General features: G+C 46.0%; 59 protein-coding genes and 2 other annotated features (1 of these 61 running past the window's edge). Of the genes, 9 read left to right on the top strand and 50 right to left on the bottom strand.

What is annotated here, in order from left to right; genetic code table 11:
- Nucleotides 1-189 precede the first annotated feature (189 nt).
- The 21 genes from recA to ezrA all read right to left on the bottom strand — a co-directional run bounded on the left by recA (nt 190) and on the right by ezrA (nt 23,854).
- Nucleotides 190-1,323: a recombinase RecA gene (gene recA / locus ACP4IT_RS09620; RefSeq protein ID WP_043023201.1), complete on the bottom strand. Its 1,134-nt coding sequence runs from the start codon at nt 1,321-1,323 to the stop codon at nt 190-192.
- 93 nt (nt 1,324-1,416) lie between these two features.
- The gene (locus tag ACP4IT_RS09625; protein WP_011667974.1) at nt 1,417-2,667 is read right to left on the bottom strand and encodes a competence/damage-inducible protein A; all 1,251 of its coding nucleotides are present in this window, start codon (nt 2,665-2,667) and stop codon (nt 1,417-1,419) included.
- 55 nt (nt 2,668-2,722) lie between these two features.
- The gene (gene pgsA, locus ACP4IT_RS09630) at nt 2,723-3,310 is read right to left on the bottom strand and encodes a CDP-diacylglycerol--glycerol-3-phosphate 3-phosphatidyltransferase (protein WP_172757648.1); all 588 of its coding nucleotides are present in this window, start codon (nt 3,308-3,310) and stop codon (nt 2,723-2,725) included.
- Between the two features lie 61 nt (nt 3,311-3,371).
- Nucleotides 3,372-4,277, bottom strand: a complete 906-nt coding sequence (locus ACP4IT_RS09635; protein ID WP_011668110.1) for a helix-turn-helix domain-containing protein — start codon at nt 4,275-4,277, stop codon at nt 3,372-3,374.
- Between the two features lie 113 nt (nt 4,278-4,390).
- Nucleotides 4,391-5,680, bottom strand: coding sequence for an EF-P 5-aminopentanol modification-associated protein YfmH (gene yfmH / locus ACP4IT_RS09640; protein ID WP_011668111.1), 1,290 nt, complete (start codon nt 5,678-5,680; stop codon nt 4,391-4,393).
- Nucleotides 5,658-6,953, bottom strand: a complete 1,296-nt coding sequence (yfmF, locus tag ACP4IT_RS09645; protein ID WP_011668112.1) for an EF-P 5-aminopentanol modification-associated protein YfmF — start codon at nt 6,951-6,953, stop codon at nt 5,658-5,660. Before yfmF ends, yfmH begins: the two co-directional genes overlap by 23 nt.
- Before the next feature lie 132 nt (nt 6,954-7,085).
- Complete coding sequence (locus ACP4IT_RS09650) at nt 7,086-7,928, bottom strand: amino acid ABC transporter substrate-binding protein (protein WP_011668113.1); 843 nt, start codon at nt 7,926-7,928, stop codon at nt 7,086-7,088.
- A 12-nt stretch (nt 7,929-7,940) separates the two neighbouring features.
- A complete protein-coding gene (locus tag ACP4IT_RS09655) occupies nt 7,941-8,576 on the bottom strand; it encodes an amino acid ABC transporter ATP-binding protein (RefSeq protein ID WP_015473536.1) in 636 nt (211 codons plus the stop codon).
- Between the two features lie 18 nt (nt 8,577-8,594).
- Complete coding sequence (locus ACP4IT_RS09660) at nt 8,595-9,236, bottom strand: amino acid ABC transporter permease (protein ID WP_011668114.1); 642 nt, start codon at nt 9,234-9,236, stop codon at nt 8,595-8,597.
- Between the two features lie 182 nt (nt 9,237-9,418).
- Nucleotides 9,419-9,646: a binding site (T-box leader), on the bottom strand.
- A 53-nt stretch (nt 9,647-9,699) separates the two neighbouring features.
- Nucleotides 9,700-10,506 carry a septum site-determining protein MinD gene (gene minD / locus ACP4IT_RS09665; protein WP_011668115.1) on the bottom strand — a complete coding sequence of 269 codons (807 nt, stop codon included), beginning with the start codon at nt 10,504-10,506 and terminating at the stop codon, nt 9,700-9,702.
- Nucleotides 10,507-10,508: 2 nt separating this feature from the next.
- On the bottom strand, nt 10,509-11,180 hold the full coding sequence (locus tag ACP4IT_RS09670; RefSeq protein ID WP_011668116.1) for a septum site-determining protein MinC: 672 nt from the start codon (nt 11,178-11,180) through the stop codon (nt 10,509-10,511).
- Nucleotides 11,181-11,198: 18 nt separating this feature from the next.
- A complete protein-coding gene (gene mreD / locus ACP4IT_RS09675) occupies nt 11,199-11,726 on the bottom strand; it encodes a rod shape-determining protein MreD (protein WP_011668117.1) in 528 nt (175 codons plus the stop codon).
- 13 nt (nt 11,727-11,739) lie between these two features.
- Complete coding sequence (mreC, locus tag ACP4IT_RS09680; protein WP_015473534.1) at nt 11,740-12,591, bottom strand: rod shape-determining protein MreC; 852 nt, start codon at nt 12,589-12,591, stop codon at nt 11,740-11,742.
- 81 nt (nt 12,592-12,672) lie between these two features.
- Nucleotides 12,673-13,677, bottom strand: coding sequence for a rod shape-determining protein (locus tag ACP4IT_RS09685; RefSeq protein ID WP_011668119.1), 1,005 nt, complete (start codon nt 13,675-13,677; stop codon nt 12,673-12,675).
- A 152-nt stretch (nt 13,678-13,829) separates the two neighbouring features.
- The gene (locus ACP4IT_RS09690) at nt 13,830-14,492 is read right to left on the bottom strand and encodes a JAB domain-containing protein (RefSeq protein WP_011668120.1); all 663 of its coding nucleotides are present in this window, start codon (nt 14,490-14,492) and stop codon (nt 13,830-13,832) included.
- 39 nt (nt 14,493-14,531) lie between these two features.
- Entirely contained in the window at nt 14,532-15,854 is a 1,323-nt protein-coding gene (locus ACP4IT_RS09695; RefSeq protein WP_011668121.1) for a bifunctional folylpolyglutamate synthase/dihydrofolate synthase, read from the bottom strand.
- Between the two features lie 113 nt (nt 15,855-15,967).
- Nucleotides 15,968-18,634 (bottom strand): valine--tRNA ligase, encoded by a 2,667-nt coding sequence (locus ACP4IT_RS09700; protein ID WP_011668122.1) that lies wholly within the window; start codon nt 18,632-18,634, stop codon nt 15,968-15,970.
- A 66-nt stretch (nt 18,635-18,700) separates the two neighbouring features.
- Nucleotides 18,701-18,914, bottom strand: a binding site (T-box leader).
- A 23-nt stretch (nt 18,915-18,937) separates the two neighbouring features.
- A complete protein-coding gene (gene tpx / locus ACP4IT_RS09705; RefSeq protein ID WP_011668123.1) occupies nt 18,938-19,447 on the bottom strand; it encodes a thiol peroxidase in 510 nt (169 codons plus the stop codon).
- Nucleotides 19,448-19,588: 141 nt separating this feature from the next.
- On the bottom strand, nt 19,589-20,806 hold the full coding sequence (thiI, locus tag ACP4IT_RS09710; RefSeq protein ID WP_011668124.1) for a tRNA uracil 4-sulfurtransferase ThiI: 1,218 nt from the start codon (nt 20,804-20,806) through the stop codon (nt 19,589-19,591).
- Nucleotides 20,807-20,826: 20 nt separating this feature from the next.
- Nucleotides 20,827-21,972, bottom strand: a complete 1,146-nt coding sequence (locus ACP4IT_RS09715) for a cysteine desulfurase family protein (protein ID WP_024855106.1) — start codon at nt 21,970-21,972, stop codon at nt 20,827-20,829.
- Between the two features lie 151 nt (nt 21,973-22,123).
- Nucleotides 22,124-23,854: a septation ring formation regulator EzrA gene (gene ezrA / locus ACP4IT_RS09720; protein ID WP_011668126.1), complete on the bottom strand. Its 1,731-nt coding sequence runs from the start codon at nt 23,852-23,854 to the stop codon at nt 22,124-22,126.
- A 189-nt stretch (nt 23,855-24,043) separates the two neighbouring features.
- On the opposite strand from ezrA, the gene ACP4IT_RS09725 reads away from it, so the two are divergent.
- The 3 genes from ACP4IT_RS09725 (at nt 24,044) to ACP4IT_RS09735 (ending at nt 25,921) form a co-directional block, all read left to right on the top strand.
- Nucleotides 24,044-24,511, top strand: a complete 468-nt coding sequence (locus ACP4IT_RS09725) for a GAF domain-containing protein (RefSeq protein ID WP_011668127.1) — start codon at nt 24,044-24,046, stop codon at nt 24,509-24,511.
- Nucleotides 24,512-24,710: 199 nt separating this feature from the next.
- A complete protein-coding gene (gene rpsD, locus ACP4IT_RS09730; protein WP_011668128.1) occupies nt 24,711-25,316 on the top strand; it encodes a 30S ribosomal protein S4 in 606 nt (201 codons plus the stop codon).
- A gap of 269 nt (nt 25,317-25,585) precedes the next feature.
- Nucleotides 25,586-25,921 carry a hypothetical protein gene (locus ACP4IT_RS09735; RefSeq protein ID WP_011668129.1) on the top strand — a complete coding sequence of 112 codons (336 nt, stop codon included), beginning with the start codon at nt 25,586-25,588 and terminating at the stop codon, nt 25,919-25,921.
- A gap of 44 nt (nt 25,922-25,965) precedes the next feature.
- Here ACP4IT_RS09735 and ACP4IT_RS09740 read toward each other — a convergent pair whose 3' ends face one another.
- The gene (locus ACP4IT_RS09740) at nt 25,966-26,565 is read right to left on the bottom strand and encodes a DUF1054 family protein (RefSeq protein ID WP_011668130.1); all 600 of its coding nucleotides are present in this window, start codon (nt 26,563-26,565) and stop codon (nt 25,966-25,968) included.
- 76 nt (nt 26,566-26,641) lie between these two features.
- On the opposite strand from ACP4IT_RS09740, the gene ACP4IT_RS09745 reads away from it, so the two are divergent.
- From ACP4IT_RS09745 to ACP4IT_RS09760, 4 genes are all read left to right on the top strand, one after another.
- Nucleotides 26,642-27,097: a YueI family protein gene (locus ACP4IT_RS09745; RefSeq protein ID WP_087609400.1), complete on the top strand. Its 456-nt coding sequence runs from the start codon at nt 26,642-26,644 to the stop codon at nt 27,095-27,097.
- 43 nt (nt 27,098-27,140) lie between these two features.
- Nucleotides 27,141-28,391: a replication-associated recombination protein A gene (locus tag ACP4IT_RS09750; protein WP_035465466.1), complete on the top strand. Its 1,251-nt coding sequence runs from the start codon at nt 27,141-27,143 to the stop codon at nt 28,389-28,391.
- A gap of 376 nt (nt 28,392-28,767) precedes the next feature.
- Nucleotides 28,768-29,055: a hypothetical protein gene (locus ACP4IT_RS09755; protein WP_011668133.1), complete on the top strand. Its 288-nt coding sequence runs from the start codon at nt 28,768-28,770 to the stop codon at nt 29,053-29,055.
- A gap of 96 nt (nt 29,056-29,151) precedes the next feature.
- Nucleotides 29,152-29,631 carry a universal stress protein gene (locus tag ACP4IT_RS09760; protein WP_011668134.1) on the top strand — a complete coding sequence of 160 codons (480 nt, stop codon included), beginning with the start codon at nt 29,152-29,154 and terminating at the stop codon, nt 29,629-29,631.
- 93 nt (nt 29,632-29,724) lie between these two features.
- Here ACP4IT_RS09760 and ACP4IT_RS09765 read toward each other — a convergent pair whose 3' ends face one another.
- The 26 genes from ACP4IT_RS09765 to ACP4IT_RS09890 form a co-directional block, all read right to left on the bottom strand.
- Nucleotides 29,725-30,609, bottom strand: coding sequence for a helix-turn-helix domain-containing protein (locus ACP4IT_RS09765; RefSeq protein ID WP_015473520.1), 885 nt, complete (start codon nt 30,607-30,609; stop codon nt 29,725-29,727).
- 328 nt (nt 30,610-30,937) lie between these two features.
- Nucleotides 30,938-32,494 carry a glycerophosphodiester phosphodiesterase gene (locus ACP4IT_RS09770; protein WP_225435056.1) on the bottom strand — a complete coding sequence of 519 codons (1,557 nt, stop codon included), beginning with the start codon at nt 32,492-32,494 and terminating at the stop codon, nt 30,938-30,940.
- Nucleotides 32,495-32,563: 69 nt separating this feature from the next.
- Nucleotides 32,564-33,706 carry a D-alanine--D-alanine ligase family protein gene (locus ACP4IT_RS09775; RefSeq protein ID WP_011668137.1) on the bottom strand — a complete coding sequence of 381 codons (1,143 nt, stop codon included), beginning with the start codon at nt 33,704-33,706 and terminating at the stop codon, nt 32,564-32,566.
- A 74-nt stretch (nt 33,707-33,780) separates the two neighbouring features.
- Nucleotides 33,781-34,752, bottom strand: a complete 972-nt coding sequence (locus ACP4IT_RS09780) for a DUF2785 domain-containing protein (protein ID WP_011668138.1) — start codon at nt 34,750-34,752, stop codon at nt 33,781-33,783.
- 30 nt (nt 34,753-34,782) lie between these two features.
- On the bottom strand, nt 34,783-35,628 hold the full coding sequence (locus ACP4IT_RS09785) for an SPFH domain-containing protein (protein WP_011668139.1): 846 nt from the start codon (nt 35,626-35,628) through the stop codon (nt 34,783-34,785).
- A gap of 122 nt (nt 35,629-35,750) precedes the next feature.
- Nucleotides 35,751-36,053 carry a glycine cleavage system protein H gene (locus tag ACP4IT_RS09790; protein ID WP_011668140.1) on the bottom strand — a complete coding sequence of 101 codons (303 nt, stop codon included), beginning with the start codon at nt 36,051-36,053 and terminating at the stop codon, nt 35,751-35,753.
- A gap of 13 nt (nt 36,054-36,066) precedes the next feature.
- Nucleotides 36,067-37,272: an FtsW/RodA/SpoVE family cell cycle protein gene (locus ACP4IT_RS09795; protein ID WP_011668141.1), complete on the bottom strand. Its 1,206-nt coding sequence runs from the start codon at nt 37,270-37,272 to the stop codon at nt 36,067-36,069.
- A 95-nt stretch (nt 37,273-37,367) separates the two neighbouring features.
- Nucleotides 37,368-37,592, bottom strand: coding sequence for a DUF2969 domain-containing protein (locus ACP4IT_RS09800; RefSeq protein ID WP_011668142.1), 225 nt, complete (start codon nt 37,590-37,592; stop codon nt 37,368-37,370).
- A gap of 12 nt (nt 37,593-37,604) precedes the next feature.
- On the bottom strand, nt 37,605-37,904 hold the full coding sequence (gene yidD / locus ACP4IT_RS09805; RefSeq protein ID WP_426855598.1) for a membrane protein insertion efficiency factor YidD: 300 nt from the start codon (nt 37,902-37,904) through the stop codon (nt 37,605-37,607).
- Nucleotides 37,905-37,930: 26 nt separating this feature from the next.
- Entirely contained in the window at nt 37,931-38,938 is a 1,008-nt protein-coding gene (locus ACP4IT_RS09810; protein ID WP_011668144.1) for a rod shape-determining protein, read from the bottom strand.
- Nucleotides 38,939-39,066: 128 nt separating this feature from the next.
- On the bottom strand, nt 39,067-40,374 hold the full coding sequence (gene murA, locus ACP4IT_RS09815) for a UDP-N-acetylglucosamine 1-carboxyvinyltransferase (RefSeq protein WP_011668145.1): 1,308 nt from the start codon (nt 40,372-40,374) through the stop codon (nt 39,067-39,069).
- Between the two features lie 26 nt (nt 40,375-40,400).
- Complete coding sequence (locus ACP4IT_RS09820; protein WP_011668146.1) at nt 40,401-40,631, bottom strand: DUF1146 family protein; 231 nt, start codon at nt 40,629-40,631, stop codon at nt 40,401-40,403.
- Nucleotides 40,632-40,839: 208 nt separating this feature from the next.
- On the bottom strand, nt 40,840-41,259 hold the full coding sequence (locus ACP4IT_RS09825; protein ID WP_011668147.1) for a F0F1 ATP synthase subunit epsilon: 420 nt from the start codon (nt 41,257-41,259) through the stop codon (nt 40,840-40,842).
- 13 nt (nt 41,260-41,272) lie between these two features.
- Nucleotides 41,273-42,688, bottom strand: a complete 1,416-nt coding sequence (atpD, locus tag ACP4IT_RS09830; RefSeq protein ID WP_011668148.1) for a F0F1 ATP synthase subunit beta — start codon at nt 42,686-42,688, stop codon at nt 41,273-41,275.
- Nucleotides 42,689-42,710: 22 nt separating this feature from the next.
- Complete coding sequence (locus tag ACP4IT_RS09835) at nt 42,711-43,610, bottom strand: F0F1 ATP synthase subunit gamma (protein WP_011668149.1); 900 nt, start codon at nt 43,608-43,610, stop codon at nt 42,711-42,713.
- A 30-nt stretch (nt 43,611-43,640) separates the two neighbouring features.
- Complete coding sequence (atpA, locus tag ACP4IT_RS09840; RefSeq protein ID WP_011668150.1) at nt 43,641-45,182, bottom strand: F0F1 ATP synthase subunit alpha; 1,542 nt, start codon at nt 45,180-45,182, stop codon at nt 43,641-43,643.
- A gap of 30 nt (nt 45,183-45,212) precedes the next feature.
- Nucleotides 45,213-45,755 (bottom strand): ATP synthase F1 subunit delta, encoded by a 543-nt coding sequence (atpH, locus tag ACP4IT_RS09845; RefSeq protein ID WP_011668151.1) that lies wholly within the window; start codon nt 45,753-45,755, stop codon nt 45,213-45,215.
- On the bottom strand, nt 45,745-46,260 hold the full coding sequence (gene atpF / locus ACP4IT_RS09850) for a F0F1 ATP synthase subunit B (protein WP_011668152.1): 516 nt from the start codon (nt 46,258-46,260) through the stop codon (nt 45,745-45,747). The genes atpH and atpF overlap by 11 nt, the downstream gene beginning before the upstream one ends.
- A gap of 50 nt (nt 46,261-46,310) precedes the next feature.
- Complete coding sequence (gene atpE, locus ACP4IT_RS09855) at nt 46,311-46,523, bottom strand: F0F1 ATP synthase subunit C (RefSeq protein ID WP_011668153.1); 213 nt, start codon at nt 46,521-46,523, stop codon at nt 46,311-46,313.
- A gap of 35 nt (nt 46,524-46,558) precedes the next feature.
- Nucleotides 46,559-47,278, bottom strand: coding sequence for a F0F1 ATP synthase subunit A (atpB, locus tag ACP4IT_RS09860; RefSeq protein ID WP_011668154.1), 720 nt, complete (start codon nt 47,276-47,278; stop codon nt 46,559-46,561).
- Between the two features lie 347 nt (nt 47,279-47,625).
- The gene (gene upp / locus ACP4IT_RS09865) at nt 47,626-48,255 is read right to left on the bottom strand and encodes a uracil phosphoribosyltransferase (RefSeq protein WP_015473510.1); all 630 of its coding nucleotides are present in this window, start codon (nt 48,253-48,255) and stop codon (nt 47,626-47,628) included.
- A gap of 92 nt (nt 48,256-48,347) precedes the next feature.
- Complete coding sequence (glyA, locus tag ACP4IT_RS09870; RefSeq protein WP_011668156.1) at nt 48,348-49,589, bottom strand: serine hydroxymethyltransferase; 1,242 nt, start codon at nt 49,587-49,589, stop codon at nt 48,348-48,350.
- Between the two features lie 80 nt (nt 49,590-49,669).
- A complete protein-coding gene (locus ACP4IT_RS09875) occupies nt 49,670-50,686 on the bottom strand; it encodes an L-threonylcarbamoyladenylate synthase (RefSeq protein ID WP_011668157.1) in 1,017 nt (338 codons plus the stop codon).
- 17 nt (nt 50,687-50,703) lie between these two features.
- Complete coding sequence (gene prmC, locus ACP4IT_RS09880; protein WP_011668158.1) at nt 50,704-51,555, bottom strand: peptide chain release factor N(5)-glutamine methyltransferase; 852 nt, start codon at nt 51,553-51,555, stop codon at nt 50,704-50,706.
- A complete protein-coding gene (prfA, locus tag ACP4IT_RS09885; protein WP_011668159.1) occupies nt 51,548-52,633 on the bottom strand; it encodes a peptide chain release factor 1 in 1,086 nt (361 codons plus the stop codon). The genes prmC and prfA overlap by 8 nt, the downstream gene beginning before the upstream one ends.
- 21 nt (nt 52,634-52,654) lie before the next feature.
- Nucleotides 52,655-53,239: a thymidine kinase gene (locus ACP4IT_RS09890; RefSeq protein WP_011668160.1), complete on the bottom strand. Its 585-nt coding sequence runs from the start codon at nt 53,237-53,239 to the stop codon at nt 52,655-52,657.
- Between the two features lie 205 nt (nt 53,240-53,444).
- Here ACP4IT_RS09890 and ACP4IT_RS09895 point away from each other — a divergent pair, with 205 nt between their 5' ends.
- Nucleotides 53,445-54,794, top strand: a complete 1,350-nt coding sequence (locus tag ACP4IT_RS09895; protein WP_011668161.1) for a Mur ligase family protein — start codon at nt 53,445-53,447, stop codon at nt 54,792-54,794.
- The gene (locus ACP4IT_RS09900) at nt 54,791-55,495 is read left to right on the top strand and encodes a type 1 glutamine amidotransferase (RefSeq protein ID WP_011668162.1); all 705 of its coding nucleotides are present in this window, start codon (nt 54,791-54,793) and stop codon (nt 55,493-55,495) included. The genes ACP4IT_RS09895 and ACP4IT_RS09900 overlap by 4 nt, the downstream gene beginning before the upstream one ends.
- 55 nt (nt 55,496-55,550) lie before the next feature.
- On the opposite strand, the gene ACP4IT_RS09905 is transcribed toward ACP4IT_RS09900, so the two are convergent.
- Complete coding sequence (locus ACP4IT_RS09905; protein ID WP_011668163.1) at nt 55,551-56,570, bottom strand: serine hydrolase domain-containing protein; 1,020 nt, start codon at nt 56,568-56,570, stop codon at nt 55,551-55,553.
- A gap of 118 nt (nt 56,571-56,688) precedes the next feature.
- Nucleotides 56,689-57,671, bottom strand: partial view of an ABC transporter ATP-binding protein gene (locus ACP4IT_RS09910; protein ID WP_011667975.1) — the 3' portion only. The gene runs 859 nt beyond the window's last position; only the last 983 of its 1,842 coding nucleotides appear in the window; its start codon lies off the right edge, out of view; it ends in the stop codon at nt 56,689-56,691.

The following is a 57,671-nucleotide window of genomic DNA, read 5'->3' on the forward strand; positions in this document are numbered from 1 at the left end:
GGAAAAACTTTGTTTTTCGTATTCAGATTGAATTTAAAATCAGAGTAAAGAAAAGGAACCCCGTTCGCAAGTGAACGAAGTTCCACATAAATCCTCCATCAACACCCGTTGACAAAGAGCCCTTTAAATTTAAAAGATTGTCAAAAACCTCTAAGATCGATTAGTCGGTCTTAGAGGTTCTGGTCATGATTATTTAGTTGATTTGTCTGGTGCTAACTCAATCTGACCAGGAGTAACATCGGCCGGTTTATCTTTAGCCTTTGTCTTCCCTTTATCCTTGTCTTTAGGCGCATCAGTCTTCGTCTCAGTTGCTTTAGTCGCTGCGGCTTCTTCATCGCCAACACCGTAAGCAGCCCGGACACGTTGATTAACTTCGGCCATCATATCTGGATGATCTGCCAAGTACTGTTTAGCATTCTCTCGACCCTGACCAATTCGGTCTTCACCATAAGAATACCAAGAACCGCTTTTATCAACGATATCTTTTTCAACCGCCATGTCGAGCAATTCACCGGTTTGTGAGATTCCTTGCCCGTACATGATATCAACCTCGGCCCGTTTAAATGGCGGCGCAACCTTGTTCTTAACGACCTTGATTCGCGTCCGGTTACCGATAACATCCGTGCCATCTTTAATCTGTTCGGCCCGTCGTACCTCTAACCGCACTGTCGCATAGAATTTCAGTGCCCGGCCACCTGGTGTGGTCTCTGGATTACCAAACATCACACCAACTTTTTCCCGAATCTGATTGATAAATAACGCGATTGTCTTCGTTTTATTGATAGTCCCAGATAGCTTCCGTAAGGCTTGTGACATCAACCGGGCTTGCAGACCCACGTGAGCATCACCCATTTCGCCTTCAATTTCAGCACGTGGCACTAAGGCTGCCACGGAATCAACCACGACAATGTCAATCGCACCACTGGAAATCAAGGCATCAGCGATTTGCAAGCCTTGTTCCCCAGTATCTGGCTGTGACAGCAATAAATCATCAATGTTAACCCCTAATGCCGTTGCATAGGCTGGATCCAACGCATTTTCAGCATCAATATAGGCGGCTGTTCCACCACGTTTTTGGACCTCGGCAACTGCGTGCAGAGCAACGGTCGTCTTCCCAGAAGATTCTGGACCATAAATTTCTACAATCCGTCCGCGAGGGTAACCGCCGACACCCAAGGCAACGTCAAGTGCTAACGAGCCTGATGGTACGGTCTCAACTTCGAGGTTACTATTGTCCCCTAATCGCATAATCGAGCCTTTACCAAAGTCTTTTTCAATCTTCTTCAGCGCTTTATCCAGCGCCGCTTGTCGTTCGTCAGCCATTGAGAACCTCCTTAATGGATCAATATTCAAGTAATACTATACGGGTTTACTAACTAAAAAGCAAGCAAAAGCAGAACAAAAGTTCCCCTTTTTTTATTTTACTTTTTGCAATGTTCGTCGCAACCAGTCCAACCCGGTCAAGACACTCCGTTCCCGAATTGCCGATCGCGTACCCGTCAAATGTAACAGTTTTGCCTGTGGTTGTTGTCCCCGTTGCGCTAAACCTAACCAGACTGTTCCAGCCGGTTGGCCTTCCAAGGCGTCCGGGCCAGCAACTCCTGTGAAGCTCAACGAAAAATCAGTATCCAGCCGTTCTCGAGAACGTGATGCCATTTCCTTAGCTGTGGCCGCACTAACCACACCATCTTGATCAATCGTGGCCTGCGAGACTCCCAATAAGTCATGCTTGGCACTGGCCGCATAGGTGACAAAACCACCAGGGAAAACCGCCGAAACACCGGGAACACTTCCCAAGGTACTTTGAAATTGACCGGCCGTTAAGCTCTCAGCAGCCGTAATGGTCAATTGACGGTCAATTAGTGTCTGAACCACCACTGCCGCCAATGAATTATCATCACCATAACCATAAAGATAATCCCCTACGCGGGCCTTAATCGTCGCCGTTAAGTCATCTAAGAGGCGTTGCCCTTGCATCTCATCCGGGGCCTGTGCGGTTAAACGTAACGTTACTTCATTAACTTTAGCATAAGGAGCGATGGTCGGATTAGTCTGCTGGTCAATCAGATCACTCAGTTGAGTGACCAATTGACTTTCGCCGATGCCAAAGAACCGAAGTACCCGTGAAGACAAGTACTCACTTCGTGGATATGTTTGCTTCAGCAGGGGTAAGGCTTGCTCACGAAACATGGGTTCAGTCTCACTTGGTGGTCCCGGTAATAGCATGATGTCCGCACCATCAGGATCTTGATAAAAAGCTCCCACAGCTAACCCCGTCCGATTTGCTAAGGGTTGACTGCCTGCTGGATATAAAGCTTGTAGGCGATTATTAGGCGTCATCTCACGGCCATTGATAGCAAACCGGCGACGAATCTTAGCCATTGCCAACGCATCTTCAACCAACTTTACGCCTAACAAGTGAGCGACCGTTTGTTTTGTCAAATCATCTTTGGTCGGTCCTAATCCCCCACTAATAATCACTAAATCGCTCCGCGAACGGGCTTGTTCAACAACAGCCGTTAACCGGGTTGCGTTATCACCTACTAGAGAATGGTAATACACCTCAATCCCAGCTTCCGCCAGTTCGCGCGCAATGAAGGCAGAGTTCGTATCCACAATTTGCCCGAGTAAAATCTCTGTACCAACCGCAATAATTTCTGCTTGCACTTGAATCCCTCCCGATGATGCCTTAGTTACTTCCGCAAAAAGTTCCCGTTAGTTTTTATTCCGCTGAAGATTCCGCAAAAACTTGTCGGTTTTGAACAAAGTAATCAATTCCCGAGTAAATCGTGAAGAATAAGCAAATGTAGAAGAATGTCAACGCCATTGGGAAGTGTAGCGTACTAAAGCCGATGTTATTCAATAATAGCAAAATAATCCCGACCATTTGAGTCGTGGTTTTTATCTTACCTGGCCAAGCTGCTGCTAAGACTTGACCACCCGTTTCAACCACGATTAACCGTAAACCAGTGACGGCTAGTTCGCGACAGACGATAATGGCCACTCCCCACGCTGGCACAGTGTTCATCGAGACTAACAAAATAAAAGCCGTCATAACAATCATCTTATCTGCCAGCGGATCTGCAAATTTGCCGAAATTCGTTACCAGATGCTGCCGCCGTGCAATCTGCCCATCTAAGAAATCAGTAATCGAAGCCGCCGCAAAAACAACGGCGCCCCAAATTTGCGCAACCGGAATCGCCGTTCCTAGCCACGTAACCGTTCCCCAATTCAAAGGCAAAACCAGTAACAAAATAAAGATGGGAATCAAAATAATTCGAACAATAGTTAGACGATTGGGTAAATTCACAACAATTCCTCCTTATAAATAAAAAAGCGTACCGGTCGCAACGGACCGACCCGCTTTCTGGTTACTTCAGTTCCAACGTCACAGTTTGTACTTGAGAAGACGTGGTTGTACTTGAACTAGATGCACTACTGGTACTGGTTGATGAGTTGAAGTTAAAGCTCTTGCCATCAATCTTTACCTTAGTTGCCGGTGCATTACCAAACTTAAAGGTCACACTCGTGGCTGAGCTTGGAATCGTTAACGAATGTGAGGTTGATGTCGACAAAGTCCCTTGCCAAGTTGTTGCCCCACTAATTGTTACTGACATCCAAGCGCTACTCGTAGCTGACAAACTAACCTTTGGCTTGCTTGACGCATTCTTTAGTTCCCAAGTTGAGCCAGACGTCGTTGAACTCAGTTTCTTAAAGGTTGCTGTCTTAGCCGCCTTCTTTTTCGAAGAGCTCTTTGAAGAAGATGACTGACTGCTACTGCTACTCGTCTTGGTACTGCTACCCGAAACGCTAACCGAGCTACTATCAACATTATCCTTGGTGCCTGAATTACCATTATGCGCGGCCGCCACCCAAATTCCGACTAAAACCACTAACACCACAATGACAATGCCAATTACGGGAATTGTCCGGCGTAACTGAACATAACGATCATCAACTTTACGCTGTTGTGATCGGGTTTCTGGATTACTTTCATTGACCTTATCAACGTATTCTTGCGTCTGTGTACTAGGAAGCGTACTGTCAAATTGTTTCAGCAGCTCAGCACCATCCAAGTCAACCATATCAGCATACTGCTTGATAAAGGCCCGAACATAAAAATCGCCGGGTAACTCATCAAAGTTCTGATCTTCAATCGCAATCAAATAACGCTTTTGAATCTTAGTTGCTTGTTGCAAATCATCTAAGGTAAACCCCTTAGCAATTCGCGCATCCCGCAGCGTCTTTCCCAAAGTTACTTTGCTGTTATCACTCATGATTTAATTCTCCACCTGTTCAAAATTTCTCTATATGCAGTATAGCATAGGCACCGCCTCAATTTCAGCGACAGCACCTAGAATTCAGGATTTAACGGTTTCTTAACCTCCGTTTACGGCAGAATCGTGTAGACCGTCCGCTGACTAGCCGCTAAAAATGCCGCTAAGGCCTGTTGCACATCTGCAAAGGTCAACTGCTCCAAAATCGTCAGTTCATCAAAAATTGTCGTACCACCGAACAAGGGGCCATCATACTGATTGGCAATTGCCTCAACCGAGTTAATTGCACCAATCAAACGGCCAATTGCCTCGCGTTTGACGAGATCAAATTGTTCCTGAGCCGCAACCAGTTGCGCTGCTGCATCATCTAAAATTGCCGTTAATTCACTCACAAAGGTCTCCGGATGATCCGTGTCCCCTGCTAGTTGAGCAAAATGTGCGCCCCGTTGGACTTGGAAGTCATAGCCAAAACTATCATCAATAATGTTAGCATCATATAAGCGTAAATAGTGATCACCCGTGTCGTTGAATAATAGATCCAATGCTAATGACACAGCGGCACTATAGTGCAATCCAGCGCGACCAGCGGGAACCTCATCGTACCCCCGCAGTCCAATGCTAACCTTTGGCCGCGTGACCGTTAGATGCCGCGTCGTTTGGGGGACAATTTCAGCCGCGGGTGTTTGCGGTGATGCTACGCGCTGAATGGGCTCATTAGGTCCAAACGTTTTGCGTGCTTGATTAGCCGTAATCCAGGCCAGCACAGTTTCTGGCTCCAATTGACCAACGATTACCAAGCTCATATTGCTCGGATGATAAAATGTCTGATAGGCCGCATACAAATCATCCGCCGTGATTTGGGCAATTGACTCAACGGTTCCCGCAATATCAATGTGCAGCGGCTCGCGTGGATATAACTGGCCGATCATGCCAAAGTAGCTTTGCCACCCTGGATCATCATCATACATTTGAATTTCTTGACCGATAATCCCTTTTTCCTTGTTCACAGTTGCCGCGGTGAAATACGGTTCTTGGACAAAATCTAGCAAAATATCTAAGTTTTCTCGAACGTGATTCGTGGTTGAAAACAAATAGCTAGTTTGCGTAAAACTCGTAAAGGCATTCGCGCTTGCGCCATATTGTCCAAATAAATCAAACGCATCGTGATCCTCTTTTTCAAATAATTTATGTTCCAGAAAATGGGCAATGCCATCAGGGAACCGGACCGCCTGCTGCTGACCACGCGGCACAAATTCATTATCAATGGCACCATAGTTTGTGGTCATAACCGCAAAAGTTTTATGAAAATCGGCCTTAGGAATCAAGATAACTTTGAGACCATTTTCGAGTGTGGTTTGATACACCGTCTCGCCTAGACGACTATACGCGTGTTTCGTTAGCATCACCGGTCTCCTTTCCATGTAAACAATAAGTTGCCTGTAGACTAACTTGCTGCGCTACACGTTGCACGTCAGCCACGGTCACTTGCGCCAATTTTTCCTGCCAATGCGTTAAAGGCTCTTGCAAATGCGTTAAACCACTGTTTAAGGCTCCCGTCAATTGCCGTTGCGGACTATCTAAACTGGCAAGTCGGGCATTCAATAAGCTTGCTTTAACTTCGGCCAAAAGTTCGGCCGACAATTTACCAGCTTGAAGGGCTTGCAACTGCTCCGTCACAATCGCAATCACCCGCTCTTGATTCTGTGCCTGAATCCCGGTCTGCACCGTCAACGCACCAGTAAATGGATTGTAATCACTGCTAGCATAATAGGCTAGACTGGCTTTTTCTCGAACATTGGTAAACAGCAACGACAGCGGTGTGCCACCGAAAGCCGCATTAAAGACAACTGCCGGTAAGAAGTCAGCATCTGACCGATAGATCGGTAACTGGTAAGCCAGATTTAACTTAGCTTGCACAACTGGTGCCTCGTCGTCTCCCGCCTGAACCTGCGAGCGAGCCGTCCAACGATAGTAGGGCTCAGTCGTTGGTTCAAGTCGCTCCGCCAATGGCCAAGCCGCTAATGCCGTTGTCACACGTTTCTCACTTACATTGCCAATGACCGCCACGTGAACGGCATCGTGCGCCAACATCTCGTGATAAGTCGCCAAAATATCATTCGCAGTCAACTCACCTAACGTTGTCACATCACCCAAAGCACTCATTGCTTGCGCTGGTTGTCCCGTAAATAAGAGTTCCTGCAACCGTCGATTGGCCAGATACTGTTTATCATCGTCTAACGACTTGATAGCGGTCAACAAATTTTGGCGTTGTTGCGTAAACGTTGTGGGATCAAAGTTACCGTTGGGTAATAACGGCGCGAATAAAACGGCCTGTAGTAGCGCCATGCCACGTTCAAATAAGGGCATCGTATCCTGATATTGTTCTAAATACTGTTCATCAACGACGGAACACGTCAAGCGAATCACGTGCTTAGTCCCCAACTTCACCACACTGATCCCAAAACTGGCACCGTATAATCGTGAGAGCTGACGCGCTAATGCTGTTTGGGTTGGATACTCGGCCGTACTGGTTTCCAACACTTGGGCCAGCAACGCCCGAGCCGTAATGGCCGTCGCCTGTAAGGGTGCGACAAAGTCCACTTTAATGCCAATTGTCTTAAATTTTTTCGTGGGTAACAAATCCAGTGTTACCCCATCTCGTATGCGAACGTGCACGCGTCATGGCCTCCTCTAGTAAAATACTAATCGGTGTTTAATTTTAAGGGAACCACGACATAAATACAAGCAACCGACCACAGAAAAACACAATGATTTCCCAACAAGCTGGGCATCATTGTGTTTATTGATCTATTTTAATAGTGGCGTGTCAACGTTGCTACCAAACCATTTTTCATTAATTTTCTTTAACGTCCCGTTAGCCGCCAACCGCTTTAACCCCGCGTTAATCTTGTGCCGCATTGTCACATCACCTTTACGCATTCCCACCGCAAACTTTTCCTTGGGTAGTGCGCCGGTTGTGACACGATAATTTTCAGGGTGAGCCTGGTGCTTAATATAATAGTTGGCGTACGTACTATCTATCAACAACCCCTGAATCCGACCAACATTCAAATCAATGAAGGCATTCGTAAAGGAATCATAAGTAACTGCCTCGTGATTTTTAATCCGATTCTTCAGTAACTTCGGATACGTGTCAATATCATTGGCCCCCGACGATCCGGTCTGAGCCCCTAAGACTTTGCCTTGCATATCGGCAAAGGATTTAATCTTATTTTTCTTCAGTGTCACTAAGACCTGATCGTTATACAAATACGTGTCAGAGAAAGCCGCTTGTTTCTGGCGTTGCGGTGTGATTGAAAAACCGTTCCAAATCAAATCAATCGTCCCATTATGGAGCTCCGTCACATTCATGTTCCAATCAATCGTTTGAAAATCAACCTTGATGCCATACAGTTTAAAGACAGCCCGGGCCAAATCAATATCATACCCGACTAACTTACCACTCTTCTGCCGAAACCCCATCGGCACGAAGCTATCATCTAATCCAACAACTACTTTCTTTTGCTGCTTAACTTTAGACCAAGTATCCGCCGTATTAGCTCGTTGGGTCACGGTTCGACAGCCCGCCAAAAGTCCACTTAGTCCAATGCAAACGGCTAAGAGTGCCCAAATTCGTAATCCTTTTTTCATTTAAGCACCCTCCTAACTCTTGGCTTCAACCCGTAACATCTGATCCGCAATTGCTTCGGCAAATGGGATATCATGGGTCACGACGATCTGGGTAATTCCCTCATCTCGCAGTTGAACAATAATCTGTTGCACTTCGCGGCGAAGATCTGGGTCTAACGCCGACGTTGGTTCATCATAGCATAACAATTTAGGTCGCATCGCTAAGGCCCGTACAATGGCAACCCGTTGCTTCTGCCCACCGGACAATTCATATGGGTACAAATCAGCCTGATCAGCTAAATTCAATTGTGCCAATAAAGTTTGAGCCGTTTCATTGGCTTCAGCCGCTGACTGTTTGAGCACCATAGTGGGAGCCAACGTCACATTTTGTCGGACTGTTAAATTAGGGAAAAGTTGATAATCCTGAAAAACAACCCCGATTACTGCGTCATTGTCCCGATTAGTTGCTGGATCAAAAGGCTGTCCATCCAGCAAGAACTGACCACTATCAACCGTTTCAAGCCCGCTGATACACCGTAGTAGCGTTGTTTTACCAGCGCCTGAGGGCCCGACAATGGTTAAGATTTTACCATCCGTTACGGTCAAGTTCAGATTATCCAGAATGGTCTTACTACCAAATTTTTTTGTAATTCCTTTAAGCTCTAACATACTGTGACCATCCTTTCATTAACGCCAGTAACTATAGTGTTTTTCCAACCGTTTCAAAACAATCGTGCAAACCGCCGTGAGTAGCAAGTAAATCACACCAACTAGAACCAACGGTACCAAGGTCACATCACGCGACATGGCAACATTACCTGCTCGTAATAAATCACCCAAGCCAATAACATAAACCAGTGAAGAATCCTTGATTAAGTTAATAACCTCATTTCCAATTGATGGCAAAACAATTTTGACCACTTGAGGAATCACAATTCGCCGTAACGTTTGCCACCGAGTCAGTCGTAACACTCGAGCACTCTCGTACTGTCCCACTGGAATAGCCTGTAACCCACCCCGGAAGATCTCGGCAAAGTACGCCGTATAGTTCAAGATGAAAGCAAATAATGCCGCATCATAACGCTGGAAAACAACCCCAATGATCGGTAACCCGTAAAAAACAAAAATTAATTGCAATAACAGGGGTGTTCCTCGCATCAACCACACATAGATATTAATTAACCAAGTCAAGGGTTTAAACCGCGTGGTCATTCCCAAGCCGACTAAAATTCCTAATGGAATCGCCACAATAATCGTCCAAAAGAAAATGGATAACGTCATGCCCGTTCCAGAAACCAATGATGGTAAAATCTCATTTACGTAGTGCATCTAATTCTCCTCCTTCTAACAACTAAAAAACGCCCCCTTGAGATTGAAATCTCAAGAGGGCGTTTGAACGCGGTACCACCTCATGCTTTCGACGAACTCACGTCACGCCGACTCACGGAGTTCCCCGTTTCTCACTGTGATTTCATCGGTGAAATAAAAAAGTCCTCTTAGGTCCAAAGACCTAAGAGGACGATCACATCGTGGTTCCACCTCTGTTTGTTGACACATCACTGCGTCAACCTCAGCGAGTTGCAAGCAACTCCAGCGATAACGGGCTAACCCGGACCATTCTACTTCATTCAAACGGCCAACTCACAGATGTGTTTCGCCAAATTAAGACCGCTTCTTCCCATCAACCGAAGCTTTCTGATGACCCTTAATTCAACTACTCTTCTGTTCACTGTCTTTTTTCTTTCGTTGACAGTATCCTACGATTTTTATTGGAAACTGTCAAGTGCTTTTTTTAGCCGCGGTGAAACCAACTGCTAACTCGATGCCAAAAACCGGTATCTTCTTGCTCTTCAATCTTCATTAAAGGCACCGTCTCGCCTTCCAAGCGACGGGCAACATTCCGATACCCTTGACCAGCCGGATTTTCAGTTTCCATCACAACCGGTTCCCCTTGGTTAGAGGTCGTGATGACAGCATCGTCATCAAAAATAATTCCCAGGAGTTCAATGCCCAAATGGTGCGTGATTTCATCAATATCCATCATTGACCCATCTTGCATCATATTGCGGCGAATACGGTTGATCAGCAACCGTGGTGCTTCTGTCAGGGGATGTTGTTCCAGTAATCCCACAACTCGATCGGCATCACGGACAGCTGAAATTTCCGGCGTCGTTACGACAATCGCGGCATCAGCACCAGCAACTGCGTTCATGAAACCCTGTTCGATTCCCGCTGGACAGTCAATCAAAACATAGTCATATTCTGGCTTTAATTCATCCACAATTTCTTTGACCTGTTCAGGTTCCAAAGCTGTCTTATCGGTATTTTGAGCAGCTGGCAACAAATAAAGCTTATCATCAAACCGCTTATCCTTAACCAACGCCTGCGGTAATTTAGCCCGGCCTTCCGCCACATCCACAATATCATAAATGATTCGGTTATCCAGCCCTAAAACCACGTCCAAATTCCGTAAACCGATGTCTAGGTCCATTAAGCACACCCGTTTACCCATTAAGGCTAAAGCCGTGCCAATGTTGGCACTCGTCGTTGTTTTACCAACGCCACCCTTACCGGAGGTGATCACAATTGCTTTTCCCATTATTAAATTCCTCCAATCTGGTTGTACAACTTCGGATTGATTTTCTTCAAGTTCGCTAATTTACCGAACGTCAACACGTGTAAGTCATTGACGTGGGCAATTGTTTGTTGTGAGTCGCTCAATTGTCCTGGTTCAACAATCTCAAACTGCTCAGCAATTCGAACCTGTTGGGCATTTTGTAAGTTTCCCATAATCAATTTTGATTCATCATCGGGATACCCCGCTTGCAAAATCCCGGCGACATCCCCCATTGAGAAGATATTCCCCGTTGTCCGCAGTTTACCACCTTCATGAATCTTGCCTAAGAACAGAACGTCACCAGTCATGGCAACCTCCTGCCCATTACGAATCACTTTACTCAGGAGATGAACATTTTCACGCTCACGTAGCTGAACCGCATCAGCGATCGTCATAACATTTGCGGCAATTTTATGAATTTCAAATCGCGGATATTGGGCGATCAATTGCTCAATTCGAGCCTTCTCATCCGCCGTCAAAATTCGATCTTCTGTCAAAACATCCAACGAGACTTTCGACGCTGCTAACGCCTGCGGATCTACCTTGAGATTTTCTAGTAATGCTTTTAAATCGACCAAGATCTGGTCCAGACTCGCTGATTGCTTTAAGACCAAGTCATAGCCGTTTTGCGTTCCGCGTAATACGGCAGCCTGCATAGTGTTCGTTCCCTTCACCTATTTTAACCAATTATACACCCAACGAATGGGGAAATATAAGATGACAAACATTGCCAAATTAAACGCCAGTGTTGGCCCTAAAGTATTCACCAAAAAGGCATTTCCCGAGGCATCATTGAGGTGCATCGCCCGGCTCGCTAAGTACCCCAAGGCTTCCACGACTGTAATGTCAATGAAATAGACCAAGAGACCACTCAAAAAGTTCGGTCGAATCCAACTCACTAGTCGACGCGTCATGTAGATGACCAACGGAAAAATAAAGACGTATAGACCAAAGATCCCAGTGTAATAGAGATCAAATACGGCCCCCGCCACTGCTGCCCATCGCGCCAACGGCATCGAAAGAGCACTATCTGCTTCAAAAATAGCGCCACACACTAACCACAACACCACTAAATGACTAACCATGGTTGATGGTGTTCGAAATAACTGAACGCTAAAAACTTGGCTAACAGTCCCATCTATCAATAACCAAAAGAATAAGCCGATGGGGAAGCCAAAGCGTAACTTTGATAATCGATACACGACTAATCCCCCTCTACGACTTCGTCACAGCAACCGTCACAATATTTAGGTCACTGAGATCAGTAGCTGGTGTAATGTAGAGTTTCGTGGATAACCCGTAGTCATCTCCAGTTGTCTTGGCAACTTTCCCCACATACAAGCCCTTGGGTGTTAGCCCACCTAAACCACTGGTAACGACCTTATCACCCTTGCTGATCTTAGCTTTGGTTGTAATGTTATTCATGGTAATTTGACCAGTTGCGGCCTTATACCCACTTAGAACACCATTAACTGTCTTGCCAGACTTCGTCGTAATTGAAACGGCAAAGCGATTAGCAGAGTCATTATTATCGGTGATTAATTCCACTTTCGAGTTGGTTTTATTAACTTCGGCAACCCGGCCAATTAAACCAGAGCCAGACATAACCGGCATGTTCTTTTGAACACCAGCAGACGCCCCTTTATTAATCACCACTTGATTTTGCCAAGATGATGGTGTCCGCGTAATAACCGATGCCGTTACCGCTGTGTAATCCGTTAACGAGTTATTTAGACTAACTTCTTTTTTCAGCTGTTTGTTTTCTTTGGCCAGTGTTTGATCACGTACTTTAGTCTGAGCCAACTCGCTGACTTGTTTTTTCAGTTGTTGGTTTTCTTGATACGTATTCAACAATTCAGAAATGGAACTAACTGAACCACTCAACCCATTACTAGGAATTGCCACAACCCGATCGACTAAACCAACAATATCATTACCAAATTGTTGCACCAACGGCGGCGTCGATTTCTTGTTACGGATAGCAACAGACACTGTCATCAAAGCAAAGCTGACAATCAAGCAAACGATGATAATCACTAGTCGCCGATTGAAAGAAAATTTCTGCATGTTTGACCTCCATTTTTCGGGTACGCCCTTAACGACATACCGTCACAATAAAGAAGCGGGAAGCTGCCTTCCCGCTAGTCCCTATTTTTTCTTCATGACATCGATACTCTTTAATGATTCACCAGTACCAGCAGCCACACAATCCAATGGGTCACTTGCAATGGAGACCGGAACTTTGGTTGCTTCCGCAATTACTTCTGATAAGTTTTTCAATAGCGCACCGCCACCAGTTAACACAATCCCATGATCAATCACATCGGCTGCGATTTCTGGTGAAGTTTCTTCAAGGGTTTCCTTGATTGCTGTAATCACATCTTGGACGGGCTCTTGAATTGCCTTAGCGACATCAACCGCCGACACTTCAACGGCTTTGGGCAGACCTGTAATCAAGTCACGTCCACGAATCGTTGCGCCCTCAATCTTCTCAGCTGCCTCAACTGATGCGGAACCAATGTCCATCTTCAGCTTTTCAGCAGTCCGTTCACCGATTAACAGGTTAAAGTTAGACCGCACATAAGTTGCAATCGCATCATCTAACTTATCACCCGCTACCCGAATCGAACGGCTAGACACAATGCCCCCTAGGGAAATCGTTGCAACATCGGTAGTCCCACCACCCATATCAACAACCATGCTTCCAGTTGGGTCCATTACGGGCAAGCCAGCGCCAATTGCCGCAGCAAATGGTTCCTCAATCACATAAGCATCGCGCGCACCGGCAACCCGAGTGGCGTCAATCACTGCTCGTTTTTCAACTTCCGTTACACCGCTAGGCACACAAACCATGACATATGGCTTACCGCTTGAACGACCAACTGTTTTTTCGATGAAGTATTTCATCATGGCAACCGTTGTATCGTAGTCGGCAATCACACCATCTTTCATTGGCCGAATAGCCACAATGCTACCCGGTGTCCGGCCGATCATTGCGCGTGCGTCTTCACCGACGGACACAATTTCTCCGGACTTTGTGTTCTTGGCGACAACAGAAGGTTCACGAAGAACGATTCCCTTACCGTCAACGTAAACAATGGTATTGGCGGTACCTAAATCGATTCCAATATTTTTCGTTCCTAATCCGAACACTATGTTTCATCCCTTCATTGTCAACAAAATTTTAATGGATTTTTGTCTTATTCATTGATAGACGTATTATAACATACCTATCTACGTGAGAACACGTCGTCAATGTCAAGAATACCGAACTTTTAATGAGAAAGAAATACCTAAAAGTGATTTTAATTAGTTTTTAAAGGTTCTATCCTTTTTTCAACCGTTTTCGGTAAAATTCCGGCTTCCTTAAAACTAAAATAGCTATGCAGTCCCACCACAAAGCCATCCAATAGCGGAATTCCCATTAACTGTCCGCAGGCCGCTAACCGTTGCATAAACGCGCGATCACTAGTGGATGGTTGTGGCTGCCCACTCGGATGATTATGGGCCACAATTACTGTTGCAGCGCCACTCATCACCGCAACCCGGAAAATTTCTCGGGGATGGACGGGACAACTATTGAGCGTCCCCTGAAAAACGGTTTGTCGTTCGATAATTCGGTGTTGGGCATCCAGCGCCAATACCTCTAGTTGCTCCTGCAATAGGTAACGTAAGTCATCCATCAAGACTTGTCCCAGCTGACTGCTTGCCAGAACTTCACCTAAAATGGGCCGGGGTGCTTTTTCGGCCCACCGCCCTAACTCAATGGCTGTCAACAAAGCCTGACGTTGTCGATTTCCACTAATATAAGCCCGTTGCTGGCGATGACTGGCATACCGCACAGCGGCTACACTGTGAAAATACTGAAAAAAGCGCTGTCTTTCACTGGCGTGTGCTAGTCCCAAGCTGACCAATACTCGGCCGACCAATTGCGGTTCTGTTTGTGTCGTTAATTGTACCCGTTGCATGCGCCTCACCTCTTACAGCTTAGCTCCGCACTTATTGGCTTACGACGCGTCTGTTTCCTTAAAATAATGTCGAACTTCAGAAATAAAATACAAGGAGCCCGTGAGTAGCACAACATCCTCAGCAGACATGGTTGCCAGGACTTGTTTCAAGGCACTCGGCCAATCCGGCGCTGAACTTAATCGCTCGTGTGTCGTCGCTGCTTGTTCTAAGGCATCAGGACTGGCAGCCTGCCGTTTACCCGGCCCCTGAAACTGCGTCACAACCACATGAACGTTGGGGACCTGTAAGAGAGTCTTCACCATCTGCTGGTACTGCTTATCGGCCAAAATTGCCAGAATCACATAAACCTCTCGATCACCAAAGTGTTGACGCAAAAGTTGGGCCATTTCCACCATTGCTGGCTCATTGTGGGCACCATCAATCACCATCAGTGGTTGCTCATTCACCCGTTCAAAACGACCGGGCCACGCCGTGTGACTCAGCCCCTGTCGAATGGTGGTCACACTCACTGGCAATTGACGTTGCTGGTGATAGACCAGAAAAGCCGTTAGAGCCGTCGCGGCATTATCAATTTGATATTGCCCCAGTAAGTCGATTTGCAAATGTTGCCATCGATTCGTTTTAAACGCAAAACCGAAGCGCTCGCCCCACTGGTCATGTGGTTGATTGGTCACCTGAAAGTCTCGACCTAATGCAACTATCATGGCTGATTTAGCAGCCGCCGTTTGGTCCATCACCGCTAATGCTTCGGGTGTCAAGCGACCACAGATAACGGGGACTTGTGGTTTAATAATCCCGGCCTTTTGCGCGGCAATCTCGGGAATGGTATCACCCAAAATTTTCATATGGTCTAACCCAATTGTGGTAATCACGCTGACTGCCGGTGTGATGATATTGGTGGAATCATACAAGCCACCCAAGCCAACCTCAACAATGACCATATCCACGGGGTGCTGGGCAAAGTAGCAAAACATCAGTGCTGTATCAATTTCAAATTCAGTCGGTCCATTCTCGGCCAGTTCTTGATCTAACTGCGCGACAACCGGCTGAACCTGTTGCGTCATCGCCACTAAGTCATCATCACTGATGGGAGTGCCATCCGTACTAATCCGTTCGTTAAAGCGCGTGATGAACGGTGAGGTAAACGTCCCCACCGTCTGCCCTTCTGCCATGAATAAGTCACGTAGAAATGCGACAGTCGACCCTTTACCATTGGTGCCCGCCACATGAATCATGGTTAACTTTTCCTGTGGGTTGCCTAGTCGCCGCATAAATTCGCGCATTCGATCGAGTGTCGGCTTTTTTTTGAAGCGATCCCGTCCATGAATAAATTGTAATGCTTCAGCATACGTCGTTATCAAAATCTACCCCTCCCGCATAATCACTGTGTTTAAGTGTAGCAGATTTTGCCCAAAATAAAACTGGGTTGGCCCGTCTCCGATGTGGAAACGACCCAATCCAGTTTTATTTAAGCTTACAGTTGACGCTTAATTTCAGCTAATCGTTGCTGCGTTGCTTCTAACTTCTTTTGGTTATCAGCTTGCTTTTCTCGTTCACCAGCAACCACTGCTTCGGGAGCGTTGGCAACAAATCGTTCATTGCCCAACTTTTTTTCAGCCCGTTGCACTTCTGCCGTGAACTTCGCAACTTCTTTTTCCAACCGAGCGGCTTCGTCATTCAAATCGACCAATTCAGCCAGAGGTACGGACACTTCAGCATCCGTAATCACTGACGTCATAGCCAGCTTTGGTGCGACTAAATCAGCGCCAATTTCCAGCGCCTTAGGATGAACAAACCGATCGATATAGTCTTTGTTGGCTTCAAAGACCGCCTGTAGCTTCGCATCACTCGTCTTGATCTGAAGGTCAATTGGTGTGGACATTGGGGCGTTAGCTTCCGCTCGAATGTTTCGCACAGCCTTAATCAAGTCGATCAGACTCGTCATATCACTTTCCGCCGTTGGATTCGTAAATTCAGGATGGTCAACTGGATAGGCTGCCGTTACTAACGATTGCCCATCATGTGGCATCGCTTGCCAAATCGCTTCCGTGACAAACGGCATGATTGGTTGCAGTAAGCGTAACGTTTGATCCAAGACGTAAGCCAACAGGTCTTGCTTGTTGGCCTTAGCCGTTTCATCATCACCCGTTAAGACTTCCTTACTCATTTCGATATACCAGTCACAAAAATCGTTCCAGATAAAGTTATACAAAGCGCGACCAGCTTCACCAAATTCGAACTTGTCAAACATCTCAGTAACGTGCTTAACCGTATCATTTAATCGACTTAAAATCCATTTGTCGGTTAAATCCCAAGTTTCAGCAGCTGGCAAAACGGGTTGCGTCTTATCGCCCAGATTCATGATGACAAAGCGGCTGGCATTCCAAATCTTATTAATGAAATTCCAAGCAGCATCCATCTTGGTGTAACTGAACCGTACATCCTGGCCAGCCGTTGAACCAGTTGACAAGAACCACCGCAAAGCATCGGCACCGTACTTATCGATCACTTCCATCGGATCGATCCCATTACCCAAGGACTTGCTCATCTTGCGGCCCTCTTCATCACGAATAAGTCCATGAAGGAGAACATTTTTGAATGGTCGCTTCCCCGTAAATTCAAGACTTTGGAACATCATCCGTGAAACCCAGAAGAAGATGATATCATAGCCCGTTACTAAAGTACTAGTTGGGAAGTAGCGTTTGAAATCAGCGCTATCTTCATCAGGCCAGCCCATTGTTGAAAATGGCCATAAGGCACTGGAGAACCACGTGTCTAAGACATCTGGATCTTGTTCCCAGTTTTCAATATCTTTAGGCGCCTTCGTATCAACGTAGACCTCACCAGTCTGCTTGTTATACCACGCTGGAATCCGGTGACCCCACCAGAGTTGACGTGAAATAACCCAATCATGGACGTTATCCATCCATTGTGTAAAAGTATTTTCAAATCGTTCTGGTACAAAGTTAACGGCATCGTCACCTTGTTGATTCTTGATAGCTTCATCAGCTAGTGGCTTCATTTTCACAAACCACTGAGTTGATAAGCGCGCTTCAACTTGTATCCCTGTCCGTTCAGAGTGCCCTACGGAATGCACGATTGGGTCAACTTTCAGCAATAACCCCTGTTCATCAAGATCAGCGACCATCGCTTTACGGGCATCGAACCGATCCATGCCCGCATACTTGCCCGCCTTCTCATTCATGGAGGCGTCGTCATTCATGGTATTGATCCGTTCCAAATTATGCCGATTACCAACTAAGAAGTCATTGGGATCGTGTGCTGGCGTAATCTTTACCATCCCTGTCCCAAACTCAGGATCAACGTATTGATCGGCAATAATTGGAATTTCTCGGTCAGCTAACGGCAAGATCACCTTTTTACCAACCAATTCTTTGTAACGTTCATCACCCGGGTTCACCGCAACCGCCGTATCACCCATCATTGTTTCTGGACGGGTCGTGGCAATTTCAATGTAATGCTGACCGTTAAACGTATCATCTGGGTTAGCAAATGGGTATTTAACGTGATAAAACGCACCTTTATCGTCCTTATGAATCACTTCAATATCAGACAAAGCTGTCCGCGCTTGGGGATCCCAGTTAATGATGTATTCACCACGGTAAATAAGGCCCTTCTTGTACAAGGTGACAAAGACCTTCTTAACGGCATCTGATAAACCATCATCTAACGTAAAGCGTTCACGAGAATAATCCAGTGACAGCCCCATCTTAGCCCACTGCTTGTGAATGGTGTCGGCGTATTCGTCTTTCCATTCCCAAACCTTTTCAACGAATTTCTCCCGACCGAGGTCATAACGAGAAATACCTTGTTCACGTAACTTGGCTTCCACTTTTGCTTGAGTCGCAATCCCCGCGTGGTCCATTCCGGGTAACCACAGCGTATCGTAACCTTGCATCCGTTTCTGACGAATTAACATATCTTGCAATGTCGTATCCCAAGCATGGCCTAAATGTAGCTTACCAGTCACATTTGGCGGCGGAATCACAATCGAATAAGGTTTGGCCTTTTGGTCGCCACTAGGTTTAAAGACATCTTCGTCTAGCCAAGTTTGGTATCGTCCCGCTTCAACGGCGGTTGGATCATACTTGGTTGGCATATCAATTTGTTTGTCTGCCATAAAAATCAAGTCCTTTCTAAATGTAGAAGCGCTGTGTGCTGGCACAAAAAAACTCCCCATCCTATCAATTAGGACGAAGAGTCTTCGCGGTACCACCTAAATTGGGCATTTATGCCCCACTTAACTTCTTTGTTAACGGAGAGTGCTCCGGAAAAGGCCTACTATTAGTTCAGCCTTTCAGCTCGCAAGCTACATTCACGTCATCACCACCACCGGTTTCCAGCATTCCCAGCTCTCTATTGGTTGGTCATCACGCTACTGACTTGTTCAACGCTAGTTTTACTTAGTGTACTCAAGATTGACCTAAACGTCAACTCGTGGAACCAGTTTTTCCAGTGCTTCAATTGCGGCTAAATAATTAGGTTCATCCGTTTGCTCATCGACGACCTGACGGTAAACAATCTTACCGGTATCATCAATAATCCAAATTGAACGTGCTAAGTTTCCGGCATTGGGGATGTATAACCCCATTTCATAACCAAAGGATAATTCAGTATCCGACAACATATCAATGTTTTCAACACCTTCTGCTGCACACCACCCCGTCTGTTGGGCAATGGTGTTGTTAGAAACGGTGTAGAACTTCGCTGCTGGGTAATGATCCGCTTGTTGAATAAATTTCCGCGTCTGCATGGTGCAAACAGGCGTTTCCAAGTCAGGTACCACACTAATTAAGGCTACTTTGCCGATTAAATTAGCCGTCTTCACCTTGGTATCGTTTTGATCAAACAATTTAAACTTTGGTAATTGTGTCCCCACTTCTGGCAGGTCGCCAGACAGAGACATCTTGTCGCCGCGCACTGAAACTTCCACGCAGATCAACCCCTTCACATTAATTAATCGGTCATTCACCGATCGTTGCCCTAATTATCGCGCATTTAACGGGTGAAAAACAAGCGTTTTGATGGGAAAAACAAAAAAAGGAAGTCAACCATTGGTCAACTTCCTTTCAGATTAAAGTAACTCTGCAAAAACATCTTCATTTTGATTCAAATAGTTATCGTCCGGATGGATATCCGTGATAATCATCCCGTCTAACGCTTCTTGCATCAGACCATCCACGTCAATATATTTTTCATATTTACGAGATTTCTCTAAATCTGGATGGGTTTTCGGTGCTGGTGGTGTAAAGATCGTACAGCAATCTTCGTATGGCAAGATCGATAGATCATAAGTGTCGATGTTTTCGGCAACTTTGATAATCTCCGTCTTGTCCATCGACAATAGCGGCCGCAGGATTGGCATCGATGTGACATCATTAATAGCTGCCATACTTTCCAACGTTTGTGAGGCCACCTGTCCCAGAGACTCCCCATTAAAGATTCCTTTAGCATGCCGACGTTCAGCCACTGCCGCAGCTAGTCGCAACATTAACCGCCGTTGAATCGTCATCAGATAGCCTTCTGGCACCTTTTCTTTAATCGTCTCTTGAATCTTCGTGAACGGCACTTGAATAAACTGGATGCTCCCAGAGTAACCCGCTAGCCGAGCCGTTAATTCTTTGGCCTTGGCGAGTGCCTGTTCAGATGTATATGGCGGGCTGAAGAAATGAACCATATCCAACTTAACGCCACGGCGCATGCCATAATAGGCCGCTACTGGTGAATCAATTCCCCCAGATAGCATCATGACTGCCTTGCCGCCAGTCCCAACTGGTAATCCACCAGCACCTTGAATCGTCTGGCCGGACAAGAAGACCCCATTAAGACGGACTTCGACCCGTAAAGTTAAGTCTGGTTGCTTCATCTTAACCTGAATGCCGGGGACATTCTCCAAAATATAACCGCCCAATAGGTCATTCAAATGGTTCGTATCATATTCAAATTGTTTATCTTGCCGCCGGGTATTAATCTTGAAAGTCATCCCCGGTGTAAAGATTTCCTGCACCATCGCTAAAGCCGTGGCTTTAATAGCCGCGATATCTTTCTCAACTTTCACGGAAGGTGAAAAGTTCTCGATACCGAAGACGCCCTTTAACCGATCCATCACTGCTGTTGAATCAGCACCATTTAAGGTCACATGTAATCGGTCATGCTGCGCTTTGACTTCAATCCCGTCAAACTGATGCAAGGCTTTGCGGGTATTTTGGCCGAGTTGTTTGATGAAGTCTTTCTTGTTCTTTCCCTTTGTCGACAACTCGCCATACCGCACCATAATCTCGCTGTATTCCATTGCGCGACCCCTTTCGTCGTTTAGCGTAACTTGGCAAACCCACGATAGAGTTCGTCAAATACTTGGTTAAATTGTTCAGCTTCAGCCAACGTGTTATGTTCATCCAACGATACGCGAACCGCACTGGTTGCAATGCCATCATCAATCTTCATGGCTTGTAATGTACTGGATTCAACGTGTTTTTTAGAGGAGCAGGCACTCGTGGTTGAGATATAAATCCCGTGTTCTTCAAAGGCATGGACGATAGTTTCGCCCCGAACACTTTCAATCGCAAAACACAGAATGTGTGGTGCAAATACCGGTAAATCTTTAGAAAAAATCGTGACATGTGAAAATGTCTTGATGTGGTTAAGAATTGTTAACCGCACCTCTTGTTGTCGCTGGACTTTTGCAGCTTCATCGTCTAACAACAGCCGTAATGCTTTAGCCATTGCAGCAATTGCGGGTAAGTTTTCAGTTCCGGAACGTAGATCCCGTTCCTGACCACCACCTGTCATCAACGGGGCAATCGTCCGACCTTGGCGCTTATACATAAAACCAATGCCACGTGGCGCATGGAATTTATGTCCCGAGAACGTGATAAAGTCAACCCGATCATTAAAGATCAGATCGTGTAGTCCTTTACCAATCCCTTGAACGGCATCAATATGCCAGTGAATTTTAGGAAAGTCCCGCATCACATCCGCAATTTCAGCCAAGGGTTGTACGGCACCGATTTCGTTGTTGACGGCCATCGTTGACACTAAAATCGTGGTTGGCCGAATAGCCGATCGCAAATCGCTTGCCGAAACTCGGCCGTTCTCATCAACGGGCAAATAAGTCACCTCAAAGCCTAGTTGTTTCAACTGCTCCATGGAATTGTGTACGGCGGGGTGCTCGACTTCGGTTGTAATCAAGTGATTACCAAATTCACGTTTTGCAATCGCCGTTCCTTTGATGGCCCAGTTATCGCCTTCGGTTCCCCCACTCGTGAAGAGAATCTCACTGAGTGAAACACCTAGTAAATCGGCAATCTGTTGGCGCGACTGTTCCAATAGATTAAATGCCTGTTCGCCAAAGTTATGCAAACTAGATGGGTTACCCCAATATCGTTCACTGACTTTCGCATAAGTATCCACAACCGCCGGTGCTGCCTTAGTTGTGGCACTATTATCAAAATAAATCATGCTGAACCCTCTTATCTCTTTTCTATTGGTTCGACTCCGATAGAAATTCTTTCTCATTATAAACACAAACGTCGTGAACCACAAGGGGGAGTCACATAATGTTAACGACACAAAAAAGCGCGAACCCTCTAACGAGCGGTTCACGTTTCCATTAATCTTTAGTTGTACGGTGCGGTTTATCCGTTCCTTTACGCTGATAATAAGCATCTTCTAACCGCTTGTATGACCCAGGCTCAACTTCATCTAAAACGGTCGCAATTGTTTCTAGGGCTTGCGCGTACTGGTACTGATGTTCAAACAAATCCGAAGCCTTTTGACTAGCTTCGGCCACATTGGCATGACTTGTTTGATAGCGGTTGGCATACTGCAACAGTTGTTCTGCCAGTTGGGAACTGTCCACTAAGTCTTCAGTCTTCTCACGTAAGGTGTCTAAATCAGTTTGAATGATCAATAGCTGTTTCGTAATGCGTTCCATGTCAATTTGGGGCTGGTCCATATCCGTTGCTAATTGTGCCACCTCATCGCGAACCACGAAGAAATAATCCAAGTAAGATTGCGGAATGCCCGGCAAGTTCAAATTTTCCACCTGACGTCTTAAGCTATGTAGATCAAAATCAAATTGTTGCAAGGTGTCACGAGCCTGACGTTCTTCATCAGCGAGTCCCGCCACACTCTTCAAAATATCGGCTTGCTGTTTCTCAATTTGTTCCAAGTCTTTTTCTTGTTGCTGTTGATGCGCTAAAATCTGAGAGTACGTTGCCGTTTTTCCGGTTAGCGTTTGCACATCTTGTTGATAAATACCATCAATGTGTCGTAACTGCTCATTAAGCTCGCGAGCCGTTTCTAATTCATGATGATCTAACGTGTAGTTTTGCCCCAGACGATCCAGTTCATTTAATAGCATATGACTTTGATTCTGGGCATGTGCAATGAACTTAGCAATCCCATCTAAGTTTTTTTCAACGGGTTGTTTAGCGTCAATTTCTGTTTGCATCAGATCATAAATCTGGTCAATTTGTTTGGCAATTCGTTCGTTAACCACCTGCGCATCTGCCGGTCGAAGGTCACTAAGCGTTGCCAAGTTCTCTTGGATGTGCTGCTCAATTGCTGTGACTTGCGCCAAAATGTCTTGATCGCCGAAGTGAAAGTGTTCAGCGCTCAATTGCTGATAACCGGCCTTTAACTCCTTCAATTGATCGGGGAACACCACAGTTAGGTCTTTATACAACGGTGGAATCGTGTCAATTAGGTCATCTAATTGTTTCGTATCATCTTGCAATTGGCTCAGAACATCAGCCGCTCGTTCATGATCGCCTTCTTGGGTCAACTGGGTAAACGTGTCAAAGTTTCCTTCTAACTGACCCAAGCGTTCCTCTAAACCATCAATACTAGGGCCAAATGCAAAATTCTTGGCCAGCAAAGTCTTTCGTAAATCTTGATACTTATGCTCTAATTGCTGAACGGCCTCTCGGTGCTGCTTATCAACTTCTTGCAAACTAGCCAACTTTTCTTGGACGGATTGAACCAGTTCGTCTGTCTGGTTAACGAGTAAGGTCACCTTATCAAGGTTTTTCTTTAGTTGTAGCACATTTACCCCACGGGCATCCGCGAGCAATTGATTGAGCTGTTCATCAATTCGGGGAAACCGATTCGTGGTAATGTCCGCATAGTCGGTCTGTAAACTTTGATACCGTTCTAAGGACTGTCCGGTTAGACTTAATTGTCCAACTAATGCCAACTCGTCTTTTAACGGGATGGCTACCATGGATTCTTTTTTTGTCGTTAGCGCTACCACTTGTCGTCGGATACGTTGCTGGTATATCAGCACGCCAACGTAAATGACAATCGCTAGTATCACGATTCCAATTAGCACACCTATCATAATTGACCCCATCCTTCATCGCTTTTCATCATTTATCCGAGTTGCAAAATCGCCCGGTTCAATTTACAATTTAATCTAACCTCGATTATAGCATAACTCACGCCTAGGCTTCACTAGGTTTTCACGATTCTCTATCCGTTTTTATGTGTAATTGAATGATTCAAACATTAAACTTTGGAGGCCTTTACAATGAGTGAATCCCTAAATCCAATCATCACCAAACAGTTGGATGCCCTATTATATGGAGAAACAAACCTGGTGGCCAACTTATCTAATGCCGCAGCGTTGCTTAATCAAACCTTATCAGACATCAATTGGGCTGGCTTTTACCTCTATCAGCCCGAAACGGATGATTTAATTCTGGGACCGTTCCAAGGTAATGTCGCCTGTGTGCATATTGAAAATAACCACGGTGTCTGCGGCACAGCATTAGCCACGCAAACCACACAGCGGATCGCGGACGTTCATCAATTTCCTGGGCACATCGCTTGTGACTCGGCTAGCAATGCCGAAATTGTAGTTCCGTTAACCATTGGTGAAACGAAATTTGGCGTCTTAGACATTGACTCACCAACTAAAGACCGGTTTACGGCCGCTGACCAACAGGTCTTAGAAGAATTTGCTCGGGTTTTGCTGTCACACATTGACAAAGCCTAGCGTTTCCGGTTATACTGGTCGTTGTGTAAAATAATGCAGCGATAAGTGGTAAGCTCGTCAACAGATTGTTGCCGTTACATTGGTTCAAGAAGTAACCTGCGGCTGCATACGGTGAAACTTGCAAAGCAACCTGCACGAATACTAAACTTATAAACAGCTTATTTTACTCCAAATAACTTATTTATTGGAGGAACTATCTATGTCTCGTTACACTGGCCCAAGCTGGCGTATTTCCCGTCGTTTAGGGGTATCCCTTTCCGGCACTGGTAAAGAATTAAACCGTCGTCCTTATGCACCTGGTGATCATGGTCAAGGTCGTCGTCAAAAGTTATCTGAATACGGTACGCAATTGCGTGAAAAGCAAAAGCTCCGGTTCACTTACGGCATGACTGAACGTCAATTCTACAACTTGTTCAAACGTGCCGGCAAGATCAAGGAAGGTACCCATGGTACTAACTTCATGATCTTACTCGAACGTCGTCTGGACAACATGGTTTACCGTTTAGGTTTGGCAACGACTCGTCGTCAAGCTCGTCAATTGGTTAACCATGGTCACATCACCGTTGATGGCCAACGGGTTGATATTCCTTCATACGAAGTGAAGATTGGCCAAGTCATCTCTGTTCGTGAAAAGTCCAAGGACATGGCAATCATCAAGGGCGCTGTTGAAGCCGTTGTTGGTCGTCCACAATACGTTGAATTCGACGCTGACAAGTTGGCAGGTTCCCTTACCCGCTTCCCTCAACGTGAAGAACTCGATGCAGAACTCGATGATTCATTAATCGTTGAATACTACAACCGTTAAGATTAATCTTAACTGGTGGAAAAACACCCGTCATTTGGCGGGTGTTTTTTTTCATGATCATCAGTGTATTTCATCCACTCTTTAACGTTTTTGGACGAATGACATTGCACGATTTACTGGTCTTATGCTAACCTATTAAAGTAATCCCCCTATTTTATTTATCTGCTGCTACACGTTTAGCTGTGATAGTGGATTATTTAAACTAGCCTGGATTATCTGACCAAGTACTGATGTCTGAAAAAGCTGATCAGAAACGAGGAGGAGTTCGCATGCAAGAAAATGGTAAAGTCACTCCACAAGAAATCAAGGGCTGGAACTGGGGAGCCTTTATGTACAATGTATTTTGGGGTATTGGTAACAAAACCTATCTACCACTACTCACTATTATCCCAATCTTCAATATTGTATGGATTTTCATTGTTGGCTTTAAGGGGAATGAATGGGCTTGGCAAAAAGGCGACTATCAAGACGTTGAAACATTCAAAGCTGTCCAAGCTACTTGGAACCGTGCCGGTCTTTTCAACTTTATTATTGCAATTGCTATTTTTGTTTTATATTGGGTGTTCATTGGTTCAATGATTGCCAGCTTGTTTAACAACTATTAGTCACAAACCACCCGGTCAATAAAGAGACCGGGTGGTTTTTTAATTTAATCAGCAATCAATTGTCGGTATATCGGTAATAACGCTGCCACTGTATCACGAATGATAGCCGCCTGATCATCTGGCGTTGTCGTAAAAAGATCACTGCCACGCATAAAGTTACGGCCAAGTTGCCACTCCGCGTGTCGGTTAACCTGCTCACGCATCAGTGCTTGATAATTGGTCAACGTTAGCGGCCGACCACAATTTTTATCGGCATGGTCATTTCCACATTCGAATGTACTCGGCAGATTTAACACATCAGCCAATTGGACTTGCCCCAATAATCCTTGGCGATTTTTGGCTTCTTGTAAAACCGCCAACCAGATAAAGAAGCGATCATCCCAAAAACCAATCTCAAGGTGCGGTAACATTTTGTACCCTCGTTTGGATGTGCTAAAGGCAATCCACGTATCAGTTGGTGGATTCTTCGTTCGCCGTCGATGTTGGGAGACGTGCTGATAAATGGGCACAGATAATTCCGCTAACACCGGCTCTAAATCACCAGCGGTAATCAAAAATTTCGGATCAATTTGTTTCTGGATTTTTCCGAGTCGTCCAGCCAATGTTTGATCCTCAAATACTTGAAAATCTTGGTCTTGATACATATCCAAATCCCCTTTCTAAACGTTCGTTCAGTTCCATGTTATACTAGGAGAACTAACTTGAAAAGAAGGGAAACTCATGTCTGAAAAAACACCGATGGAACAACACCTGCAAACCGCTATGTATGGCACACCAAAAATCAATCCCGATGAGCAGCGCAAATATCTCGGGACTTTTCGTGAACGTGTTTCTCTTGCCATGACGATTGCTGAGGTCACTAATCGTGATAATATTAGCGACTTTGTTACAGAAATTACAGATCATCCTAACTATCAAGTCATTTTTAACGGCCATATTGACCAAGCTGATTTGGCCCCTTACTTGAAGTTAGTTGGCCAGCACAATCTCAAATTCACCATTCGAGAAGAAGCCATCTACGGCATTAACGACAGTGACCTGGGGTTAGTTGTTGCTAGTGATCAAGCCATTAATCAGTCCCCCATTACACTACGTGACAAATATCCAGCATCATCAGCTGGGACAACCTCATCACCAACTAAGACCAGCTGGTTCGATAAGTTGCTTGGTCGTTAAGAAAGGAGTCCCCGTCGTGGCACAACAACCTTTAGCTTACCGCATGCGCCCGCAACGTCTGGAGGACATCGTCGGTCAACAAGACCTCGTGGCCCCTGGAAAAATCATTGCCCGCATGGTGGCAGCTAAATTACTTTCATCAATGATTTTATACGGTCCGCCTGGCACTGGTAAAACGAGTATCGCCAGCGCTATTGCCGGGTCCACACAATACGCCTTTCGGAAGCTAAATGCGGCGACTGATTCAAAAAAGGATCTCCAGATTGTGGCCGAGGAAGCCAAAATGAGTGGGACGGTTATTCTTTTATTGGATGAAATCCATCGTTTAGACAAAACTAAACAAGATTTTCTGTTGCCCCATTTAGAAAGTGGTCGCATCGTTCTAATCGGGGCAACTACGGAGAACCCCTATATCAATATCAATCCTGCCATTCGCAGCCGAACTCAGATTTTTGAAGTTCATCCGCTAACACCAGATGACATTAAAATCGCTTTGCATCGCGCACTCACGGATACCGAAAATGGTCTGGGGAAGCTGCCCATCGACTTAAACACTGAGGCCTTGAACTTTATCGCCGGTGCCACCAATGGCGATCTCCGTAGTGCGCTGAACGGTTTGGAATTAGCTGCCCAATCAACTCCAGCGGCCAATGACGACCGCATTCATATCACTTTAGCCGTTGCTGAAGCTTGTTTTCAACGAAAAGCGCTCATGGGTGATAAGGATGGCGATGCTCACTACGATGTCATCTCCGCATTTCAAAAATCCATCCGCGGCAGTGATACCGATGCCGCGCTACACTATCTCGCCCAACTTGTTGCTGCTGGCGATCTCCCAGCCATTTGCCGGCGCTTGATGGTGATTGCCTATGAAGATATTGGCATGGCCAATCTCCCGGCAGCTGCCCGCACCGTCCAAGCCGTGCAAGCAGCCCAGCAATTGGGCTTACCCGAAGGACGTATTCCTTTAGCTGATGCCGTTATTGAACTCTGTCTATCGCCAAAATCTGATTCAGGGATTAGCGCCATTGACGCCGCCTTAGCTGACGTATTAAATGGTCACAACGGTGCTGTGCCCGATCATTTAAAGGATGCTCACTACGCTGGCGCCAAGAAACTTGGTCATGGGACCGATTATAAGTATCCACATAACTTTCCCAATGACTGGGTAAAACAACAGTATTTGCCCGACACACTAAAAAATGCCGAGTATTACCACCCTAAAACCAACGGACGCTTTGAAACTCAACTAGCGCAACAATACCGGCGACTTCTCACAGCTAACCGACACTGAAAAATTGAATTTTTAATATTTATATGCTACCATACAAGTAGTTCTAAGGTGTACGCGTTGTCTCACTACAAGTTGCCGAACAAGTAATTCATTTTAGGGATCGCAAGATGCTGAGGAAGATGACATGCCTTTTCACTTGGAAGTCAGGCGCCTCGGCTAGCTTTCCCCCCTGCATTGTCATCGCGGGTCAACATGACTGGACAATTAACGGCACCACTTAGATCGCCAAAGCTTTGCTTTGAAGGCCATTCCATTGAATGGTCTTTTTCTTTTGCTTAAATGACCAGTTACCACATATTTCCTTTCACTGGTGAGTTCGGTATAATAGACCGTACCGTATCATTTATTCATTATTATTTACTAAGGAGGTTTCTTCATGGCCATCACCATTTTAATGGCTTGCTATACCCTGCTGGCTTTAGGAATTGGTTGGTACTTTTATGCTCATCGACGTCGTGCTTTCTTAGTCTTTCATCCCGAAAGTAGTCACGAATTAAGTCGTGTCTTGACGATCAGTGGTGTTGTTATGCTACTGATTGGTGTGCTGTCGGCAGTCGCCACCATCATGAACAACATGGTCTTCATTTCAACCATGTTGTTAGTCGGCGTTATTGCGATTATCAGTATTCAATTGATTCTATTACACTGGTTCCCTAAGGCGTAATCGGTTACACTTTCTCGCAGCTTTTTTACCATATCGCTTTTTATTTGCAGATAAATAACGTATGATAAGAGTATAAAGTAATGAGAGGTGAATATTATGTTACAACAATACAAGCACATTTTAGTCCCAGTCGATGGTTCCTATGAAGCCGAATTAGCTTTCAAGAAAGCGGTCGCTGTGGCTAAACGTAACGATGCTGATTTACATCTCGTTCACGTTGTTGATACACGGGCTTTCCAAAACATTTCTAGCTTTGATACCAGCATGGTTGAACAAGTCACAGAAACGGCCAAGAAGACCCTCGACAAGTACGTGGCTGATGCCAAGGCAGATGGTCTTGACAAGATTGATTACGCCATTGAATACGGGGCACCGAAGACCATCATTGCCAGAGATGTTCCTCGGGATAATGACACCGATTTGATTATGATTGGTGCTACCGGGTTAAACGCAGTTGAACGGCTATTAATCGGGTCTGTAACGGAATACGTCACACGGACAGCAGTTTGTGATGTGATCGTCGTACGGACGGACTTAGATAATCAACCAGCCAAAGCAGCGCACCCCGCAGAATAAATTTGCTAACTAATGCTTTAACTATTTAAAAATGGACGAGAAACCAAATTGGCTTCTCGTCCATTTTTATTTACGCTAATCCGCGTCAGTCCTTTAACTAAACCCGTTCACTTGATCGCTCCAAGCCGGTAGGTCATCAGTAGTAACATTTAACCGTTCCTGCAATGCTTGATTGTGGGTCACCAAGGCTAGGGTTTTAGCAATCATCAAGCTACGTTTAGCTGCCGTTCTCGCCAATAGTGCCTGTTCGCCTAAGCCCTTAACCTCATACAACACATCAATCAAATATAATGAAGCCCGGTGTTTAACGACCCGTAACGCCGCTTCAACATTGGTAAGCGCCTGTTGTGGCTGTTCCAGCTTTAGGTACATCAACGCAATCTGATAACGTGCCCAGACCAGACGCTGAAAGCTACTCTCATCATGCCATTCAAAATTCGTCAAATAGCTGGTTGCCTCACCTAAATAGTATCGCGCCTGATCTCGATCTTGTCGCATTAAGTAGGCCGATGCCATCCCCACATTACCAATAATCGCATAAAGGTCCCAAGCCATATGAAATGACCGCCGCAACACCAAATTGAAGTGAAAAATCGCTTCATCTGGTCGCTGTTCAACCGTTAGCTCAGCAAATCCCCGATAATAATGATAGCGCTCACGGTCAAAAGCACTAGCCGCCTCCGTTGAAACATCCACTTGGTCCAATCGTGCTGCCATCTCAGTATACTTATCCTGCCGTAGATCTAAACAAATGGCATCAAACTGCTCATCCAAGCCACTTCCCACACCGGCTAAGATATCTCCGAGTGAGACATTTAATCGGCGACACACCTGTAAAATAATCTTAATACTGGGAATCTTATCCTTTTTTTCCATCAAACTAACCGTTGCTTGTGTACAAATTCCATCGGCTAATTCTTGCTGCGACAAATTTTTCTGTTTCCGATATTGTTTGACCTTACTCCCTAAAAGTCGCATCTGCTCTCTCCCTCACGAATTATGATCGCGCTGCTAATTTATAATAAAAGCCGAACATTGATTACAATCAGGTCGTTAGTCCTTTTCACGTTCTAACAACCACTGATGTCCCCTGAAAATAAATAATATCGTCGACTGGCTTCACCATTAATATCAATCATAATTGACTTATCAGGAATTTCAAGCAAAATACGTTATCATGAGGGAACTCTAATCTGTCTAGTCCATTCTTTCATTCAAATATAAATTCATTAATATTTTATCGAACATTAGCCATTTAATTGTTCTCAGTATTCGCTTATTCCTGGATCAATATCTTCATGAGCAATTAAATGTAACTCAAAACAAAATTCTGCAATACTGCCCAACGCTGTGTCGCAACTGGCTGATGGACAACCCAACGTAACCGCGAGGCCTCATTGGTAATCTGACCATTAGTCCCTAGAGCCCACATCCGCGCCATTGCCACTGACGTATCCGGCGTCCAAACATAAGTGTTGATACGTTGCTGAGCTGCCGCCAAAATAAATTCTTGGCTCAATGAGATTCGTTGAAATGAATAAAAGTCGGCTGGCACCGAACGCGGCGATACCCAATTAAATGGTGTAATATAACCGACTGGCAACCGCGGAACTTTTTGCTTCAACCGTGTGACTACCCGATAGTCTAGCGAGTGAACGGCATCATGGTCGTGGATCAGTCGCTGACCATATTGACTGGCAAACCGTTGAATCATATGGGGCGTATCTTGTGGCGTTGTTTTCATCTCTACTAAGAGTCGCTGGTGTTTGGCTTCTGCCGCTCTTAAGTACGTTTCCCAGCCAACTAAGTGATCCCGATAACCGTTCTCGCGAACGACTAGCCGCTGTAGTTGCTTTAGCGTTAAGTCATGTGGCGTCACTGAGCGTTGCGTTAATTGCTGTAGGTTTTCATCATGTAAGACGACCCAGTGACGGTCTTTGGTCTCATGCAGGTCCATTTCAACATAGGCTGGTCGTTGTTTGCTAACATGTCGCAGAGCCCCCAGCGTGTTCTGAACACCATGGCCCGCGTCTACTCCCCGATGACTAATAATTGCTGTCGCCATAAACTGCGGTTGCTGATTAACCGCCTGCCAGGCATTTAGTCCACCTGTCAGTATCAGCAGGATGAGCAAGCGCCAATCAGGCAGCCGCCATGGTGACCCAAAAGCGGCTGGTTGCCCACCTGCTAGGCGTAATACGCCAATGAATAACCAAACGCCAACTGTTGATAAAACGGTCCAAATCAAAAATGCCAAGCCCACTGTCATTGGCCGACCGAATGACTCCGGTAATCGAGAACCACTCCACCAGGCAACACCAACCAACAATTCCGCAGTGAACAGGCCTAAGAATCCGCCACCAATCCCCCACCATCCTGAGCGCCACCACCCTTTCTGGCACGGGGGTAATGGGTACGGTGCAATCCGGCGGAGAAATCGGGGTAAATAGTACCCGCCAGCGATAGCCAACACCAGATAACCCATGATGGCAATTCCGCCAAGAACGTGCCGGTGGAGTCCCACAAAATTAATCAGTGTTACTGGCAATCGCAACCGGACCAATAACCGGCTACTAAGCCCCCAGAGGCCAAAGGGTAAGGTTAATAGTGTCAGCCAAGCCATTGCCAAGCCCCACCGCCACCAATGCCGCCACACCAGCCACCATGTGGCTTTGACCGTTAAATTATCCCCTCGCCAGCTCGCCAAGACGCGTGTGATTTGCCACGCGACTAACACCACAGTAAGTACAGCGAGTCCACCAAACCACCCATACGTAGTCGGATTAGTTCCCACCAATCGCAAACTAGTTAATAGGACAACGACACCAGCCCACCCTGTTATCAACTGTTTCTCCATCTTCATCAGATCGTCTCCTGTCCACAAAAAAAGTCGGTTGGAACGTCTCCGTTCACAACCGACCATTAAAACAACCTAAGCTTTAGGTTTGTAAGTTGAAGCTGCCGAATGATCATCCAACGGAATGAAATCGTAAGCCAGTTCATCCTGATAGTGGAACTCTGACAACGCTAACTCAATCAAGCGATCAATTAAATCAGCATAGTTAATGCCAGTTGCTTGCCACAATTGTGGATACAAACTGATGTTGGTAAACCCTGGTAAGGTGTTAACTTCACCAACATACGGTACCCCATCCTTGGAAACCAAGTAATCAATTCGGGCCATTCCTTTGAGTCCTAATGCCGCATACGTTTGTAGACCCATTTGCGTAATTTCTTGGGTCAACTCATCCGAAAGCTTGACGGGCACTTCAAACGTCACACCACTAGCATCAACAAACTTGTTGTTATAGTCGTAGAAGACATCAGATTCTGGTACCCGAATGGCTCCTAACTTGGATGCTTGCGGTTGTTCATTCCCCAAAATGGAAATCTCAACTTCTTGCGGACCATCAATGGTTTGTTCCACTAGGACTTTATAGTCGTACCGGAAGGCATCAGCAACGCCGTCCAGATACTCCTGGACATTACTTGCCTTGTGAATTCCCACAGATGATCCTTGATTAGCAGGCTTAATGAAGACATTATCTCCAAGCCGCGACTGAATCGTCGCGTAGTCGAAGTCTGCCCGATTATCGGGTGTTAAGACGACATACTTGGTATTCCGAATGCCATGAGCCGTTAAGACCTGTTTCGTCATATCCTTATCAAAGGACACCGCTGATGCTAAGACGCCACTCCCCACGAAAGGCTTTTTCAGTAACCGGAAAAGCCCTTGGATGGTGCCGTCTTCGCCCAAATTACCATGAATAATTGGGAAGAAAACATCAATGTCCTTTGCCTGAGATAAATTCCAAATGGGTGCCAATGGGTTAGAAGCGTCTACTTTGGCTTGTTCCTCTGCCGCAACTGTTGCTTCATCTTCGCCGTCAAATACTCGCCGAGAAGCCGCATCACTAAGCACAAATCCATCACGCGTTAATAAGAATAAACTAACGTTGTAACGATCCTTGTCCATCGCATCGTAAATATTGTGCGCCGAACGCTTCGACACATCATGCTCTGAGGAATTACCACCGAATAATAGACCTACGTGTAACTTTGTTTTCGTTTCCATTTTGCCACTCATCCTATCGTATATATTTCGGTTAGCCTTTAGTATACCATTTCTAAATTTCTTTGAAAATCAAATTAACCTAAAAAATCGATAGTTGAGTTCAAATATTTTTGTAAGGACGCCGGTAACTCCGATTGTAGCCGTAGCGAATCCAGTAACCGTTTGCGATTAAAGAAGCGATTCCACCCAGCAATCGTATCCGGACGCCGATGTAACGCCACTTGCTGTCGCCACTGTTTTAGGGACAATAGGAGGGTATCTGCATATAACTGATGGCGATTTGCCAGTTCGGACAAATACATCGCCATTCGATCATTCTCGCCGTAAATCAAAGGGGTATTGAGCCGCTTAACCCGCTCTAATAAGGTCATCATCAAGAACAACTTATCAGCTCGGGGAAGCGCCTCAGTACCGGCCAAAACGGTTAATAAATCGGTAATGGCCGTAAAAGCATGGGCCCAGCCGTGCTGGTTAACAAACCCCCGCGTGTCCGTTTCTAAACAAAGATACATCGCCGCTAAAATAACTATCCGACGCAGATCAGGTGTATGCGACTGCACATCCGGGGTCACAAAATGGAGAATGACTGCTAACATGGCTACTCGAGCAGAACGACCAAAAACAGCCGTGTTAGCTGGTTCTAAGATATGGCTAAACAGAGCATCTGGCCGACTCAATTCATCAAGCAAAAATGCCATCTGAGCAGAGTCTAATGCATCCTGTTGCAAAGCATCATACAAGGTAAAGTTAATGCCTTGATAACGCAAGGCCATATCCGTTGAAGATAGATGGGCGGTTAGTAACGTTAACTTTTCGTGAGTCAGCGTCACCGGAACATTTTGTTCTAATTGATGGCGAAGTTCTGCTAAAACATCCTTCACGCCATCCTGGTCATCTGGTAACACCACAGCCGTTCGCCGCCGTCGCTGAATACCATCCATGAGTTTCCCCAATCGCGTTCCTAATGACTGGTACACGGCCCCATTTCTTACTTGCTCATTTAGGCCGCTTAATTGGCGCATTAGCTGCTCTAACTGTTCGTCCATCCAAAAACCTCCAACATCTTCATTGTGCCACTATTCTACCTTACCTGTATTAATGACTGGCTGTGAACCTCGCTCATTAATGATTGAGACCATCATATTATTAATTAACTGCAGCTTTTGATTATCCGTTAAGTGCAAATCCGTTTCCGCAGCCAGCTGCTCAATAGCCCCTTCCGTGATCGATACAGCACCTTCAACAATAATCTTACGCGCCGAAAGAATGGCTTGGGACTGTTGCCGCTGGAGCATCGCTGAGGCAATCTCCGTCGCGTAGGCCAAATGGGTTAACCGGGTCTCAATAATCTGAACCCCGGCAACCTCCAACCGAGCCTGTAACTCCTCAGTCAGGTGATTCGACACCTCCGTCGGATTACTCCGCAGCGTTAGTGCCTGATGATCACCGAAGTTATCGTAGGCGTACTCTGATGCCACGTGGCGAATGGCTGATTCACTCTGAATTTCCACAAACTTTTCGTAATCCTCAACAGCAAACAAGGCCTTGCTTGTGTCGACAACCTTAAACACGATCACCGCAGCGATTTCGACTGGATTTCCTTGTAAATCATTCACCTTTAAAATGGCACTATTAAAGTTCCGAACCCGTAATGATACCGTGGTCTTCGTCGTTAGTGGCACCGTTAAATACAGTCCCGATTCTTTAATTGTTCCAATGTAACGGCCGAAGAAAGTGAGAACTTTCGATTGATTAGGTCCAATAATCGTTAAGCTACTAGCTGCCAAAACAGCCAATACCACCAAAATAACCCCTAAGACTCCCCATCCCACGACCGATAAGTAAACACCCAATCCTAGAATCACTAATACCAGAATTAGTCCTAAATAACCATTGATATGGAAAACTGGTTTTTCCGTCATGTGACTCACCCCGTTTCTTATTAATATCTCTATTATACCCGACTCCACCCAAAACCACTAGATAACGGCAAGACCACTAAAAAAGCCCGGATTACAACTAGCCGCAATCCGAGCCTTAACTATTAATCTTCTTGAACATCAACAAACCATGCTGCCGCAGTGTCTTGCCCATTCAAAGCGTCAAAATCAGTCGCTAAGGCCGGATTAACTGCTGTTACCCGTCCAGAAACTGGACTAGGAATATCTGAAACCGCTTTGTCGGCTTCTACACTCAACAGGTTTTCGCCCTGCTTAACGGTGTCGCCTACGGTTGGCAACTTAGCGAACTTAATCGAACCCAATTCGTCTTGGCCTTCTGTTGTTAAGCCAATCCGTGTACCATCGTCAACTGCTTCGGTCCAGAAATACTTTACCATTCCACTCATGTAAAAATCTCCTTTACTTGAACGACTCATTTCGACTAAACATGTAACTCTTATAATGATACCGCATTGACATGATTAAGCCAATCCCAATCAAGTTCCCGATCAAAGCAGATCCCCCTTGACTGACAAATGGCAATGGAATCCCGGTCAATGGCAACAGCCCGATACTCATCCCGATGTTTTCAAAAACGTGGAATAAAATCATCATGATAACCCCAGTTGAAATATACGCATAAAAGACATTCTTGGTATCAAACGTTACTCGGATCATTTGGTAAATCAACAAGAAATACAGGAAGATCAAAACACAGCCGCCAATAAAGCCAAAGTTCTCTCCAATGACAGAGAAAATCATATCCGATTCTCGAACTGGTACATACACATGCGACACATTAAAACCAGTCCCGAAAATTCCACCGGACCCAACTGCTTTCATGCTTTGCCACAGTTGGTAACCACTATCGGTCGTATCCTGTGATGGATGCAACCACGTATTTACCCGGGAAAATTGATAGGCTTTAAACCCAACGGTCTGTAGGAGTTTTTGCCCACCGGAAGTCGTCACCAAGGCTAATGCTGACCCACCAACGACGGCGATAAGCCCAAACGCTGGCGCAATGATTTTCCAAGTGATCCCGGAAACCAAAATAACCCCACCCACAATGGCAAAGAACACCAACATGGTCCCGAAGTCATTTTGTAATTTCAATAACACGGCGACCGGAATCGTCCACAAAATTAGCTTACCAATCAACGTCCAGTCCGAGCGAACCGTGTGTACCGGGTTAGCATTATTGTGTTCCGTCACCACCCGTGCCAGCATCAAAATAAAGGCTGGCTTCATCACTTCTGATGGCTGAAAAGTCAATGAGCCAATTGCAAACCAGCTCTTCGCCCCGGTATTAACAAAATACGCTCGGCTATAAAAGACCAACACCGCCAGTAACAGGAAAATACCAAGCCCATACAAAACCGGCGCTACCTTCCACAACTGTTCTGAATCAAATTGCATAATAATGATAATCGCCACGGTACCAATCACATACCACGCCAACTGCGAAACGACGGCCGACGTGATACTCGTTCCACTTGTATCGTGTTTTGCCGCCACGTAAATCGAAGCCAAACCAATCAACGCTAACATTAAGACACAAAAGATAATGCCCCAGTCAATTCGTGATTCTGCATCGCTTCGTTGTTCGGTTGCATTCTTTGCCACAATGAATTGCTCCTTAACTCAACTAAGATTTGTCTTCATTATAAAGGCCGAAGTGAAATTCGACGTTTCGCTTCGGCCAACTTTACTAAAATTTATTAACCACGATGGAGGTGGTAATCCCGCAATAAGAGTTCTACACCCTCATCGACAGATTTCACCCGGTAAACGTCGCCATCATTTAACTGCGCTTCAAATCGATCCTCAACTGGCGTTACCGTTCCAATTGTATCAGACCCAATTTTTAAAATAGACGCTTTTTGACCATCTGGGAGTTTTTGTTCATCAATAGTTACTTGCACGGATTTTTCTCGTTTACTCATGCCAACTCTCCTTTATTTATGGGGGTGTCGCTCAATTTCATCTAGTTGCGTCGCTTGCCGATACGCTGCCTCAGCGGCCGTATTTCGTTTCAGGGTAAAGTGATCCGGCACGGGATCAATCCCACCGCGAACGAATGGCTGGCACCGTAAGATACGCGCCAATCCCATTAAGCTCCCCTTCAACGCGCCATGCTTTGATAAAGCCTGGACCATGTAAGTTGAACAGGTCGGGTAATACCGACAAGTTGGCGGGAACAACGGCGAAATAAACCGCTGATACCCCCGAACGAACCAAATCAGGATGTGTCGCACGACCAGCCCCCCCTTTTTACTTATGCTTAGGCGTTATTTTCTTGGGTATTTTTGGTATCCATGTGTTCCAATAACACACCGGCACCTTTGGCAACATTATCCAATGGATCTTCAGAAATGATCACTGGAACCGTCAACCGTTCAGAGAAGAGCTTATCAATGCCATCTAACAAGGCACCACCACCGGTCAGCATGATTCCCCGGTCAATAATGTCAGCCGCTAATTCTGGCGGCGTCGTTTCCAAAACAGCCATTGCTGCTGCCACAATCTGTTCGACAGAGTCATGAATTGCCACTTCAACTTCGGCCGCGTTAATGGTAGTCGTGGTTGGCATACCGCTAACAGAATCCCGACCCCGAACTTCCATCGTCTTTTCTTCGTTACCAGGTTCTGGATAAGCCGTCCCGATCTTAATCTTAACCGTTTCAGCAGTTCGTTCCCCAATAATTAAGTTATGTTTGTGCTTCAAGTAATTAACAATTTCTGTGTTCATCCGGTCACCAGCCACACGAATCGACCGACTGGCCACGATATCACCTAACGATAAGATAGCAATATCACTGGTTCCACCACCCATATCGATAACCATGTTACCACTAGGCTTGAAGATATCCATCCCAGCACCTAAAGCGGCAACCTTAGGTTCTGCTTCCAGATAAACCTTGGCCCCGCCAGACTTTTCAGCAGCCTGAACGATGGCCTTTCGTTCGATTTCAGTAATGTTCGTTGGTGCACAGATCATAATATTAGGCTTAGATAAGAAGCCCTTTACGCTTAATTTCGTGATGAAATAGGAGAGCATGGCTTCAGTGATATCGAAATCGGAGATAACGCCGTCCTTTAAGGGACGAATTGCCCGAATATTGCCGGGAGTCCGACCAACCATCCGGTACGCTTCAGAGCCCACCGCTAATACCTTATCAGTCTTCGTGTCAATTGCGACGACTGATGGTTCATTTAATACGATTCCCTTACCGACCACGTAGATTAATACGTTCGCCGTTCCTAGGTCAATGCCAATGTCTTTCGCCATACTTATGTGTCCTCCTGAGTTTTAATGCCAATTTTCAACATTTCATTATACCATAAACTGCCACAACTCTAAATAGCTCGTCGCTAGACCAAATAAAAAGGTGGCCAGTACATGCCACCTCAGCTTTGCTAATTATTGATGTGCGAATTCTTTAAAACGACGGCATCGTTGTCAGGTGCAGATACCCGTTTCACTTCTGCTCCTAACGCGGCCAACTTCTTATGGAAGTCATAGTAGCCTCGATCTAAGTATTTTAAATTCGTCACTTGCGTGTAACCGTCAGCAACCAGCCCCGCTAAAACCAATGCAGCAGCAGCCCGTAAATCAGTTGCGGCAACTTCAGCACCATTAAAATCAGTTGGTCCGTGCATCACAACCGTCCGACCATTTACTTGATACTGGGCATTCATCCGTCGAAGTTCCTCAAGATGCATGAACCGGTTTTCAAACACCGTTTCGGTCATCGTACTGGTTCCTTCAGCGGCTAATTGTAAGATGGTCATCTGCGGTTGCATATCGGTTGGAAAGCCCGGATATGGCAGCGTCTTCACATCCGTTGGTTGTAAGCGATCTGGTCCAATAACCCGGATACCAGCAGCTTCTTCCGTCACTTGAACGCCCATCTCTTGGAGCTTAGAAATCAGTGGCTTGTTGTGTTCCACAATGCCATCCTGAATCAAGACGTTACCGTGCGTCAACGCAGCGCCAACCATGAAGGTTCCCGCTTCAATACGATCTTGAACCACACTATGTTCCGCACCATGCATCTGATCAACACCATCAACCCGAATGGTTTCGGTGCCAGCACCACGTACGTTAGCCCCCATCTTATTTAAGATGTTAGCCAAATCAACAATTTCTGGTTCGCGAGCAACGTTATCAATCACCGTTGTGCCCTTGGCCAAACAAGCAGCCATCAGGATGTTTTGCGTAGCCCCAACACTTGGAAAATCAAGATAAATATGTGCACCTTGCAAACGATCAGCAAAGGCTTCGATATAGCCATCATGCTGTTCAATCCGCGCTCCCAGCGCCTCTAGACCCTTCAAATGCAAGTCAATTGGTCGTGTTCCAATGGCACAACCACCGGGCAAGGCCACACGAGCATGACCCAAGCGCGCTAACAACGGTCCCATCACAACGATTGAGGCCCGCATCTTTGAGACGTACTCAAAGGGAGCTTCACTTGAGACCTGCTTCGTTGCGTCAATCGTCACTTCTCGTTTGGCTTCATCAAAGTCAACCTTTAAATTCAAGAAGCGTAAGACCTTATTCATCGTATAGACATCAGACAAAACCGGAACATTTGCTAAATGGGTGATCCCATCCTGAGCCAAAATACTTGCTGCTAAAATTGGCAACACGGCATTTTTGGCCCCTTCGATATGAACCACACCAGATAAGCGGTTCCCACCATGAACGATAATTTTTTCCATGGGATACCTCCAAAAATTTTATGAGTCTACCGTAACAGGTAGCCCAGGTTACGAACGTTATTAATGAAGTCCAAAAAGAATGAGCTACAGCCAAACCCAACAGCAACCGCTAACATCACAATCAACACTCGTGATTGTCGTGGATAAAAGGTCATCAGTCGTTCAATATGTAACGCTGAAATCGCCCAAAATGCGAGGGCAATAAAGAACAAATGACTAATGATGGTTAGAATCCCCTGTAGTCCAACGAGTCTCATTTTCTCAATCCTTCCTAAACATTCTCACTAACTATAGCATAATTCTTTTCCCTTGTCCTTGAGAATGCGGTAAAAACGGCGTTTGTAATATTACAATTATTATATTCAATCAATTTAACTATCCAATCACTTTGTCATTATAAGTAAAAAGGACCTCCCATTGTGGGAGATCCTTTCGTTAATTGCTGGTTAAAAACAAAGAACGTTTTTAATGCTTGGCAACGTTAATCCGGTTAACCGCACGCCGTAAGGCCACTTCAGCCCGGGCAAGCGTATCGGCATCATGTGCCTCTTGTGCCTTCTTAATCGTTGCTTCAGCCCGTTCCCGTGCATTCTCAGCACGGTTAACGTCAATATCGTCTTGACGTTCTGCACTATCCGCAACAATGGTCGCTACATTGCCAGAAAATTCCAAGAAACCACCATTAACGGCAATTTCATCTTCATTTTCCCCACGCTTAATCCGTGCTTCTTCCACTTCGAGTGAAGCAATCACGGGAACGTGATTAGGCATAATCCCTAATTGCCCACTTTTAGTGGTCACAATTAACAGATCGCCTTGTTCATTGTAGACTTGACCATCAGGAGTAACGATACTAACAGATAACACTGATTGATTATCAGCCAATTAGAATCCCTCCCTAGTTGTTGGCAACGGCGTCATTCATTTGCTTAGCCTTTTCTACAGCGTCTTCAATAGCACCGCAGTTCCGGAAAGCATCTTCTGGTAAGTCATCGTACTTACCATCTAAGATACCCTTAAAACTCCGGATTGTATCTTCAAGCTTAACGTACTTCCCGTCCATACCCGTAAACTGTGAAGCCACAGAGAATGGTTGTGACAAGAAGAATTGAATCCGCCGCGCCCGTTGAACAATCGTTTGTTCTTCATCAGATAATTCATCCATCCCAAGGATTGAGATGATATCTTGCAATTCATGATACCGTTGCAACACGCGTTGCACTTCGGTAGCCACGTCATAGTGTTCTTGACCGATGATTTCAGGGGCCAAGGCCGTTGACGTTGATGCCAATGGGTCCACGGCTGGGTAGATCCCTTGTTGTGTCAACGCACGTTCCAAGTTGGTCGTTGCATCCAAATGGGCGAACGTCGTCGCAGGAGCAGGGTCGGTATAGTCATCAGCAGGCACATAAACGGCCTGAATTGACGTAATTGACCCCTTCTTCGTTGACGTAATCCGTTCCTGTAACTGACCCATTTCAGTAGCCAACGTTGGTTGGTAACCAACGGCTGAAGGAATCCGACCCAAGAGGGCAGAAACTTCAGAACCGGCTTGCGTAAACCGGAAAATGTTATCGATAAAGAGCAACACATCTTGGCCCTTCACATCACGGAAGTATTCCGCAATGGTCAAACCAGTCAAGGCAACTCGCATCCGGGCACCAGGAGGTTCGTTCATTTGACCATAAACCATGGCCGTCTGCTTTAGAACCCCAGAGCCTTTCATTTCCCAGTACATGTCGTTACCTTCACGGGTCCGTTCACCAACACCGGTGAAGACGGAAATCCCGTTATGGCCTTGGGCAATGTTATGGATTAATTCTTGAATTAAAACGGTCTTACCAACACCGGCACCACCGAACAACCCAATCTTCCCACCACGAACGTAAGGTTCGAGTAAGTCAATCACCTTAATCCCAGTTTCTAGGATTTCAGTTGTAGGGTTTAATTCGTCATACTTTGGTGCATCACGGTGAATTGGCATCCGTTCAGCGTCTGGTCCAAATTCGGCACCGCCGTCAATTGGATCCCCGAGCACGTTGAACACCCGACCAAGGGTATCGTCACCGACTGGAACAGAAATCGAAGCACCAGTGTTTTCGACTTCCAATCCTCGGCGAAGACCATCGGTACCGTCCATGGCAATGGTCCGCATAACCCCGTCACCTAATTCCAAGGCAACTTCGGTTACAAGGACACTACCATCATCTTTTTTGATGTTAAGGGCAGTATTGATGTCAGGTAATTCATCGTTCAACGGGAATTCAACGTCAACAACAGGTCCGATAACTTGAACAATTTTACCAGCACTCATTATTCGTTAATTCCTCCCGTCATTAATTATTTAAGGCTTCCTGACCACCAGTAATTTCGGTGATTTCAGTCGTAATCGCTGCTTGTCGTGCACGGTTATAGTGCAGTTGCAACGTTGCAATCAAATCATCAGCATTATCCGTGGCGGACTGCATCGCATTGGTACTTGATGCATGTTCGGCAGTCTTTGCGTCCAAGATCGCACCATAAACCAAGCTTTCTGCGTACTGTGGCAGAACGACTTGTAACACTTCTTCTTCAGAAGGTTCCGTGTCGTATTCAGCAGTCAATGGCGCTGCTTGGGTGTCCTTAGCCGCATCAGTTGACATTGTTTCCTTATCAACTGGCAACATTTTTTCAGCCCGAAAACGGGATGAAATCCGGTTAACAAAGTGGTTGTAGCAGACGAAGAGTTCATCGAAAACTTCGTTGTTGAACATGGTGGTAACGGTCTTAACAATTTCCCGAACTTCATTAAATTCTGGAACGTCACTGACCCCACGATATTCATAAGCCACATTAACACCCCGGTGCTTGTAAAAATCCGCACCAGTTCCCCCAACGGCTAACACCATGTAGTCGTCTGGATTAGGTGTGCGTTCTTTAATGAACGCATTTGTATCCCGTAAAACGCTGCTATTATAGCTTCCCACCATACCACGATCGGAGGTGATTACCAAATAAGCGGTTTTCTTTACCGGACGGTTCGACTGTAGGCTACTTGAGGAATTATCCAACAGATGAGACTGCGAAAGATGCATGACGACAGCCTTAACTTTAGAAACATAGTCTTGGTAGCCGACTGCTTGTTTCTGAATCTTATTTAACTTCGCCGTCGAAACCATGTGCATTGCCGACGTAATCTGCCGGGTTGCTTTCGTGGAATTAATTCGACGTTGAACGTCATGAATTGATTCAGCCATTATTTCTCACCATCCTTCCTTCAAGTAATCTTAATCAGCCGTCTGGGCTGCCGTATCATCTGCTTTGGCAGTTGGTTGGAACATCCCATCGAATTCCTTGATTGCGTCTTCCAGTGTGTTGCCTTCTGGCAAGTTTCCAGTTGTCGTAATCGAATCTTCAAGGTCCTTGTGACTAGCGTCCATGTAATCAAACAATTCGTTTTGATAACGTAAAACGTCAGCAACTTCCAACTTGTCCAAATGACCATGAGTCAAAGCAAACAAGATAATAACTTCCTTAGCAACTGGAACAGATTCATGCAAGCCTTGCTTCAAGACTTCCACAGTCCGTTCCCCACGTGCTAACCGTGCTTGCGTAGCGGCATCCAAATCAGAGCCAAATTGCGCGAATGATTCCAGTTCCTTGTAGGCGGACAAGTCCAACCGCAAAGTCCCGGCAACCTTCTTCATGGCCTTGATCTGAGCGTCCCCGCCAACCCGAGAAACGGAAGTCCCGGCATCCATGGCTGGCCGAACACCTGAATAGAAGGAATCACTGTTCAGGAAGATTTGACCATCGGTGATGGAAATAACGTTGGTTGGAATGTAAGCAGAAACGTCACCGGCCTTGGTTTCAATGACTGGCAAAGCCGTCATCGAACCGCCACCAAGTTCATCGTTCAACTTAGCTGCCCGTTCCAATAAACGAGAGTGGGTGTAGAAAATATCACCAGGGTAAGCTTCACGACCTGGTGCACGCCGCAAAATCAAAGAAAGTTCACGATAAGCATCGGCTTGCTTGGTTAAATCATCATAGACAATCAACACATGCTTGCCATTGTGCATGAACTCTTCACCCATCGCTGCACCGGCATATGGTGCGATGTACAGCATAGGTGCTGGTTCGGAAGGACTAGCGGTAACCACGATCGTGTAGTCCATCGCGCCGAATTTTTCCAGCGTTGAAACTTGCGCCCGCACCGTTGAAGCCTTCTGACCGATTGCAACGTAGATACAAATCATATCTTGGTCTTTTTGGTTAATGATCGTATCAATGGCAATGGAGGACTTCCCAGTCTTCCGGTCACCAATGATCAATTCACGTTGACCACGACCAATTGGAACTAAGGCATCAATGGCCTTGATCCCGGTTTGTAGAGGTTCACTAACCCCTTGCCGGTCCATAACCCCTGGTGCTTTATGTTCAATTGGACGCGTCTTATCCGTGGAAATGTCCCCTTTACCGTCAATTGCTTGACCCAATGGGTTAACAACCCGGCCAATCAGTTGATCGCCAACGGGAACTTCCATGATTCGGCCAGTCCGCTTAACCGTATCGCCTTCAGTGATTCCAGTGAAATCACCCAAGATAACAATACCAACGTCACTGGCTTCGAGGTTTTGGACCATCCCATAAACCCCGTTGTCAAACAACAGTAACTCACCTTGTAAGGCATTGTTCAGACCGTGGGCCCGAGCGACACCATCACCAACGTAAGTAACCGTACCAGTTTCTTCAACTGAGATTTCATCTTGATAGCTTTCTAATTGTTGTTTAATTAGAGCACTGATTTCCTCAGCTTTAATGCTCATGAAAGTTTCACCTCTTTATCACCGAATTCGTTATGCGAGCAGTTGCTGCCGTAAACGATTAATTTTAGTTCGTAAGCTACCGTCAAGAATCGTGTCCGCAGCTTTAACAATAACCCCACCAATAACATCAGGATCAACTTTACTGCTTAAAACGACCTTTTCTGCCCCAACGCGCTTGGCGTAAACGGCTTCAATTTGAGACTTTTGTTCCGCGGACAGTTCAACCGCCGTGGTCACCTCAGCATAAACCGTGTGGTGCAGTTCATCATACAGCACTTGGAATTGGTCGATAATATCGACCATATTTTCCATGCGACCATAATCATAGACCATTTGAATCAGATTCTTGATATACGGTGATGCTTGCTTCAACAATGGTTGAAGTAACGCTTCGCGATCAGCAACCTGCAGGCTAGCGTCTGAGAGCATCGTGCTCAACTGTGGGTTGTCCTGGAAGATACGCCGAAGTTCTTGTAGCTCTGTGTAGCCTGACTCCAGTTGGTCTTTTTCGGACAACAAATCAAATAATGCTTGTGAGTAGCGCTTAGCTACCGTTGCCCTATTAAGACTCATGTTGCTTCCCCAACCCTTCGATATAAGAATCAATTAATGCCTTTTGATCGTCAGCCTTTAATTCTCGTTGAATGATCTTGGAAGCAATCTCAATAGATAAGTCCGCCACATAGTTCCGAGCATTTGACAAAGCGTCTTGCCGTTCTTGTTCGATGTCCTTTTGGGCATTTTGCTTCAACGTTTGGACGTCTGCTTGGGCTTGGGTCACGATTTGTTCCCGTTGCTGTTGGCCATTGGCCTTGGCATCGTTAACGATCGTTTGGGCTTCTGACCGTGAGCTTGCTAATGCAGCTTGACGCTTTTGAACTAATTCAGCAGCATCATTGCGGGACTTTTCAGCTGAGTCAATATCATTACTGATTTTGTCAGCTCGGTCCTGCATCATCTTAGTCACTGGCTTCCAAGCCAAGACTTTAATAATCCACATTAATAGTAAGAAGCACACGGCGTAAAAGATCGAATCACCATAGTACAGGCCTTGACCAACCACTAAATGTGAGAGCATCTATTGACACCTCCTTTTACTATCAGATAGAAACATTATCGTCAGTTAAACTACTTGTTCATAACCATCAAAGCCACAACGAAGGCGATGATAGGCATGGCTTCAACAAGCCCAACCCCGATAAACATGTTCGTCCGTAATTGACCTGATAGTTCAGGCTGACGGGCCATACCTTCTAGCATTTTGGAAATAACGATACCATCACCTACACCACCACCAATAGCGGCTCCGGCCATAGCGATACCAGCTGCAATAGCTCCCATAATCTGTGTTTCCTCCTTAAAATTAAATAATTCCTTTATTCCTCAACTTCAAGCTTTTGAGAAATGTAAACAGATGACAACGTCACGAAAACGAACGCTTGGATTGCCCCTAAGAAAGCAGAGAATCCTTGCCAAATCATTTCGATTGGTACAGCGACCACCATCGTTGCGATGCCGTGTGAAATTGCCAGCTCCCAGATCAACTTCAATAGCATTTCACCAGAGAAGATAACCCCGAAGATACGAAGGCCCAACGTCAAGAAGTTCGTGAACTCTTCAAAAATACTAATTGGTAGCCAGAACACGAATGGTTTCATGTAATTCGCAAAGTGGGTCTTGTACCCTAACTTGCGGACCCCAGCAAACTGGGCCAGCATCAATGTCATCAATGAGAAAGTCAACGTCACGATTGGATCAGACGTTGGACTTCGGACGATTGTGGCACCGCCGCTGGTAGCCAATTGGATAAATAACCCTAATTGGTTAGACAAGAACAGGAACAAGAACAACGTGAATCCATACAAACCAAACCCGCCAACTTCCTTAGCAGGAATGGAACCCTTCAAAATTCCGTTGGTAAAATCAATCAGCCATTCCAAAAAGTTTTGCCCTTTGGTTGGCTTCATGGCCAAGTTTCTGGAAGTGAAAAAAATAACCGCAACGACCAGCAAGAAAACCACCAAGCCGGAAACAACGTTCGCAGTACTAAAAGTCAGTCCCAGAAATTGGAAGGTCGAAACTGGACCATCATTCACCGAATATCACCTCTTTTCAACACTATATGGACGCAATCCCCAAGGTAATTTCCTCAATAAATCAGGTATTTCCATTAAGAAAAGCGGAATAGCAAACGAAGCGAGTGCTCCATTCAAATACACTGGAAATGATACCACCAATTCACACAAAAAACAAAACAATTTTTCAGGGTCTAAACATTCTAATCGACTTAAAGGGAAGTATCGCCATATCAACAACGAGAACGTTTTCAAATTGTAATTGCGTGTGCAAATTGCCTCATATTTTGTGAACATTGTCAAGCGAAATTTATTTCAGCAAAACAAAGAAGAGATTCGACCCTAAATTGGTCGAATCTCTTTGACGTTTATTTCGTTCCAAATAAGCGGTCCCCGGCATCCCCGAGACCTGGCACAATATAGCCATCTTCATTAAGATGGTCATCTAAAGCGGCTGTATAGATGTCAATATCTGGATGTTTTTCACGGAGGGCTTTAACCCCTTCTGGTGCGGATACCAAACACACAAACTTAATGTTGCTGGCACCGCGCTTCTTCAGAGCATCAATCGCCATAATCGCTGATCCACCCGTTGCTAGCATTGGGTCGACCACGAAGACCTGCCGTTGACCAATATCAGATGGCAATTTAACGAAGTATTCATGTGGTTGAAGCGTTTCTTCATCCCGGTACATCCCAATATGACCAACCTTGGCCGCTGGAATTAATTCGAGAATCCCATCAACCATACCAATTCCTGCTCGTAAAATTGGGACAATAGCCACTTTCTTACCAGCAAGTTCTTTAGCGGTCATCTTAGCCACTGGCGTCTCGATCGTTTTATCTTGCAATGGCATGTCGCGTGAGACCTCGTAAGCCATTAACGTCGAGATTTCATTGACAACTTCACGGAAACTGCGGGTCCCGCAGTCTTTGTTCCGAATAATCGTCAGTTTGTGTTGAATCAACGGGTGGTCAAGTACTTGAAACTTCCCCATGAATAAACGCTCCTTTATGATTTCTTACAATTGTACCATGTATTATCGCTATCAAACTGATTAATTTAAAATGAAAACGTTTTTTTCACAAATTAATCCAGTTGCGACAAAGGATGGGCACTGGTCAGTTCCTTAACCCGTTGCCGAACACCGGTTAAGACCGCTTCATCCTCGGGATTTAAGAGCGTTTTAACAATCAGCCGAGCCACTTCACGTGATTCATCTGCGTTGAACCCACGAGTCGTAATCGCTGGCGTTCCTAAGCGAATACCCGATGTTTTAAATGGACTGAGTGTTTCATTAGGAATCGCTTCTTTATTCGTGGTAATCAAGACACTATCTAATAATTCTTGTGCTTGTTTGCCGTTTAATGCCGTCTGGGATAAATCTAACGTCATTAAGTGATTATCTGTGCCACCGGAAACGACCCGAACTGTTGGTAACTGGCTAAATTCATCAGCCATGGCTTGGGCATTGGTGATAATTTGTTGCGCGTATTCCTTAAAAGCCGGTTGGCTATCTTCAAAGAATGCCGCTGCCTTTCCTGCAATCACATGTTCTAAAGGTCCCCCCTGAGTTCCCGGGAAAACAGCCGAATTGATCTTTTTCGCATTCTCCGCCTGAGAGAGAATCAGACCGCCACGTGGTCCCCGTAATGTCTTATGTGTTGTCGTGGTTACGACGTCAGCGATTCCTACTGGACTTGGATGAAGACCAGTCGCCACTAAACCAGCAATATGGGCCATATCCACCATTAAATAAGCCCCGACTTCATCGGCAATGGATCGGAAAGCTTGCCAATCAATCGTCCGTGAATAGGCCGAAGCCCCTGCCACAATCAACTGTGGCTTCACTTTTCGTGCAAGATCCCGAATCATATCATAATCCAGCAACTCAGTTTCCGGATTCAAGGCATAGCTATAGCTGTTGTACAACTTGCCCGAGAAGTTCACCTTGGCCCCGTGGGTCAAATGTCCACCGGCATCCAACCCCATCCCTAAAATCGTGTCTCCAGGTTTGAGGAAGGCCGCATAGACAGCCTGATTGGCTTGTGATCCAGAGTGAGGTTGAACATTGGCATATTCCGCCCCAAATAATTTTTTTGCTCGATCAATGGCTAGTTGTTCCACCACGTCAATATACTGCGTGCCGCCGTAGTAGCGCTTCCCGGGATACCCTTCGGCGTACTTATTGGTCAACACGGAGCCTTGAGCTGTTCGCACAGCGTGACTAACAATATTTTCTGAGGCAATCAACTCAATGGTTTCCTCTTGACGTTGTTCTTCATCAGCAATAGCGCCCCATAACGCTGGATCTTTTTCTTTAAAATTCAAACGGCGATCCCTCCTAGACTGTAGTTGGTATTATTTTACCAAACTTTCCAGTCAAGTGGGACCGCCGTGCTTACAAATCTTTAATTTGTGAAATGCTGTTGTCCGGCCGACTTATTCAACCGGTTCATGTAGGCCGCGCCTAAGCCCTCAGCCGTGAACCCTTGGGCCAAGATCCCCGTCACGGGTGATTCCAAATCAAAATGCCGTAGCCCAGCAAATAACCGGTGACTCGCACTGGTTAAATCATGACCAAGTGAGAAAGCCTCGACGTTATCTGGTAGGTTGTGGGCCTGTAAAATCCGGTCGACGGCCATCACACCAATCGTCCCTGACTGTTCGCTAGCCCATTGTAGCGCCGCCGTCCAATCCGCTTCATGATCCACGATGGTGACCTGCGCATTGGGGGCATAATGTTTGTACTTCATGCCAGGTGCCTTAGGAACTTCAGTTTTGCCCACTTTATGGTGACTGGATTGAACGGTTCCAATCACGGCAGCCAACTGTTCCTCCGTCACACCACCTGGCCGTAAGATCGTGGGAATATCCGTCGACATGTCCAATACCGTCGATTCAACACCGACCTTGGTCGGACCATCGTCCAAAATACCGGCAATTTTGCCATTCAAGTCATGGTATACGTGCTTAGCCAACGTTGGGCTAGGCTTGCCCGAAGTGTTCGCTGACGGTCCAACTAATGGTACTCCCGCTGCCTTAATCAGTGCCAAAGTGGCCGCGTTATCCGGATTACGGAAAGCAGCCGTATTGAGTCCGCCCGTTACCGCTGAAGACAGCTTCCCTGGCTGTAGCGCAAAAATCAAGGTTAACGGACCTGGCCAAAATGCTTTGATCAGCGCTTCAGCCTTATCTGATAACGGTTGGGCAAATGCCTTTACCGTTTCTTCGCCAGTAACATGTACAATCAACGGATTGTCGCTTGGCCGGCCTTTGGCTAAGTAGACCTGTTTAACGGCCGCTTCATTGGTTGCATCGGCCCCCAAGCCATAGACGGTCTCCGTTGGAAAGGCCACTAACTGACCTGCCTGAATGGCAGCCGCCGCCTCAGCAATTTGATCAGTGTTAAATATTTTGGTTTCCATCTTATCTCTCAACTCTCCTATCCCTTTGATGCTAAGTGGACATGGATCATGCGATCATGCCCATTAATATCTGATTTAACGGTCACCTGTGCATCTGGTAACGCCTGTTTAAAAATCTGTTTCACTGCCGCGCCCTGATGGTACCCAATTTCGGCAAAAAAGTCGCCGGTTGGTACTAAATACGTCGTCAGCACTTGCGCAAAGCGCTGATAAAACGCTAGTCCATGATCAGCAGCATACAACGCCTGCTCCGGCTCATAACGTTTCACACTGGTATCCATCTCCGGCATTTCAGTACGATCAATGTATGGTGGATTAGACACAATGACGTCAAAGCGCTGACCCGTAACTGGCGCCAATAGATCCCCTGTCGCCCACATCAGTTGTGCGGTGAGGCGTTGCGCATTCTTTTGCGCAACTGCGATGGCGGCATCCGAAATATCAGTCGCCGTCACCAGCCACATGGGGCGTTCTTTTTTCAAGGTCACGGCAATCGCGCCGCTGCCAGTGCCCACATCAATGACCTTAGCGGCGGGCTGCCGAACCACCTGTAGCACCCATTCTACCAACTCTTCCGTTTCTGGTCGGGGAATCAAAGTGGCCGGGGTTACTTGAAACTCACGACCATAAAAGGGCGCGTATCCCAACACGTACTGGGCTGGCTCCCCCGCACAAACGCGAGCAAGTTGCGCTTGAAACGCTTGAGTCTGAGTTGGCGATAGTGCTTCACGGTAATGCTGCACTAACTCCGTAAATCGCCACTGATTACCTTCCAGCATCAGATACTGGGCCAGTTCAGGGTCTTGTCCGGCCATCTGCAACTGCTGCTTAGCCGCTTGCAAGATCGCTAACACCGTTTGCTTAGCCATTATTCTTTAAGTCTTCCAACTTAGCGGCCTGGTCAGACACAATCAAGGCATCAATAATATCATCTAATTCACCATTCATGATCCGATCCAGCTTATTTAGTGTCAGTCCAATTCGATGATCAGTTACCCGGTTTTGTGGGTAGTTATACGTCCGGATTCGTTCAGAACGATCCCCTGTCCCCACTGCCGACTTCCGTTCAGCGTTATAAGCACTCTCTTCTTGTTGCTTGTAGTAATCGTAGACCCGGGCCCGTAAAATTTGCATGGCCTTCGCCCGGTTTTGCTGTTGTGACCGTTCGTCTTGCATGGCCACAACGATCCCAGTCGGCAAGTGGGTCATCCGTACGGCTGATGACGTCTTGTTAATATGTTGTCCACCAGCACCGGAAGACCGGTAAACATCCGTCCGAATATCTTTAGGATCAATATCAATATCCACGTCTTCTTCTTCAGGCATAACCCCGACCGTTGCCGTACTGGTATGCACCCGACCCGCTGATTCCGTTACGGGAACCCGTTGAACCCGGTGCGCGCCATTTTCGTACTTCAGCTTGGAATAAACTTTATTCCCAGTAATCATCATAACAATTTCCTTAAAGCCACCCACTTCAGTCGCATTTTCGTCAACCACTTCAATTTGCCAGCCCTGACGTTCTGCATACTTGGAATACATGCTAAAGAGGTCTGCCGCAAATAAGCTGGCTTCGTCGCCACCAGCAGCCCCATGAATTTCCATGATGATGTTCTTATCATCGTTAGGATCCTTAGGCAACAGTAAAACTTTGATGTCTTCTTCCAAAGCAGCTTTTTGCGCAGTTAGCTCCTTCAATTCGTCTTTGATCATTGACTCCATATCGGCGTCTAGCTTGTCGTGGAGCATCTCGTCATCGTCCGCAATCTGTTGGGTGACATCTTGATATTGATGGTACTTATCGACCGTTTCTCGTAGTTCTCCTTCTTCTTTAGAAAGAGCCATAAAACGCTGCGTATCTGCAATCACTTCTGGATCACTGATTAACTCATTGAGCTCGTCATACCGATCTGCGACCGCCTGCAGCTTATCAAACATTTCATCCATTTTTCTCTTAACCTCGTTTCGTTATTTCCCAATCTGATCTAATGGTGGGTTGAAATAGTGGCGACGACAAACGGGGTAATAGGCTTCATTACCACCAATTTGCACTTGTTCGCCTTCGTACACGGGTTGGTCATTGTGAAAGCGCAAATTCATAATCGCTTTTTTGGTGCAGAACCAGCAAATCGTCTTCATTTCTTCTATTTTATCTGCGTATAGCAACAGGTATTTGGAACCTTCGAATAATTCGTTGCGAAAATCGTTCTTTAAGCCAAACGTCATGACCGGAATCTTCAGTTCATCAACTACCTTAGCCAACTGGAACACATGTGCTTTGGTCAAGAACTGCGCTTCATCGATTAATACGCAGTTTGCTTGGGCATCAATGCGTTGAATTTCTTCAAAGAGATCCGTGTCTTGAAAAATAGGATGTGCTTGCCGTTTTAGTCCAATTCGACTGGCGATGTAACCGACCTCATCACGGGTATCTAGTCCACTGGTCATGATGATCACTCGCTTATGTTGTTCCTCATAGTTATGGGCGACCTTTAAGATTTCAATGGTCTTCCCGCTATTCATTGCACCATACCGAAAAAATAGCTGCGCCACGTTACTCCCACCTTTTTGACAGTTTCTATCTATTATAGCTGATTGCCCCGGAAAATTCGACCGTCCAACCAGCAAACTTTCTTAGCGATTTGGCAAAGTTCAAGCGCTAGACTCCCCTAATGGCCGAAAAAATGCTAAAATTAAGGCTTGAATATTAAGGAACCCGACATTAAAAAAATTGTCGCAATTAAGGAGCGAAAAGTTCATGTCATTTAGAAGCGGCGTTGCCACCTTCGCGGGAAAATCCTCTTACTGGTTTCTCCATACCTTTCTTCACGGAGGAAGTTCTCTTCCCGGAAAAATTACGTTAAAGCTTGATCCGAATATTTTACGCACACTAGGTGCCAAATACGATGTCATCGTTATTACCGGGACTAACGGTAAGACGCTAACAACGGCTCTGACCGTTTCGGTCCTTCACGAAAAGTATCCAGCCATCTTAACGAACCCCACTGGGTCCAACATGGAACAAGGGATCGTTACCACCTTTTTGAATGCCAAGAATCCCAAGACGGGTCGTCCGTTGGCTGTCTTGGAAGTCGATGAAGCCAACGTAATCAAAGTCACACATTACATTGAACCTAAAGCCTTTGTCTTCACCAATATTTTCCGTGATCAAATGGATCGTTACGGTGAAATCTACACAACCTACCAAAAAATTTTGGACGGAGTGGCTTTGGCCCCTAAAGCAACGATTATTGCCAATGGTGATTCCCCCATTTTCAACTCCAAGGAACTCCCGAACCCAATTCAATACTACGGGTTTGATAATGAACCTGACACTGACATGAAAGCCAAGCCCAATACAGATGGCGTTTTATGCCCCGTCTGTCAGCATATTTTACATTACCACTCCTTGACCTACAGTAATCAAGGAAAGTACTTCTGTCCCAACTGTGGCTTTGCTCGTCCAGAGCTTACTTATCGGTTAACCGCACTGGGCGAACAGACCCCCACTTCATCTCACTTTGATGTTGATGGTCATCCATTCACCATTCAGGTTGGTGGTACCTATAACATCTACAATGCACTGGCAGCATACGCTGTTGGCCGCTTTATGGGCGTGGCTCCGGAACAAATTGCTCACGCCTTTACAGCAAATGAACGGGTCTTCGGTCGGCAGGAAGTCATCAATGTGGGCGACAAACGAGTCACCATTATTTTAGTGAAGAATCCAGTGGGCCTCGATCAGGTCTTACACATGATTGGCACCGATAAAGAACAATTCTCATTTGTCGCCCTGTTGAATGCAAACTACGCGGATGGTATTGATACCAGTTGGATTTGGGACGGCGATTTCGAACAGTTAACGGCGCTTGACATTCCCACGTTCATTACCGGTGGTGAGCGTTATAAAGATATTACCTTCCGCTTAAAGGTGGCCGGCGTCCCCGACGACCAGCACATTGTGGAACCCGATTTGGAAAAAGTCGTCGACCGTATCACGGACTTACCAACGGAACGGGTCTATGTTCTTGCAACTTATACCGCCATGTTACAGTTGCGTAAGATTTTAGCCACCAAAGGCTACATTAAGGAGGGATTTGGCGCATGAGTACTCATTTAACCATTGCTCACCTCTATGGTGATCTGATGAATACGTACGGTGATGCAGGCAATATTTTGGCGCTTAATTACTATGCCAAACAAATGGACGTCACCTTAGATGCTAAAGTTGTCAGCTTAGAAGAAGACTTCAAGGCAGCAGATTACGACATGGTCTTGTTTGGTGGCGGCCAGGACTTTGAACAAACCATCGTGGCCCAAGACATCCAAACTAAAAAAGCTGAATTGATTAAGTTTATCGAAGATGACGGGCCAGTACTAGCCATTTGCGGTGGTTTCCAATTATTGGGTCACTACTACATTGGTGCTAATGGTGAAAAGCTCCCCGGAATTGGTGCCTTAGATCATTACACCCTCGATCAGGATAATAACCGATTTATCGGTGATATTGAAATTAAGAATGCCGAAACTGGTGAAGTTTACCATGGCTTTGAGAATCATCAAGGCCGGACTTTCTTGGGCAAGGGTGAACGACCATTAGGAAACGTGATCACGGGTAAGGGCAATAACGGTGAAGACGGTACCGAAGGCGCTATTTACAAGAACGTCTATTGTTCTTACTTCCATGGCCCCATCTTGACACGCAACGGTGAGATTGCCAAACACCTGTTGTTAGCAGCGCTTCGCCGAAAATACCCAGAGGCTGATTTCACAACCCAAGCCGCACTTCCGATCCCGGCAACTTTCTAAAGATATAAAAAACGATGTGTCCACCCTACTCGTGGAGACATCGTTTTTTATCAGTTTATTGTCGACTTTTCTCAGCTAAATAAGTGCTAATCACCGCATTCCGTTGATCCAAATAAGGCTCGTTAGGTGCTATCGGATGCACACGATTCGTTAAGAAAACCATGGCTTGTTGCATCAGTGGGTCAATGACCAGATACGTTCCCGTAAAGCCTGAATGCCAAATGACCCGGTGAGCAGTTGGCCACTGCGCTGTGGTTAATGCCCAGCCCAATGAGCGACCAGCCTGGTGGGTCGGTGTCCAATCGCTCAGTAAGTGGTGAACCCACTGTGGCGGCAAGACCGTTGCGGCCGCTTCTGGTCGTAAGTAGGCCTGACAAAATCGGGTCAAATCGGCAACGGTACTAAACAGCCCCGCTGACCCACACCGGCGTTGTAACACCAACCCTTTGGGATCATGAACCATCCCACGAATCACGCCCCGCTCAGCTGTTACTGCTGTGGGAACACACTGTTCAGCATTGGTTGGTGTAAACGTGCTGTGCTGCATGCCCAAAGGCGTCAAAACTCGTTGCTGGGCAACCGTTTGAATGGGTTGTTGGAGAATCTGCTCGACAATCCAGCCTAAAAAAATATAGTTCACATCGGCGTAAACCATCTGCCGATTGAATGTGGGACCAACGTGTAACTTCAATAAAGCCGCCGTTAATTCTGGGGCAGCTAACTGATCGCGATGGGGAATATACCCAGTGATCCCGGAGGTATGGGTTAATAGATGCTGAATGGTGACGCGTGAATCTTGCCATTGGGGTAACCAATCAGACACCGAATCTGTCAAATGTAGCCGTCCTTGTGCTAACAACTGTAAGACGACACTCAAGGTTCCCACCACTTTGGTTAAGGACGCTACATCGTATAACATTCCGGGACGTAATGGCTCCGTTTGGGGCACCAATGCTGCCTGACCGATGACCCCCGTTTCTACACGATCACCATCAATAAAGCTATAGCTGACGCCCGGAACCACGCCGTCCGTTACTAGCCGGTGCAACGCCAGTTTTGTTTGTGGATAAGTCACGCCCTCACCCCTTTCTACTTGTCACCCATTGTACCCATCTTTCTTGCCCCCATGCAACTCGCGAGATTAAAAAAGATTAGCCATCACGTCATCCGCGATCAAGGCTAATCTTTTTATTTTATGCTAAGTTGTTTCCAGAGAATTGACTGTTGTACAAATCAGCGTAGAACCCATTTGCAGCTAACAAGCTATCATGATTCCCCGTCTCAACGATGTGCCCATGGTTCATGACCACAATATTTTCAGCATTTTGAATGGTTGATAAGCGGTGTGCGACGACAAAGCTTGTCCGACCCGCTAATAAGCGTTGCATCGCGTGCTGAATCAGCATTTCCGTCCGCGTATCAACTGAACTAGTCGCCTCATCCAAAATTAAAACATCTGGATCGGCCACAAATGCCCGTGCAATGGTTAATAACTGTCGTTGTCCTTGTGAAATATTGGTTGCTGCTTCATTCAAGACCGTCTCATAACCTTCTGGTAATTGACGAATGAACGTATCGGCATGGGCGGCCTTGGCTGCCGCATAAACCTCATCATCCGTTGCATCTTCTCGGCCATACTTAATATTGTCAAAGATACTCCCCGTGAAGAGCCATGTATCTTGTAAGACCATGGCAAAGTGACGCCGTAATTCCGGTCGACTAACCGACTGCGTATTTTGACCCCGATATTTAATTTCCCCAGAACGAACATCATAGAAGCGCTCCAGCAAATTAATAATCGTCGTCTTTCCGGCACCAGTTGGCCCGACAATGGCCACCATCTCGCCCGGTTTAACTTTCAAGTTAAAGTCTGCAATCAGCGGATTAGCTGGAACGTACTGGAAAGCTACGTCGTTGAACTCAATCACGTTGCCATTGGCCGCAGTGGCTTCTGGTAGGGTTCCCGTAGCTTCCGGCGACATATCCGTCTCATCTAACACCGCAAAGATCCGCTCAGCCGATGCAATGGTGGCTTGGATCGTATTGGTCAAGTTAGCCATTTGCGTAATCGGTTGTGAGAACTGGTTGGTATACTGTAAGAACGCTTGCACGTTCCCCAAGCTAACCGTCCCGTTAGCAACTTGAATCCCACCGATAACTGCTACAGCTAAATAAT

This window comes from Levilactobacillus sp. LN180102, assembly GCF_050106635.1.
Lineage (GTDB): Bacteria > Bacillota > Bacilli > Lactobacillales > Lactobacillaceae > Levilactobacillus > Levilactobacillus brevis.

Coding starts and splice junctions, on each gene's coding strand:
- recA (WP_043023201.1), bottom strand. CDS start 1,323: ATGGCTGACGAACGACAAGCGGCGCTGGATAAAGCGCTGAAGAAGATT.
- ACP4IT_RS09635 (WP_011668110.1), bottom strand. CDS start 4,277: ATGAGTGATAACAGCAAAGTAACTTTGGGAAAGACGCTGCGGGATGCG.
- yfmH (WP_011668111.1), bottom strand. CDS start 5,680: ATGCTAACGAAACACGCGTATAGTCGTCTAGGCGAGACGGTGTATCAA.
- ACP4IT_RS09650 (WP_011668113.1), bottom strand. CDS start 7,928: ATGAAAAAAGGATTACGAATTTGGGCACTCTTAGCCGTTTGCATTGGA.
- ACP4IT_RS09655 (WP_015473536.1), bottom strand. CDS start 8,576: ATGTTAGAGCTTAAAGGAATTACAAAAAAATTTGGTAGTAAGACCATT.
- ACP4IT_RS09660 (WP_011668114.1), bottom strand. CDS start 9,236: ATGCACTACGTAAATGAGATTTTACCATCATTGGTTTCTGGAACGGGC.
- minD (WP_011668115.1), bottom strand. CDS start 10,506: ATGGGAAAAGCAATTGTGATCACCTCCGGTAAGGGTGGCGTTGGTAAA.
- ACP4IT_RS09670 (WP_011668116.1), bottom strand. CDS start 11,180: ATGCAGGCTGCCGTATTACGCGGAACGCAAAACGGCTATGACTTGGTC.
- mreC (WP_015473534.1), bottom strand. CDS start 12,591: ATGCAGAAATTTTCTTTCAATCGGCGACTAGTGATTATCATCGTTTGC.
- ACP4IT_RS09690 (WP_011668120.1), bottom strand. CDS start 14,492: ATGCAACGGGTACAATTAACGACACAAACAGAACCGCAATTGGTCGGC.
- ACP4IT_RS09700 (WP_011668122.1), bottom strand. CDS start 18,634: ATGGCAGACAAACAAATTGATATGCCAACCAAGTATGATCCAACCGCC.
- thiI (WP_011668124.1), bottom strand. CDS start 20,806: ATGGAATACAGCGAGATTATGGTGCGGTATGGCGAGTTGTCGACAAAG.
- ACP4IT_RS09715 (WP_024855106.1), bottom strand. CDS start 21,972: ATGATTTATTTTGATAATAGTGCCACAACTAAGGCAGCACCGGCGGTT.
- ezrA (WP_011668126.1), bottom strand. CDS start 23,854: ATGATAGGTGTGCTAATTGGAATCGTGATACTAGCGATTGTCATTTAC.
- ACP4IT_RS09725 (WP_011668127.1), top strand. CDS start 24,044: ATGAGTGAATCCCTAAATCCAATCATCACCAAACAGTTGGATGCCCTA.
- rpsD (WP_011668128.1), top strand. CDS start 24,711: ATGTCTCGTTACACTGGCCCAAGCTGGCGTATTTCCCGTCGTTTAGGG.
- ACP4IT_RS09735 (WP_011668129.1), top strand. CDS start 25,586: ATGCAAGAAAATGGTAAAGTCACTCCACAAGAAATCAAGGGCTGGAAC.
- ACP4IT_RS09740 (WP_011668130.1), bottom strand. CDS start 26,565: ATGTATCAAGACCAAGATTTTCAAGTATTTGAGGATCAAACATTGGCT.
- ACP4IT_RS09745 (WP_087609400.1), top strand. CDS start 26,642: ATGTCTGAAAAAACACCGATGGAACAACACCTGCAAACCGCTATGTAT.
- ACP4IT_RS09750 (WP_035465466.1), top strand. CDS start 27,141: ATGCGCCCGCAACGTCTGGAGGACATCGTCGGTCAACAAGACCTCGTG.
- ACP4IT_RS09755 (WP_011668133.1), top strand. CDS start 28,768: ATGGCCATCACCATTTTAATGGCTTGCTATACCCTGCTGGCTTTAGGA.
- ACP4IT_RS09760 (WP_011668134.1), top strand. CDS start 29,152: ATGTTACAACAATACAAGCACATTTTAGTCCCAGTCGATGGTTCCTAT.
- ACP4IT_RS09765 (WP_015473520.1), bottom strand. CDS start 30,609: ATGCGACTTTTAGGGAGTAAGGTCAAACAATATCGGAAACAGAAAAAT.
- ACP4IT_RS09770 (WP_225435056.1), bottom strand. CDS start 32,494: ATGAAGATGGAGAAACAGTTGATAACAGGGTGGGCTGGTGTCGTTGTC.
- ACP4IT_RS09775 (WP_011668137.1), bottom strand. CDS start 33,706: ATGGAAACGAAAACAAAGTTACACGTAGGTCTATTATTCGGTGGTAAT.
- ACP4IT_RS09780 (WP_011668138.1), bottom strand. CDS start 34,752: ATGGACGAACAGTTAGAGCAGCTAATGCGCCAATTAAGCGGCCTAAAT.
- ACP4IT_RS09785 (WP_011668139.1), bottom strand. CDS start 35,628: ATGACGGAAAAACCAGTTTTCCATATCAATGGTTATTTAGGACTAATT.
- ACP4IT_RS09790 (WP_011668140.1), bottom strand. CDS start 36,053: ATGAGTGGAATGGTAAAGTATTTCTGGACCGAAGCAGTTGACGATGGT.
- ACP4IT_RS09800 (WP_011668142.1), bottom strand. CDS start 37,592: ATGAGTAAACGAGAAAAATCCGTGCAAGTAACTATTGATGAACAAAAA.
- ACP4IT_RS09810 (WP_011668144.1), bottom strand. CDS start 38,938: ATGGCGAAAGACATTGGCATTGACCTAGGAACGGCGAACGTATTAATC.
- murA (WP_011668145.1), bottom strand. CDS start 40,374: ATGGAAAAAATTATCGTTCATGGTGGGAACCGCTTATCTGGTGTGGTT.
- ACP4IT_RS09820 (WP_011668146.1), bottom strand. CDS start 40,631: ATGAGACTCGTTGGACTACAGGGGATTCTAACCATCATTAGTCATTTG.
- atpD (WP_011668148.1), bottom strand. CDS start 42,688: ATGAGTGCTGGTAAAATTGTTCAAGTTATCGGACCTGTTGTTGACGTT.
- ACP4IT_RS09835 (WP_011668149.1), bottom strand. CDS start 43,610: ATGGCTGAATCAATTCATGACGTTCAACGTCGAATTAATTCCACGAAA.
- atpA (WP_011668150.1), bottom strand. CDS start 45,182: ATGAGCATTAAAGCTGAGGAAATCAGTGCTCTAATTAAACAACAATTA.
- atpH (WP_011668151.1), bottom strand. CDS start 45,755: ATGAGTCTTAATAGGGCAACGGTAGCTAAGCGCTACTCACAAGCATTA.
- atpF (WP_011668152.1), bottom strand. CDS start 46,260: ATGCTCTCACATTTAGTGGTTGGTCAAGGCCTGTACTATGGTGATTCG.
- atpE (WP_011668153.1), bottom strand. CDS start 46,523: ATGGGAGCTATTGCAGCTGGTATCGCTATGGCCGGAGCCGCTATTGGT.
- upp (WP_015473510.1), bottom strand. CDS start 48,255: ATGGGGAAGTTTCAAGTACTTGACCACCCGTTGATTCAACACAAACTG.
- ACP4IT_RS09875 (WP_011668157.1), bottom strand. CDS start 50,686: ATGGAAACCAAAATATTTAACACTGATCAAATTGCTGAGGCGGCGGCT.
- prmC (WP_011668158.1), bottom strand. CDS start 51,555: ATGGCTAAGCAAACGGTGTTAGCGATCTTGCAAGCGGCTAAGCAGCAG.
- prfA (WP_011668159.1), bottom strand. CDS start 52,633: ATGGATGAAATGTTTGATAAGCTGCAGGCGGTCGCAGATCGGTATGAC.
- ACP4IT_RS09895 (WP_011668161.1), top strand. CDS start 53,445: ATGTCATTTAGAAGCGGCGTTGCCACCTTCGCGGGAAAATCCTCTTAC.
- ACP4IT_RS09900 (WP_011668162.1), top strand. CDS start 54,791: ATGAGTACTCATTTAACCATTGCTCACCTCTATGGTGATCTGATGAAT.